Raw genomic sequence first — 44,387 nt, 5'->3', positions numbered from 1 at the left:
GAACATCATCGTAAATCGAGTAATGATAATGATAATTTTATCCTTGAGTAAGCACGTTTGTTTTCGTACACCTGACTTTAGTCAGATTTAAAAACCTATGGACTTTAGTCCATAGTGGTTTAGTTTTCTAAAGCATGAATTCTAACCCCTTCTGAATGACTACTAAATTCTGGTGCATACATACTTTGTATAGTAGTAATTCCGTTGCTGAAATTACCAGCATTGTTAACTCTTACATCATATTCAAAAACATAAATTCCTTTTGGTAAACGATCAAAAAAGAAGTTTGTTGCGGCATCTTTTGTACTTTCATAATAACCTAAATTGTCTTGCCATTTGTATTTAGAAATTACATTAATTGGTTCTACTCCAGATGCTCTCATATCTTTCATGTGAATAAATTCCATATCTCTATCAGAACGTAATTCAATTTTTACCGTAATTAAATCTCCAACTTTTAATTGTGTTTTAACAGTAATTTCTTGTAATTCTTTTCCTGTATCAGAATTTACTTTTAAAAATAATTTCTTATTCAATTTAAGTGGAGTTTCTGCAGAAGTAATTTTGTCTAAATCTTCAAAATATTGCCAATACAATCCGCCCCAAGCAATACCGTTTCCTTTTTTAGTAATGATAACATTTGCCATATCTTTTTTGATTTCATCACCATTCCAAGAAGTTTTAAAATAACCTGTTCCTGCTTCAATTTTTACGTCTTCTATATTATTAGGATTAACGTTTTTATCACCAACTTTAATAGCAACCATTTCTGTTATAGAAACCCAATCACTTCCATTTAATAATAACGCATAAACAGCTTCTGTGGTTGCTTTTGTAGTTTTCCAACTATTAGTTTGCTTATTTTTTAGCAACCAAATTTTAAGATTATCTATTGTTTTAGTTTCATTTTCAATTTCTGAAAAAGTTTCAATTAGTAATGCTTGTGTTTCTACTGGAGCTTCATAATTATAATAGCCAGCAGTGTTGCTTTTCCAATACATCCCTAATTCATCTGAAGTAATTGAATTTTCTTTTAAAGAATTTAGAATCTTGTTTGCTGTAGTTTTTTTATCACTTCTAAATAATGATAAAGCTATTTGACCTTTTGCATACAAGTTATAATCATTCCAATAAATTTCAGTTTGATTTTGATAATAACTAACAGCACTTTTTAAATCGTTATCCATCAAAATATCAATATAAAAACTACGCATGTATAAATACTGAATTGTAGTATAGTTCAAGTTATTTTTTGATAAATATTCAACGTAAGCTTCTTCTCCTTTCTTTTTAGTTTTTGATTGCTGTTTGATTTTTTCTGCTCTTTTTAATAGTTTATTGTATTGATCTAACAACTCACTATCTAAATATTTTACAGCTTTCTCAATCACTTTTGAAGTTGATGTATCAAAATCGGTAGCCCCTAATTTTTGAAGATGACCAAAACCAGTTGCAATATGTTGGGTAATAAAATTACTTTCATATCGTCCACCTTTAAACCAAGGAAAACCACCAGAATTCATTTGAATATCCTTTAATTTATTGATGGCTTTTTCTTGCTCATTCTTCATTTTATTTAAATCGAATAACAAAGCAATTTTTTTCTTTTGCTCGGTTTCAGACTGTGCATCTCTCAACCATGGAGTTTCCTGAATAATCAACGATTTTAATTCTTGATTTTTTTCTAAATTAGACAACAAAGCATCAGAAGATTTCCAAGCATTAAATACTTCTTGAATCTTTGGGTTTGAATTCGCTACAAAACTAGCCAAGGTATTTGCATAATATCTAGAGAATGTTTGTTCTGCACATTCATAAGGATATTCCATTAAATAAGGCAAACTTTGAATTGCATACCAAACAGGATTCGACGTCATTTCTAAAGTTAACTTATGGTTTTTTAAAGTTGAAGAAGTATTCTTTTTCAATTTATTTAACGTAAAAGTTTTGGTTTGATTAGAACGAACCCACATTGGTAACGTTTCTGTAACCAACATTCTATTAGATAAAACAGGTAAAACATTTTGTTCTCCATCAGAAAAATCGCCAGCTTTTGCCACAATTTTATATTGAACAGCTTGTACCGTTTCAGGAATTGATAAACTCCAAGAAATGTTGGTATTTCCATCTTTATCAACTGTAAAGTTTTTGTTTGAATTTAGATTTTCTAAATCTGTATCAATTTCTTTTCCAGAAATGGCATCTGTTAAAATTAGTTTCGCAAAACCATTTAAAGTGTTGTTTGTTAAGTTTGTGATTTTTGCACTCAACGTAATTTCATCTCCCTCTCGTAAAAATCTTGGTGTATTTGGCACCACCATTAATTCTTTTTGAGTTACGGTTTGTAAAGTTTTTGTTGCTGCTTTTAGCTCTTTTGTATGCGCTAATAATTGCAATTTCCAACGTGTTAATGCTTCTGGCATTGTAAAAGAAAAACTTACTTGTCCGTTTTTATCAGTTCTTAATTGTGGAAAAAAGAAAGCGGTTTCTTTAAAGTTTTTACGCGCTTTTACTTTAGATAGTTCTTTGTCTATTTTTGCTTGACCAGATTTTGTTGTGATAATTATTACTCCGTTTGTAGCTCTTGCACCATATAAATCTCTTGCAGCTGCATCTTTTAAAACTTGTATTTCCGAAATTTCATTTGGATTTAAATTGAATTTATCAACAATAACTCCATCAACAACATATAAAGGTTGAGAATTTCCTTTTAAAGAACCCATTCCTCTAATTCTAATAGTTCGTCCTGACCCTGGTTGTCCATCATTAATTATTGAAACTCCAGAAACTTCTCCTTCTAAAGCATCCATCATCATTTCACTTTTAACTGAACTTACAGAACTTGTTAAATGAGATTTTTTACGTGTTCCGTATCCAGCCACTACAACTTCGTCTAGAGCATTAAAATCTTCCTCCAATAATACATTTAGTTTTGTTTGATTGTTAATTGAGACCTCTTTAGGTAAGTAGCCGAGATAACTAAAGACCAGTACATCTCCCTTTTTTATATTTATAGAGTAATTTCCATCAAAATCTGATTCAGTTCCAAAAGTTGTTCCTTTTATTAAAACTGAAACTCCAGGTATACCTCCGGATGTATCTTCTATAATACCAGTAATTGTTCCATCGAAAATGGTTCTAGTACTTTCAATTTTTCTTTTAGTATTTCTTATATATTGATTTTTTTGCCAACGATTATTGTTCAGACTAAACCCAAACCAATTATATGAATCATAAGAAATAGCTGAAAATCCATAATAATTTCTGTGATTGTTTTTAATGTTGAAATTGGTATTTCTAAAACTATAATTTGCGTTACTTAAACTGTAAGAACTGTAACTCGGTTTTGGCGCAATTGGATTAAAACTCCAGTTATGAGATTTAAATTCGTCTAAAGAAGCATCATACATAGACGCTAGAATCTCTGCAGTTACTGCATTTTTTTCATCGTTTTTAATAGTGAAACTCCAAGTTTCATCTTGTCCTGGTTGTAATTTATCTCTAAAAATATTGGTTTCAATATTAATGCTTTCTTGTTTTTCAGGAACGTTAATTATAAGATTTCCACTTTCAAAATAATTATAATTTACAAAGTGATATTTAATTGCAAAACCACCAATGTCTTCTTTTTTAACAGGGACTTTAATTGTTTTGGTTGAATTACTTAACTTAACCAAACAAGTTTCTATAATTTTATGATTCTTTTCAATTTGTATAACAACAGTCATATCTTTTGAAGCAGAACCAATATTGATTTCTACATTATCACCAACTTTATAAAAAGTTTTGTCTGTATTAATTACTAATAATTTAGCATCTGCAACTTGTTTTTCTTTGGTAGAAAACATCGTAAATCTTTGTTCGTCTTTAACTGCTTGATTGAATTTATCTTTACTTTCTAAAACAACAATGTATTTTCCAGAAATCCAATTTTTGGTATTTTTAAGCTTTAATTCTTTAGCTATTTCTGTATCAAAGTTTTCGTCTAATACTAATTCTCCATTTTTCCAATTTTTCTCATCAGATTCATCATCTGAATATGGATCATTAGGAAACAGAGTTCTGAACGTGTTTTCTGAAATGTCTTGATAATCTGGAGCATTCCAAGGTCTTTTTCTTAACGGAGTTTTTGGTGCCTTTAGTTTATATATTTTAATGCTTCCTTTTGCAGGTACAAACTCACCGTTTAAGTTTTTGGTATCAATATTAATAACGGTTTCTTTTTTATTTTTGTCAATTTTATCGTCTAAAGAAATTGTTGCTACCAAAGAGTGATATCCAACTTTTACAATAGTTGTTGCGCTTCTTGTTTCTCCATTAATATCTGTAACATCAGCTGTAATTTCATAATTAAAAACAGGTAATCCTTCTTTAGAAACACTTTCATCTGGCATTGCTTTAAAGGTAATTTTAAATTCTCCTTTTGAGTTGGTAACACTTTCTCCGTTTGTGATTTCTTGAGAATTAGAAGTTGGGTTTGGTCTATACCTATACCACCAATTTGGGTATTGCACTTTTCTATGTACTCTATAAACTACTTTTGCATCTGTAATATTTGCACCAGAAAAAGCTTTTGCAAAACCATAAATTTTTACAGAATCGTTTATTTTAAAACTTTCTGTTACTGGTTTAAATTCTGTCTCAAATTTTGGTCTTTTGTATTCTTCTACTGAAAAATTAAAATGATTATGGTCATAATTACTAATTTTTTTACTACTGTGTTTAAAATTTTTCAATTTTGAAGTTATAGAATATTGACCAGTTAATCCGTTATTAGGTAAAATAAATTCTCCTGCAACTGAACCAAAATCATTCAATTTTAATTCTAATGTTTTTATTAATTGCTTATTAGCATCATTTAATTTAATACTTACATATTCATCTTTAAAAACTTCAGATTTATCTCCTTGTTTTTGTATAACAATCGCTTTAAAATAAACAGTTTGTCCTGGTCTATATATGCTTCTATCTGTAAAAATAAATGATTTTATAATTGTGGTTTTATCATCATCCATAGAATCGTTATAATCTACGTTACTATAATCGTATAAATAATGATAGCCAAAAGTGGCAAAGTCATTTTTGGTTTTAATAGCAATATTTACACTATGGTAACGGTTTTTACTTTTAAAAGAAGCAAATCCTTTTTTATCCGTTTTTAATCTTTTGTTGATGTATGTATCTTCATCGTTACTTTTATTCTTTAAATGTATTTCTGCATTTTTAATTGGTTTTCCTGTATTTCTATCAACAACTTGATAATTGTATTTTCCTTCAAATGTATTTTCTATTAATGTTAAATTGGTTACTTGAATGGAAGCAGTTCCATAGATATTATTTTCTTTTAAATTTTGATTTTCTGATGTAATAATTAAAAACTTACCGTTATTAAATTTTGGAATTATTACTTCTGTTGAATGTTGTGAATAATCTTTTTCATTTCTTAATTTGGCGTTCCAATCCTTTACTTTCTCTAATGAATTAATAAATTTTACTTTATCATCAAATTGATAAACTTTATTAAATTGAAATAATTCTTCATCAGTTATTTTATAAGCTGTAAAAAAGAGTCTATCAATATTTTTGTAGTTGATTAAAATTCTAGAATTTGTGTTGATTGGTATGTATTCTTCTGCAGTAATAGAAAGTGATTTTTCTTTAATTTGATTCTTTAAAATAGTACAGTTTTTTGCGCCTAAACTTTTAGGAAATTTTTCTATAATTTCATTACAAATTTCTAATGCTAGTTTGTTTTCTGATTTGTTTCTATGCGTTTTAGCTATTTCAAAAGCATACAATCCACTAACTTCATTTTTTTTGAAATGTTCTTTTGAAGAATTAAAAGTTGTTAAAGCTATTTTTTCTTTTTCATTGAAAGTTGCATGCGTTTCAACAAAACTTAAACGCTGAATATCTATAGCCATTAAAGCATTTAAATTATTTTCTTTTACATGAAATTGAATTAATTTTTGATAAATTTTTAATGCATTAAATTGTAATGACAAACTATCTTTAGAAGTAAGCTTTAATTTTGAGAATTTTTTAAAATCACTCAAAAAATCAGTATTATCAAGAATAAACTTATAAGAAGGTCTTGTAATAGAAGTTTCTGAAGATTTATAAAATTCTAGCGCATTGTTTGCTAAAAAGTCATACAATGTTGGTCTGTATTTTTTTGAATCTTTTTGTATTTGTAAAATAGGTGCAAAATCATGAATATCTGCTTGTTGAAGTTCATCAGAATTTTCTAATGAAGCTTTAAAATGCGTGTGAATTTCTTCAAATAACGTATTTAAATCCCAAGTCCTAAAATCTGCAACATCTACTTTGTTTTTACTTTTAGTTCTATTGTAGAACTTGTATCTGTTTTGTGTAAAATATTGCCAATACAGGTTTGCTAATACGTTTTCTAATACATTTTTTGTTGGAAATTTACTTTTATAAATATGTTTTTTAAATTGATTAATTACTTTTAATTGCGCATTTTCTTCTAACGTTAAAGAAAATTTACTTTTATAAAAAAGAGATTTTATGATTTGTGGAGAATTGGTTTCCTTTTCTGCTTTTTCATAAACTTCCTCCACAACTTTTAATGCTGATTTGGGTAAATTATCTACTTCAAATTTCTCTACTTGTAACCAAAGGTTTTCGTAGTTTTTTTGAGCGTTTATAAGAGAGGAAAATAGAAATATCATTATTAATGTTGATGTAATTTTTTTCATAGTTATAAGATTTAATACTTTCAAAGTAAAGTTAAACCGTGTTGTAATTCAATGTAAAATTAGTAAACGAACCTTTTACAGTTGTAAAACTATCTTTTGAATTAGTTTAGTCCTAAATATAATCAATATTGTTAGAAGCTTTTGTATTTTTACTTTTTTAAATTTTGTTAAATGAAGATTCATTTTATTGCAATTGGCGGATCTGCCATGCACAACCTTGCCATTGCTTTATACCAAAAAGGATACCAAGTTTCTGGTTCTGATGATACAATTCATAATCCATCTAAATCTCGATTAGAAAAATATGGATTATTACCAAATGAATTTGGTTGGTTTCCCTCTAAAATTTCATCAGAATTAGATGTTATTATTTTAGGAATGCACGCTAAAATTGACAATCCAGAGTTGTTAAAAGCGCAAGAATTAGGGTTGAAAATATATTCATATCCAGAATTTTTATATGAGCAATCTAAAGACAAAACAAGAGTTGTAATTGGTGGCTCTCATGGAAAAACTACCATAACTTCTATGATTTTACATGTGTTAAATTATCATGAAAAAGAAGTTGACTATATGGTTGGCGCACAATTAGAAGGTTTTGAAACCATGGTACATTTAACAGAAAAAAACGATTTTATTGTTTTAGAAGGAGATGAGTATTTGAGTTCGCCAATTGATATGCGTCCTAAATTTCATTTATACAAACCAAATATTGCATTGTTAAGTGGAATTGCTTGGGATCATATTAATGTATTCCCAACTTTTGAAAACTATACAGATCAATTTAGAATTTTTACAGATTCTATGGTTAATGGAGGAAGTATGGTGTATAATGAAGAAGATGAAATTGTAAAAGATGTTGTAGAGTCTTCAGAAAATCATATTAAAAAATATCCATACAAAACTCCCGAGCATTTTATTGAAAACGGAATTACTTATTTAGATACTAAAGAAGGAAATTTACCATTAGAAATTTTTGGAAAACATAATTTACAAAACCTTGCTGGAGCAAAATGGATTTGTCAACATTTAGGAGTTGATGAAGATGATTTTTATGAAGCTATTGTCAGTTTTAAAGGAGCAAGTAAACGGTTGGAAAAAATAGCAGAAAGTAATTCTACAGTTATTTTTAAAGATTTTGCACACAGTCCTAGTAAAGTTTCAGCAACTACAAAAGCAGTTAAAGAACAATATAATAATAGAACTGTTTTAGCTTGTTTAGAGTTACATACGTATTCTAGTTTAAATGCAGAATTTTTAGCTGAATATAAAGATGCTCTAGAGTTTGCAGATAAAGCGGTTGTTTTTTATTCTCCGCATGCAGTAAAAATTAAACAATTAGAAGAAGTTACTAAAGAGCAAATTGCTAGTGCTTTTGAGAGAGATGATTTAATTATTTATACTAACCCGCAAGAATTTAAAGAATTTTTGTTCAATCAAAATTTAAAAAATACGGCACTTTTATTAATGAGTTCTGGTAATTATGGTGGTTTAGATTTTGAAGAGGTTAAGGGTTTGGTTTAGGCTTTTTTAAACCTAATCGAATTAGTTTTTCCTTTTGCCATTTTTTATCCGTAATTCTTTTTATAAGCCAATTTCTATGTTCTTTTTTGAAAATTGATTGGTAAACTATACTTAATCGTGATTTTATAAAAAGGTTTTTTTCTATTTTTTTATAATTTTTATTTGCTAATTTTTGATTGAATAAATTTTTATTAAAATATGAAATGTAATTTTCAGTTTCTTTATTTTTAGTGTATTCTAGAGAATTTATTTCCCCAAAAACTAAAAAACAAGTAGCAAGAAATGAATTTAAAGGGCCAAACAATTTTGGGTATTTTACAAAAGAGTTTTTAGCAATTGTTTTTTTTGATAATAAAAACACATCATACGCATTTCTTAAAGCAATGTTTTTAAAATGAGAACCTTTGTCATTAATTTGTTTTGCAATTATTGATAAACACAATTGGTTATCATAACTCATTACATTAATTTTATCTATTTTTAATGTAGATATACTAACTACAGAATAATTAAATTCATCTGCATATTCTTCTAACAATAGTTCTTTGTGTATTTCTACTGCAGCTATTTTATTTTCTTTTTGAATTCTAGGATAGTGTTTAAAAGAAATAGGGTCATATGTATTTTTATGAACTTTAGAATATCCAAATTTTGTTAAAACTTTAATGGCATTAGGATAGTCATTTTTTGAAAAAATAAAATCAATATCACCAACCATTCTTTCTGCAATGTCTTCATATAAACCTTCTAGTAAATTCCCTGTTCCTTTTAAAAAAATAGGAGTAATATTATTTTCTAATAAAAGGGAATTAATTTCTCTTGCTTGCTCAATAATTTGTTGATTTCTATCACGGTTTAAATCAGTGATATGTACCATGTAATTCACCAATTCTTCTGGAAGGTAATTTAGAAAATTAGCGCGTTTTAAATTACAATACAATGCTGGAAATACATAATGAGCGGTACTGATTTTAACAATAAAATCCCAATCTATTTCTGTATTTTTAAGTTGAATTTCAACTTCATGTTTATTTTTTTCTTCCAAAGAAATAGTTAAGCATTTTCCAATAAAAAAAAGCACTTCTTTATAAATCATTATTAAAAATTTTAGAAACAGTATGTATCATTTCTTTATTTACAGAATACGTTAATTGATAACAATTTAAGCTCTTAAACCAATCTAAAAATATTTGTGCATTTTCTATTTCTGGTGAAAGCCAAGAATCTGGAACTAATTGTTGAAACGCATCAATTTTAGAAATCTTTTTACAAGTTAATTTAGCGTCTTTTTCATATTTAATAAAAACCAAATCATTACAAGGTAAATGTGCAAAGAAATTATTGTTATTTGGTTGTAAATAACGAACTACTTTATTCAATTTTTTAAAATGATATTCTGCAGAATTTTCTAATTCAGGATAGAGTGGAAGTAGAGTTTCTAAACTATTTCTTTTAATAGAAATAGATGCCGGAAAACTATAAACTTCTTTTTTTTCTTTATCAATAGGAACAAAATCATCTGCTAAACATGTAAAACCATTTGCTTGCAATAACGCTAAAGAGGTACTTTTTCCATTACCAGAATCTCCTAAAAACAATATTGATTTTTTCCCATTACTTACTGCGGAAGCGTGGAAAACACCCATCCATTCATTTTCTGCTTTTTTATGGATTTTCTGAATAAGTTGCATTGAAAACTTTCCTTGAAAATAGTGAATTTCTTTTTTATTCCATGCTCCAATAAAATCTTTGTCAACATGAAGGAAAATATAACCATTGTTGTTGAAAACAATAAATTCGTTTTGAAAACCTGTTTTTGTAGTTTCTAAATGAGCAAATTTGGGATGTACTAAAGAAAGTTCAAATTCATTAGAAAAGTTAACTCTAAAAACAACATTATTTATTTTATAATACTTTTTAAATTCAAATTCTTTAGGTATTTTTATATCTCTATAATCATTTACAATATCTGGCTTTATAGTTTTTTTAGGAACGAAAAATCTTTTTTCTAAATCTAAAATAAAGTCAACAGTTTTTTCTAAAGGGACATTTAGTTTTTTAGACAATGCTTTTGCAATTTCATTGACAGAAATATCTTTACTTAATCTTTTTAAAATATCAGCAGTTGTGTTTTCTAAAACTAAATATTCATTGCTATTTTTAAACCAAGTTATGGTTTTGTTCTCTATAACTTGGTATAAAATTGGGTTCTCGTTATTCATAAAAATAAAAGTAATCAATTTATGATTTATACAAAAAAAATGCTTCAATAATTGAAGCATTTTTTTTGTATATAAATTTTTAGGTTTAAAACCCTGTTCCAGGATCTTCTGGACTTGTAGCTTGTGCTTTTTGTGGATTTAATATCATATAGGTTCCCAATGCAGTTAATACCGAATATTTGCCGTAGTTTCCTATCTTTTTTAGAGCATCTTTACGAGAAATTTCTTGAACTTTATCTCGAGTATTTTTTACCAGTTTTTTCATGATGTTTCATTATTTAAAATTCTCGTTATTATTCTATAATGATTTTTTTGTTTAGCTTTCCTGTTTCAGTTTTTAGCTGAACAATATAAACTCCTTTTGCTAATTTTGGTAGAGAAATTTCTTTAACTCCATCAGTTGTAAAAGAGCTGTTCATAATTTGTTCTCCGAGAATATTAAATAAAGTAACCTTTGTATTACCTTGTTGTAAACCTGTTATTTTTAAAGTGGATGTATTTGTTTTATAAACACTAATATTTTCTAAACTCACATTTTCACCAATATTTAAAGCACTTTCTGTTGTGTGTAAATAGAATCTTCCAATTCCGTTTAAATTTGCAGTTAGCGTTAATTTGTAGCTACTATTTGTTTCATCTAAACTAGTAAATATGTTTGTTTCTCTGTCTTCTAAATAGACTTTCAAATTAGAAGGAAAGTTTAATGTTTTTGCAGAAATAGTAATCTCTTTATTGATAAGATTTTCATTTTCGTCTTTCTTAAGAATAACTTTTATACCAATGGGAATAACTAAATTTTCAAAATCTTTAGGTAAAGTTTGTATTGCTAAATTTTTGCCCTCATTATCAGAAACTAACTGCGTGTAAATAGCAAATGAACTACCAACACCGCTAAACATAGAACTGTCGTAACCATTATCAAAACCACTTGTTTTATTATTTACATATAAAATATTAGTCGTTTTACGACTAACATTGTCACTTAATAAAAGTTTTATTTTAGAGTTATTAGTGCTTCTACTAAAAATTCCTGTAGCTTGGTGACTTTGCATCGTTTCAGTAAAACTAAAATTTCCTCCACCAGCTTTTGCACTAACAAAGAAACCTTGTGCAGGAGAAATAAAACGAGATGTTCCACCTAAATTTATAGTCACGTAATCTCCATTACCAGAGTTTGCTTCTTTATCCCAAATCCAAACGGTATCTTCACTTAAAATATTTAAACCATTAGCTCCGTTAATTCTTAAAATATTGTTTGTTGCGTCTGCTGCATCATTTAAAGGAATGTAAGAAGAATATGGGTTTCCAATAAGATTAAAAGTATTACTAGAACCAACACTTATAGCGCTTGTGTAATTTTCTGTTGGGAAATTTCCCTGAAAACCTATATTTCCTTTTGCTGAAGGAGAAATTGTACCACCAGTTGAATTAGGAGAAATTGTATATCCTTTTCCGGTTACAAAATTACCTGCAGTACTTAATAACGTTTCACCAGCATCAACTGGGCTAGTTGATGCAGCAGTTTTATAATAATCCCAAGCTCGACCACTATTGTTATAGGGTGCAATGGCTACGTTATTGTTGTTAGTTCTTAAGCCTACGTAATTTGAAAATTTTTCAATTCCTTCACCTGTAACAGGAGAAGATATTAAAGACCAATCATCTGTATTATCCTTATTTGTTTCTGTGAAATAAAAGAACTGACCACTTGTATCTAAAGCGCTATAACCACCTTTTAAAATTAAAGTTCCAGCATTTAAAGTATTGGTGCCTGTTATGGTTGAAGTAATTACTATATCTGTTGAAGTGTTTAACAATATATTTCCTTTAATTGTAAGTTTACCACCTCCGTTAATACTTAAATTCCCATTTGTTGCAACTGTAAGATTTATAATTTCTGAAGATGCTGATAAAGTTGGTAAAGTACCTACATTAGGAATTAAAACATCATTACTACCAGAAGGTTTTACACCTCCAATCCAATTTGTATCTAAATCCCAAACGACACTACCGCTACCATTCCAAGTAATTAATGTTGTAAAAGGAGTTACACCATCTGTGTTATCTTTTCCTGGAGAGAAATTTAAACCACCTGTTAAAGTAGTATGTTTCACAAAATTACCTGTAAAATCTGGACTTCTTGCAATAGATTGATTATCATTTGCATCTCCACCATAAGTTGTTGTTGAAATTACAACAGCAGACGCATTTTTTATTGTAATAGTATCGCCACTATTATTTAAACTTAATAATCCAGTACTTGCTATTTGAGTTAAACCAGAAACCCCTCTAACTTCTCCTCCTCCAAATATTATAATTGTTTGGTTTGCAGGAATTATTGTTCCACTTGGAAATGTGTGACGAATACTAGCTCCATCTTCTATTGTGTAGCCAGATATATCTAAACTTCCACCAGAGGTATTATAAATCTCTATAAACTCATCATCAGCTCCATCTCTAACTCCATCCCCATTTGAGTCTCCTGCAGGAACACCAGCGGCAGGGTCTGAAAGTAATTCGTTTACTATTAAACTGGGTATTTCATTATCTTCATTAGTAATTGTAGTATTTTTAGTAATTCCATGGTAAGAAGCATCAGAGGTAGCGTCATTTACCGCAACAGTAATGGAAACAGCAACATCTCCATCAGATAATGCATCATCTATTCCTGTGGCAGTAATATTTTGAGGAGTATTCCAGTTTCCATTCGTAAAAGTTAAGTTAGCTGGTAAAACAGTAACTTCACCAGTATCTCCACTAGATATGTTTAGAACTACATTTGTGCTTGGTTGAACTGTAAGAACTGCGCTAAATGTAGCAGTTGTTCCCGTTTCATTTGTATTACCAGAAACGATGCCTAAAGTTATTCCTGGAGCAGCAACACTTACTGAAAAAGAAGATGTTGTATATCCTTGACTTCCGCCATTTTCTTCAAATTCAAATCCAACAACTATGGTATTAGCTCCAGATACATCTAATGCGGATATTGTGTAGTTAACATTATCTCCATTTGTTGAAGTTGTGTTAGCAGTTTCAACTCTAGAACCACCGTCAAGGATGTAAAAGTATTTAAACTTATTTTCATTTGCTCCAGAATTAAGAGTAATTGCAGAAATGTCAATTAAGTTAATTGCAGAGACATCAATGTTTTGACTTTGAAAAATCCCTTGACCTCCCCAATCATCAGAAGCCAAAGATCCGCCAGTTACTTTAAAAGAATTGGCAGAACTATCTGTGCTTGGAGTGCTTGTGTATGATAAAGACCATTGATTAGAAGCGGCTCCAAATGGACCGACTGAAGCAGGCCCTACAGAAGGAGGAGTAGCTGTAGAATGATCTGTAAAACCATCTCCATTGTTTGTGAAATCTGCATTGTAAATTTGCCCTAAAGTATTAGATGCTAAAAATAGCATAGAGAGCAACATAGTGAATTTTAAATAGTGATTTTTCATGACTTTTTTTCTTAAATGTACGAAAAAAAGAATATAATAAATTATAAAACACCCGTTTACAGTAATGTAGTTTTTTTTAGGACTTAATTCTTGCGCCAAAAAAAAGGCGTAAATAAAATAAGAACAGTAAAAAGTTCTAAACGTCCAATTAGCATTAAAAAAGAACAGAACCATTTTGCCGCGTTTGATAAATGAGCAAAATTATCAACCGGACTTACAGAACCAATTGCGGGACCAATATTTCCTAAAGAAGATGCTGCTGCACCAAGTGCAGATATAAAATCTAAACCTAAAAAAGTTAATATAACTGAGGCAATTATAAAAATAAGCATGTAAATAATAAAGAAAGAAAGAATATTAAAAACAATGGTTTGGTTTACTGTTTTACCATCATATCTTACTGGTATAATTGCATTTGGATGCAAGGCTTTTTTGAACTCTAAAAAACTGTTTTTTAGCATAACAATATGTCTTACTACTTTTATACCACCACTTGTAGAACCCGCAGAACCACCTGTAAAAAATAATGCAAAGAAAATTCCAGTAGCAAAAAAACTCCACATTGTAAAATCTGCGGTAACAAAACCTGTAGTAGTTACTACAGAGATTACCATAAATAACGAATGTCTAATAGCACTTTCTGTTTCTCCTAAAACTTTAGGATGCGCCAATGTTGTTTCTAAATTTGGGTCTTGAGAAAAAAGAATAACTAAAGCTACAATTGCCGAAATACTTAAAACACCAAAAAAGTAATACTTAAATTCTTCACTTTGAAAAACTTTTTGAACCTTTCCTTTTAAAGCAAAATAAGTAAGTACAAAGTTAGTACCTGCAATAAACATAAAAACAATAATAATATATTGTATTAATGGTTGTCCGTTATAAAAGGCAATACTATCTGCTTTTGTAGAAAAACCACCAGTACTAACGGTTGCCATAGCATGGTTTATAGCATCAAACCAAGTCATACCAGCAATTTTTAAAAGAAAAAACTGAACAAAGGTTAATACAACATATATTAGGTACAATCTTTTTGCTGTGTCAGTAATTCTTGGGTGTAACTTGTCTGCGGATGGTCCAGGAGCTTCGGCCATAAAAAGTTGCATTCCTCCAATTCCTAATAGTGGTAAAATAGCAATGGTTAGTACAATAATTCCCATTCCGCCTATCCAATGTGTAATACTTCGCCAAAAAAGAATTCCTTTTGGCATTCCTTCAATATCTGTTAAAATTGAAGAGCCTGTTGTTGAATAACCAGATAAGGTTTCAAAAAAAGCATTTGTTAAATTTGGTATAGCTCCAGATAATAGATAAGGTAACATTCCTGTAATAGAAAGTGTTAACCAACCTAAAGTTACAATTAAATAACCTTCTTTTTTTTGAATATTTGTGTTTGTAGGTTTGTTAAAAAAGTAGAGTAGTAGGCCAATAAAAACTGTAATAATACCAGCGTTTAATATTCCCCATCTAGCAACTTCGTCATGAAATAGACTCAAAGGAAAGGCTATAAACATGAACAAACCGTTTAAGATTGCAGTAATTCCTAAAAACCGAAAAATTATTTTTGTGTTTAAAAATCCCATTTTATTTAAATAGACTTTCTACAGTTTCTATGGCTTCTGGTAAACAGAAAACAATTACTTTATCACCAGTTTGAATTTGCATTGTTCCAAAAGACATTAAAGCTTTTCCATCTCTAATTATACCCCCAAAAACAGCTTCTCTTGGAAAACCTAGATTTTTAATTGGTTCTTTAGTTACTTTAGCATTTGCTTGCACTTCAAATTCAAAAACTTCAGCATCTATATTATGAAGATTTGCCAAGGCAAGAATTTCTCCTTTTCTAATATGCCTAAAAATATTACTAGCGGCAATTAGTTTTTTGTTGATAAGAGACTCAATGCCAATTGTTTGGGAAATATCGATATAGTCCATGTTTTCAACCAACGCGATGGTTTTTTTAACACCTTTAGATTTTGCTACTAAACAAGACATAATATTGGTTTCAGAATTACCTGTAACCGCAATAAAAGCATCTGTTTCTCTAATGTTTTCTTGCTCTAATAATTCTAAATTACGTCCATCACCATTAATAACTAAAGTATTACTTAACTCTTCAGCCAAAGCTTCAGCTTTTTCTCTATCTTTTTCAATCAATTTAACTTTAAAGTTATCTTGACAGAGATTTCTTGCCGTTTTTTTACCAATACTACTTCCACCTAAAATCATTACGTTTTTAATATTGAACTGCTTTTTTCCAATAATAGGATACAGGTCTTTTATGCTATAATTTGGTACAGAAAAATAAACTTGATCATTTAGTTCATATGTTGTGTCTCCACGAGGAATAATAGTTTGCGAGACGTTTTCTCTTTTTATAGCAATGGTAATAAAATCAACATTAGAGAACTTCTCTTTTGCCTCTTTAACAGTTAAGTTTATTAATGGAGATTGGTAAGTAAGTCCGGTTCCCATAATATTAAAAACACCACTTTCAAACTCTACCGTATCGTTAAAAGAAGATTGATTTAACAGCATTTTAATCTCATTTGCTGCTAATTCTTGAGGAGATATCATAAAATCTAAACCGAATTTAGTGAAATCAACTTCGCAATTTTCTAAAAATTCTGGATTGTCTATTCTAGCAATTGTCTTTTTTGCTCCTAAAGATTTACCAATAACAGAAATTGTAAAATTTGTGTTTTGACTATCTGTAACCGCAATTAATAAATCGGCAGAATCAATACCAATTTCTTTAAGTAGCTTTATAGAAGTTGCATCACCTTTTTTGGTAATAACATCTAAATGATTGTTGATATAAGTTAATTTATCACCATCGAAATCTATGATATACGTATCTTGAGATTCGTAAGAAAGTAGTTTAGCCAAGTGAAACCCAACGTCTCCAGCACCAGCTATAATAATCTTCATATTTAAAATATAGAAATAGACTACAAAGATACAAAAGTCTTCAAACTCTTTTTTTAAAATGTGATTTTCTTTTATTACACGTTCTTAATATCAATGCAAAAGCGGTAAGTTGAAAAAGTGAAGTATTAGTTAATTTACATTTTAGTACTTTTATAAAAAAAAATGCTAAATGGAAAAATTAACCATTAAATCTTGGGCTTTAGATGATAGACCTAGAGAAAAATTAATTGCTAAAGGAAAAACTGCACTTTCTGATGCAGAGTTAATTGCTATTCTTATTAGTTCAGGAAACAGACAAGAAAGTGCTGTTGCCTTGTCTAAAAGAATTTTACAATCTGTAAATGGGAATATTAATGAGTTGGCAAAGCTTTCTGTTGAAAAACTAATCACTTTTAAAGGAATTGGTGAAGCAAAAGCCATTGCAATTATTACAGCGTTAGAACTAGGAAAAAGAAGACAGTTAGAAGTTGCTTTAGAAAAGCCAAAAATTACAAGTAGCAAAGATGTTTTTAATTTAATGCAACCTATTATAGGCGATTTAGAACACGAAGAGTTTTGGGTACTTTTTTTAAATAATTCAAATAAAGTTTTGGCAAAGTCACAGATAAGTAAAGGTGGATTAACAGCAACAATTGTAGATGTTCGTCTGTTATTTAAACGAGCATTAGAGTTGACTTCTGTTGGTATTATTGTTTGTCATAATCATCCTTCTGGAAAATTAGAACCAAGTAATGCAGACAAACAATTGACTCAAAAAATTAAAGAAGCAGGAGTTACTTTAGATATTAAACTTTTGGATCATTTAATAATTACTGAAAAAGCGTATTTTAGCTTTGCAGATGAAGGGCAATTATAGTCCTAAGTCATCAGTAGACAGTTTTTATTCAATTGCTCACTGAATACTGCCTACTGCAAACTGCCAACTAAACAAAAAATGATATTAGTTTATACACATAAAATTACCCCAAGAGTTCGTTATATTTTTAAGCATATTCTTACAAGAATTTTATTGATTCCTGTAGATTTTACTTCAAAAGTAGAAGAATTTGTAGCGTATAATGGACCTAAACTTACATATACTAAAACTCCACTTGGAAACGAGTTTTTTATAAAAAGTAACGATTTGTTATTTGAACAAGGTGTAAGTGATTTAGAAATTAACATTCAAAAATGGGATACTGTTCCTTGTTTCTTTATTACGGGCCCAAAATCTGCAATTCCTTTTGATATTTTTGCAGCAAGTTTTTATCTAATTTCGCGTTATGAGGAGTACTTACCACATGTAAAAGACATTCATGGGCGATATACAGCTGAACAAAGTTTGGCTTACAAAAAACGATTTTTAGAGAAACCTGTAGTTGATATTTGGACATATAAATTATTAGCAGCATTAAAAGAAAAATTTCCAGATTATGAATATAAAAACCGTAGTTATGAATTTATTTCTACGGTTGACATAGACAATGCATTTGCGTATAAGCATAAAAGTTTGGTAAGAAGTGTTGGTGGTTTTTTTAATGACCTTTTTAAGTTTAGACTTTTAAATGTTTGGAATCGTTTTGCGGTTGTTTTTAAAATTAAAAAAGATCCATTTAATACATTTGATAAAATTTTAGATGTTAAAAAAAGATATGATATTAAAACTATTTTTTTCTTTTTAGTAGGAGATTACACAACGTTTGATACTAATGTTTCTGCATCAAAAAATAAATATAGATTACTTATTAAAGAGATGGTAGATTATGCCAGAGTTGGTTTGCATCCTTCTTATTTTACAATGCAAAACGCAACATTATTAAAGAAAGAAAAAGAGAGATTACAAGAGATTACAAACATGCCAGTAACACGTTCTAGACAACATTTTTTACGTTTTAGTTTACCTGAAACCTATCAAAATTTAATAGATTTAGAAGTAGCAGAAGATTTTTCTATGGGGTATGCAAGTAATGTTGGTTTTAGGGCAAGTACTTGTACTCCGTTTTATTTTTACGATTTAGATTTTGAAATTCAAACGCCACTTAAAGTATTTCCGTTTGCGCTAATGGATACCACTTTAAACGATTATATGAAGTTAACACCAAAACAATCTTTGGGTAGAATTAGAGATTTAAAAAACGAAGTAAAAGCAGTAAATGGTACTTTTATAACCTTGTTTCATAATGAAACTTTAAGCGATTATCTACGTTGGAAAGGTTGGAAACGATTGTATGAATCTATGATTAAAATTGCGACTTCTTAAAATGATTCAATACATAAAAAGAGAAAATATTGATGTTGCAAAATATGATGTTTGTATAGAGAATTCTATTCAATCTAGAATTTATGCATATTCTTGGTATTTAGATATTGTTGCTGATAATTGGGGTGTTTTAGTTTTGAATGATTATGAAGCTGTAATGCCTATTCCATGGCGAGTAAAATATTTTATAAAGTATGTGTCACAGCCTGATTTTTGCCAACAATTAGGAGTTTTCTCTAAAAAAGAGATTTCTGAAATACTTCAAAAAAAAATGACACAAGAAATTCCAAATAAATTTTTAAAAGTAATATTGAATTTTAATTCGGCAAATTTTTCTACACCAAAAATGAAATTAAGGAAGAACTATGTTTTAGAATTAAATACAGATTACTCTAGAATTTTAAAATCCTTTTCTAAAGGAAGGAAACATGCAGTAAAAAAAAGTGAAAAGAATCATTTATATATAAAAAACACAACAATTATAGAGTTGATCAAAATGAAAAGGGAGTTTTATAAACATGAAACTTTTTCTTCTGAAATAATTGAGAGATTATCGTATTACTTGTTATCAAATAAGAAAGGATTTATCTTGGGAGTTTATAAAGAAGAAGCCTTGTTGGGTGGCGGTTTATTTTTAAAGTCTAATAATCGAATTACATATTTATTCTCTTCTTTTAACTCTGAAGGGAGAAAATTACAAGCAGCAAGTTTTTTAATAAATAATATTATAAAAAGATATGTAAATTCTAATTTTGTATTAGATTTTGAAGGAGGTAATTTACCAAATATTGGCTCTTTTTTTAAGAGTTTTGGCTCAAAAAACGAAATGTACTATCAACTAGAAAATAATAGTTTGTTGAACTTATTAAGATTAAAAAAATAGATGAATGCTTTTTTTGAAAACTTGTTAATTAAACTAATATCCAAATCAAATCAACGGATATTGCTACCTTTTTACCATAAAATTACAGACGAAGAAAATACATTTACCAAGCACTTATATCCACCAAGAAAAATTAATGATTTTAAAGCTGATTTAAGAGTTTTACAGAAATATTACAAACAAATTTCAGTACAAGAATTTTCTAGGATTTCTAAATCAAAAAAAAAAATAACAAAAAATTACTTTCATTTAAGCTTCGATGACGGTTTGTCTAATTTCTATAAAGTTGCTGCGCCTATTTTATTAGAAAATAATATTTCAGCAACCCTATTTGTAAATTCAGATTTTGTAGATAATAAAGCACTATTTTATAGATATAAGGCAAGTTTACTATATCAGTTTTATGAAGAATCTTCTAAAAAAGAGAAGAATAAGTTTTATGATTTTTTTGATAAAAAAAAGAATATCAGAGAAAGTCTGTTTTCAATTAACTTCAATAATAAAGCACTTTTAGATGATATAGCAAATGCTATCGATTATAGTTTTGAGGAATATTTAGAGAGAGAAAAACCTTACCTATCTTCACTACAAATTGAAGAATTGATAGAAATGGGTTTTACGATAGGAGCACATTCTAAAAATCATCCTCTGTATACTGATATTTCTTTTGAAGAACAAATAAACCAAACAACAGATAGTATAAATTGGTTGGTTGAAAAATTCAATATAGACTATAAATTATTTGCTTTTCCGTTTACAGATTTAGGGGTTTCTAACACCTTTTTTGAAGAGCTATCTAAAGAACAAATAATTGATGTTAGTTTTGGAACAGCAGGAATAAAAAAAGATTCTTTTGAAACAAATTTTCAACGATTAACTTTTGAAATTGGGAGCCAAAATGGAGAAAGTTATTTATTGAAAGAATATATTAAATACTTTTTAAAAAGACCTCTTAAAAAAAATACTATGCCCAGGTATTAATGATTTCGCTGCAAGATATTAAGTTTTAAGAACAAACTCATCTAAAAAAAATGTTGGTTAGGATAATGTTTCATCTAATACAAAAAAAAGCATTTCTATAGAAATATTTTATCACAAAAGAGCTAGAAAAATCATTAGAAGATAAAGAAGAATTTACAATTCAATCTGGAGATGGTGATGTTGTTTTTATCTAGTTTTTGTTAACACTTTTTCATACAAAAAGTAAAACCATACTGCAGATAATATTCCAGTAAACCACATTAAAATAGAACTTGTTATTGCAGCTCCTAGAATACCATATTTTGGGATTAAATAATAGTTAGCAATTACATTAAAAAGCAATGCTAAAGAAGCAATGTAATAATTTATATAGGCTTTACCAATTGAAGATAATAAGTTGCCAAAGATACCGCGAAGTGTAAAAATACCTGTAATACCAAACATTAAAACTAAAAAGGTGTTCGAAAATTGAACAAAGTTTTTATCTAAAGTCCACAGAATTTCTTTTGAAAAAAACCAAGATATAATTAACATAAATACACTCACTAAACTAAATAATAATAGGTAACTTTTTATGTAGTTTATAATGTATCTCTTATCATAAATTTTTTCTGTAAAAGCTACAAAATCTGTTGAAATAAATACTCTTGGTAAAAACAGTAAACTAAACGGAATTAGAGAAATATATCTATAATTAGTTACCATTTCGGTATCATTAAGTAAATAGCCAATCAATAAAATGTCAATAACAAAAAGTAGTTGCGTAACTACGTTAGATAAACTTGCAAAGAAACCATATTTCCAAAATTTTAAATTCGTTATTTTAAGTTTTTCAGTGGAAGTAAAGTCTATTTTTAGACGTTTAATAAACAGTAAAGTAGTAATTAACGGCGTTAAAAGTAAGGCAAAGGCATAACCAATTTCTTGAAAAAAGTAGCTTAAAAAAAAGACAGAAATTACCAAAATAAGACTACGAACTATTTCTGTATACGCAAAAGATTTATTGTCATGATTCAATCGAAATTGTGCATTAATAATAGAGAGTAAAAAAGAAGGTACTATGACGAAAGACAAAATAACAAGGTAAAATTGTGTGTTTTCAAATTTAAAATTAATAAAAAAACTACATAAAATTATTACAAAAATCATTAGTAATGAGGCTAATATTCCTTTTTTTAAAACATAAAGAAATAAACTGTTTTTTTCTTCTTTAGTTTTTAATAAAGCGCCATACCTTATTAAACTCTGGTGCAAACCAAAACCACTTATAGGAATTATAAAAACAACAATGTTGTAGGCAAAAAGCACAACACCTAACTCTTTGTTAGGAATTAGTTTCAGTGCAAACCAAGCCGCTAAAAAAGAAAATAATCTAGCAAAAACAGTAGCAATAAAAACATAACTACCTTTTCTGCCTAAAAAATTTGAAATGTAAGAAGTTATTAAATTCAAATTATTTTTTTAAAGATTGATAGTAAAGTAAAGAAAATTTATCTAAAACCACTTCTTTATTATATTGTTGTTTTATAAAAGTATGCATTACATCCGTATCTATATTAGCAAAAGTATTTTTTGAATTTAAGATTTCATTAAACAATAATTCTTCATTTTTTATTGGAATTACTTTACAAAAATCAAGTTCCTTAAAATCAATTGCAATACCAGTATTTGTTGCAATAACAGGAGTTCCACATGCAATTGCTTCAGTAATTACAATACCAAAAGTTTCGTAATTACTAAAAGAAATACAAACTGAAGCATTTTGTAAATTAGAAACTAACTCTTTTTGTGTTTGATGTTCTATAAATGAAATCTTCCCTTTTTTAAGATCTAATGTTCTTAAATATTCTTGATAGTCATCACCGTTATTTCCAATAAAATTCCATTCAAAATAATCTAGTTTGTCTTCTAACAGTTTTGCAACACGTAACATTCCAGAAATGTTTTTGTGGTTATCTTTTAAGCTAGAAACATGTACTAATTTCAAAGTTTTATGCTCTTTTTTCTTCGGAAGAAATAAGTCTGTATCTACAACGTTTGGTACGGTTACGAAATTCCCTTTAAAACCTAAATTCTGCATGTTTTTAGTAAGATAATTACTAACTGTAGCAATTGCATATGCTTTTTTTACAATGCGTTTAGAAATCAATTTTTCAAAAAATGAAATCTTTAACTTAGAGGCTTCTAAATAACCTGTAAAATGTTCAGTAATTATAAAAGGTTTTTTATAAAACCATTTTAAATGTAATGCAAATAAACCAAAAGGAAATATTTCATTTAGATGAACAACGTCAAATTGATTTATTTTTTTTAATAAAACTAAATAAGATTTCCAAAACCATATTAATTTTAAAATAGGATTTTTTGTTTGCTTAACATAAGCAATGTGAGTTTTAACATCATTAATTTCAATAAATGTAGTTTCAATATTTTTCTTACAATTTTTATCAGAAACAATATGTATCACAGAAATATCGTGTTTTGTAGAAACTGCTTCTGCGTGTCGTTGTATAAAATCGCCATTAGTAGGAAATACCTTAGAAGGATACCAGCCACATAAAAAAAGAATATTAAGTTTTTTAGTCAAAAGAATTAAGTGATAAAATATTTCAACAAATATAACGCGTAAAAGAGTTTTTTATTTAATAATTTCTATTTTTAGCAAATGAATATTAAACATGTTTTTTTTGACCTTGATCATACTCTTTGGGATTTTGAAAAAAATTCTGAATTAACTTTTGAAAAAATTCTTTCAGAAAACAATATTAAGATTAAAATAGAAGTTTTTTTGAAAGTTTATATTCCTTTAAATTTTAAATATTGGAAACTATACAGAGAAGAAAAAGTGTCTAAAGAAGAGTTAAGATATGGTAGACTTAAAAAAACGTTTGATGCAATTAATTATGAAGTTTCAGATGAAATAATAAATAAATTGGCTGATGAATATATTGAAAACCTTGCTAATTTTAATCACCTTTTCGCTGGTACATTTGAAATTTTAGACTATTTAAAAGATAAGTATCAACTGCATATTATTACAAATGGTTTTGAAGAAGTACAAAGCAAAAAAATGATTAATTCTAAAATTCATCATTATTTCGATAAAATTATTACATCAGAATCTGTAGGTGTAAAAAAACCAAACCCAAAAGTATTTAATTATGCATTAACAATTACAGCTGCAAAAAAAGAACAATCTATTATGATAGGTGATAATTTAGAAGCAGACATTCAAGGTGCTTTAGATGTTGGTATAGATGCTATACATTGTAATTTCGATAACTCTAAAATTGAAACAAATAAAATTAAAACTGTTTTTACATTATTAGAATTAAAACAATATCTTTAACCACATAAACGTTTAAAAATAAAATCAATATTAAATGAGTACCCTAACAAAAATACCCTTACTATTTTTCTTATTAGCATTTATTTCATGCGCAGACAATTTAGATTTTAATCAAATTGATGATTATAATGCTACGCCAGCAATTACATCTTCATTAATTTATTTCACTGTTTTACCTATTCAGTTTTTTGATGCAACAGGAACTGCTCTAGTATTTGAAGTTATTGACGAATCAGAAATTAGAGTTTTTGATAATGATTTTGTTAGAGACAAGTTCGTAAAAGTTGATTTTAATATAGAAATTAAAAACGAATTCGATAGAGATTTTGCGATACAAATAGATTTATTAAATGGTAATAACACAATTACACATCGTTTTGATGAATTAGAAATTCTGGCAAATAACTTAACGTTTACAAACAAACAAACCGTAGAGGTAAGTGCTAACTTAAATATAAAAAACTCAACAAGAATAAGAGTAACTATTAAAATTGAAAACACAACAACTCCTTTAGATAAAGAGAATACAGATAAGTTTGAGTTTAAATCTTCAGCAACAATTTATTTTAATACAGATGCTTAATATAAAAAAAATTAGTATTCTCTTATTTGTCTTTATCGGAATAAAAAACTATTCACAAAATAAACAAGTTTTGTATGGTTTTGCAGAGTTACCACAAACCTTAATGCTAAATCCAGGTGCAGAAACTAATTATAAATTTCATGCTGGCATTCCTTTATTATCTGGGTTTTCTGGTGAGTTTGGTTCTACTGGTTTTGTTATAAGAGATGTTTTTGATGCAGATAATAGACCAATTAATGATAAGATATCAGAAGTTTTAAATAAATTAGATATTAGAGATCATCTAGAAATTAATTCTCAAATAGAAGTTTTAAGTGGTGGTTATAGATATGATGATAATACCTATTTTAGTTTTGGTTTTTATGAAGAAATAGATGGAATCGCTTATTTTCCTAAAGATCCTTTAACTTTAATTACTGAAGGAAATGCTGCGTATTTAAATAAGAGTTTCGATTTATCGCAAATTTTATACAAGTTAGATGCTTTTGGAGTTTTACATTTTGGAGCCACAAGAAAGGTAAATGAAAACTTAACGATAGGAGGTAGGTTTAAAATTTATTCATCAGCTTTTAATATGCAATCATCTAATAACTCTGGTACTTTTAGAACAGAAGAAGGTTCAGATAATATTTACCGACATTATTTAGATAATATAGATGTAAATTTAAAAACTTCGGGTTTAGTCGCAGATAATGAACTTGTAAAAGATCCTGGAACATATTTAGGAAATACCTTTTTTGGATCTAATTTAGGTTTGGGTTTAGACTTTGGAGTTACTTACCATTTTTCACCTCAACTAGAGTTTACAGGAAGTATTATAGATTTAGGTTTTATTCATCATAAAAAAAACATTAAAAATTCTACTGCAAAAGGAAGTTTTGTTTTTGAAGGTTTAGAGTTTGAATATAACTCTGCAGACCCAACAAATTATTGGGCAGAATTAGACAAAGATTTTAAAGAAAAACTGCCATCTGGATCAAATGAAGATTCTTATATTTCTTGGCGACCTACAAAAATAAATGCAGCTTTAAAATATAGTTTTGGAGAACGAAGAAGTAAAATTTGTTATGACAATACTTATAAAGATTTTTATAAAAATGCAATAGGTGTTCAGTTATATTCTATTTTTAGACCATTAAGCCCACAATTAGCATTAACTGGGTTTTACGAAAAAAGTTTTTCAAATAAATTACATGCTAAAATTACATATACTATAGACGATTACTCTTATTATAATATAGGTGCAGGTTTATCTGCTCAAATAGGAAAAATTAATTTTTATGGAATGGTAGATAATATTGCTGAATTTAGCGATATTGCATCAGCAAATAATATTTCTTTACAATTAGGAATGAATTTAATATTTTAATAAAATGATAAAAAAAATAGTAACAGTTTTTATTTTTTTAATAACGATATCTTTATACAGCCAACAAAAAAATATTAATAATTACAAGTATGTAATTGTATCTAATCAGTTTGAATTTTTAAAACAATCTGACCAGTACCAAACTAGTTCCTTGACTAAATTCTTGTTGAAGAAAAAAGGCTTTACCGTTTTTTTAAGTAATGAAAATTTCCCCAATGAACTTGTACAAAACAGATGTTTGGCTTTAACTGCAGATGTAGTCGATGAATCTAGTTTGTTTAAAGTAAAAAGTAAAATTCAATTAAAAGATTGTTTTGGTGTTGTTATTTATACTTCACAAGAAGGAAGAAGTAAAGAAAAAGATTATAAAAAATCATATCATGAAGCAATTAGAAAAGCATATGCTTCCTTAGAAGCATTAGATTATTCTTATGAACCTTTAGAAGTTAAATCCATAAAAAAGGAAACAGTAACAGAAAAAGGAGTAGAAGAGAATATTAACGCTCCTATAAGAGAAGTAATTTCGGGAAAAACAAAAGTTCCTGTAAAAATAGTAAGTGACGTTAATGTTGTTATACCAGTAAGGGAAGTTAAAACTAAAATTATAAGTACAGAATTACTAGTTACTAAAAATGTTTTATATGCACAAGCTATTGAAAATGGTTTTCAATTAGTAAACACAAAACCATCGTTAGTTTTCCAATTATTAAAAACTAAAGTTAAAGACGTTTTTATTATCAAAAATAAAAACGGAATCTTATATAAAAGTGGTAATACTTGGGTTGCTGAATATTATAATAAAACTTCTTTAGTTGTTGAGAGATATCAGATTAAATTTTAATAATCATATCTGTTTTTCCATCTATTTTTTAAAATTTCTCTAAACTGATTTTCTCTTGAGTTTTGTCCAGGTTCATACAATTTTGTGCCAGAAATTTCACTGGGTAAAAATTCTTGTTCTGCAAAGTTATTAGGGTAGTTGTGCGAATATTGGTAGTTTTTACCATAATCTAAATCTTTCATTAATTTAGATGGAGCATTCCTTAAATGTAACGGTACGGATAAATCACCCGTTTTTTGCACTAAATTTTGAGCTTCACCAATTGCTAAATAAGAAGCGTTACTTTTTGCTGAATTTGCTAAATAAACTGCACATTGACTTAAAATTATTCTTGATTCTGGGTTGCCAATAATTGAAACAGCCTGAAAAGTATTATTTGCCAATATTAAAGCAGTTGGGTTTGCATTACCTACATCTTCAGAAGCCAAAATTAACATCCTTCTTGCTATAAACTTTACATCTTCACCACCTTCAATCATTCTTGCCAACCAATAAACTGCAGCGTTTGGGTCGCTTCCACGAATCGATTTTATAAATGCTGAAATAATGTCATAATGTTGTTCGCCAGTTTTATCATATCTAACTGTGTTCTTCTGTATTTTTTCTAAAACAAGTTTATTCGTTATTTCAATTTCATCATCGGTAGAAACCAATAATTCAAAAATATTTAATAGCTTTCTTGCATCTCCACCAGAAACTTGAATCAATGCATCTGTTTCTTTTAATGTTATTTTTTTGGTTGATAAAAATTCATCTTTTTCCATTGCCCTATGCAACAGTGCAATTAAATCATTTTTATCAAAAGAATTTAAAATATAAACTTGACTTCTAGAAAGTAGGGCAGGAATAACCTCAAAACTTGGGTTTTCTGTAGTTGCGCCAATTAAAGTAACCCAACCTTTTTCTACAGCACCTAATAAAGAATCTTGTTGAGATTTACTAAATCTATGAATTTCATCAATAAATAAAATAGGATTTTTTGCTGTAAATAAACCACCACTTTTTTTAGCTTTTTCTATAATTTCTCTTACATCTTTAACCCCAGAGCTTATTGCGCTTAATGTGTAAAAAGGCCTATTAGATTCCGTAGCAATAATATTTGCTAATGTGGTTTTACCAATTCCCGGAGGTCCCCATAAAATTAAAGACGGTATAATCCCTTTCTTTATTAAATTAGTTAAAACACCATTTTTGCCAACTAAATGTTGCTGACTGATATAATCTTCTAATTTTCTAGGTCTAATTCTTTCTGCCAAAGGTTCATTCATTCAGTAAAAATAACAAAGATTTCTGACAGAAATTGTAAAAATAGTGTTTGGTTCTATTTTTGCTATTTTTATGATGATGAATGATGATGATCAATTAAAAATATCGAAGTTAATTTTTATAATTCCTATTGTATATGTAATTAGTATTTGGTTCATTTATTGGGTTGAAATAACTTTTAGTTTCAATTTTAATAAGTTTGGTGTTTTTCCAAGAACTCTATTTGGGTTTAGAGGTGTTTTTTTAATGCATTTTATACATAGTGATACGGGTCATCTTTTTAACAATTCTATTCCTTTATTTGTACTTTTAAGTAGTCTTTTTTATTTTTATAAAGATGTTGCTTATAAAGTTTTACTGTTTGGCGGCTTTTTTACAGGGCTTTTAACTTGGGTAATTGCAAGGGAATCTTACCATATTGGGGCAAGTGGAATTGTGTATCTACTCTTTAGCTTTGTTTTCTTTAGTGGAATCATCAAAAAGCACTTCCGTTTGGTAGCGCTTTCATTAATAATTATTTTTCTCTATGGAAGTATGATTTGGTATGTTTTACCAATTAAAGAAGGTATGTCTTGGGAAGGTCATTTATCTGGTTTCTTAACAGGTTTTATTTTTGCTATAATATATAGAAATAAAGGGATTATTAAAAAAGAACACCATTTTTCAAATACAGACTTTGATTTATTATTTGATGATCATGGAAATTTCTCTCCCCCAAAAATAACCGAGGAAATAAATGAGAAAATAGATAATAAAGAAAGTGAATAATTAACAGCTAACTACTTATTCTCTGTCTAACAGTTTCGTATAAGAAAGCTCCACAAGCAACCGAAACATTTAAAGACGCTATTCCACCTAGTAAAGGTAATTTCGCCTTATAATCGACCATTTTAAGTATTGAAGGGTTTACACCTTTATGTTCAGAACCCATAATGATTGCTATTGGTTGATTTAAGTTAATATCGTAAATAGAATCTTCTGTTTTTTCTGTAGCAGCTACTGTTTTTATATCTTCTGCTTGTAATAGAAACAAAGCATCTTTAATGTGGTCTACTTTACAAATAGGAATTTTAAATGCAGCACCGGCAGAAGTTTTTATTGTTTCAGCGTTAACAGGTGCGCTTCCATTTTTTTGAATGATAATTCCATTAACACCAGTACATTCTGCTGTTCTAATTATAGCACCAAAATTACGTACATCAGACAATTGATCTAAAAGAAGAAATAAAGGAGTTTTCCCGCCTTCTAATGTTTCCTCAATTAACTTCTCTAAATCATAAAAGTCAATAGGAGAAATTTGTGCTACCGCACCTTGATGGTTGCTGTTTTTAGATAATCTATCTAATTTTTCAACAGGAACAATACTAGTAGCAATACTTTTTTCTTTAATCAATTTATTTAATTCATAGTATAAATCTCCTCTTAAAGCTTTTTGTAAATAAACTTTACTAATTGTAGAACCACTTTCTATAGCTTCAATAATTGCTCTAATACCAAAAATATTTGTAATTTCTTCTGTCATGCTGCAAATGTATGCTAAATAATGAGCAAAAAAAAACCACCTCGTAAAGAGGTGGTTAAATATTTAAAAAATTATTTTATTAGTAACCTATTGTACCGTTAAAATTCCTTTTTGTTATTTTTTTAGTAGCTTTAGATAATTTAATTGCATCATCCATAGACATAGATTTAGCATCTCTACTTCTAGCATATGTACCTATTCTTGTATAAATATAATCAATATCATCAATAGCAGTTCCACTAGTGTCACCAACTAAAGATAGATAATGTGTAATATTACCAGTACCAAAGTTATAAAAACCAGGATTTGGTCCAAAAAACCCTTCATAATGACTCCAAGATGTAGGTTGTCCTGCAGTAATAACTGAAGAAACAGGGCTTGGGTATTCGCCTAATGCGCCATCTGTTGCAGGATCAATATAAATTGGTAAAGTTTGTGGTTCTGGTAAACCAAATCCACCTAAAAATCCACTAAATAAATTAATACCGCTTAATGTATGACCTGTAGCATCTGAAGCATCTGCTGTAATTTCATAAGTACCAGTATCTGGTAAAAAGACACCTGGGTTACCTGTAAAAAGACCAGAATAAAAACCACTTAAACCACCATACCATACTGTAGAATAATCATATTGACCTGGCATTAATTTTGCTTGTTCAGCAATAGTAAATGCTCTAGTCCAGAAATAGTAACCAAAACCTGTTAAAGGAGCTACATCTTTTCCTGATTTATCTTTAAAAGTTCCAGGACCCCAAGTAACAAGTATAGCGTCATCAGGAGCAAAAGTACCATGATCATTTATAACTATTGAAGTACCACTAGTAACAAAGTTTACAGCACCATTTACATTAATTATTCTACCACCAAAGAAACCTTCAAAAGTAACGTCTCCTCCTTGGTAAAATACAGGCTCACTAAAAACTAAATTAAGAGCTCTAAATGGGCTATTTGCACCTGGTTGCACATTATGTGCAGGAGCAGTAGCTGCATCATCTCTTAAAAATACTGGGTCAGCTGTATCTGGTGTAGTAACAGTTAATTTTGTTACTGTTTCAGAAATAAAGTTATCAGCACTTTTATGAATTGCATATACATCATAAGTATAAGCACCATAAATTTTATTGTCTACTGTTATTGCTACAGGTGTAGAACCATCTACACTAAAATTACCAGCTTGTTGAAAACCATTTCCTGTATGAACTGCAGTAGAAGATGGTGCAGCTGTACCTGAAGGCACAACAGCATAATAACCTTCCCCTTTTGAAGAAGGACTATAAGTTACAACAAAACTGTTATCTGCGCTAGCAGTTGCATCTTCTGTTATTGTAAATGTAGTCGGAGATTCATATACTGCTGGGATGTACCCAGATTCATTGGTAGTATCACAAGCATAAAGCAATGTTGCTAAAGCTAATAGACCAAAGAATTTTTTAATATTTAATTTCATATTATTTTTTATTTTTTAGTTATTGTTTCTGTATAAACTCTTCTAACAGCACCACCTTGGTATAAAGTATAGTTTAATACCATTGTTTCTGAACAAGAAGTATAAATACCTGTAGCTTCAATTTCATAAAGAGGTTGAACTGCACCATTCCATGTAGTAGTACAAGATGGTTGTAAAGGAATATTTACTGCCCCAGTAACTAAATCTACAGTTACTTTTACTTTATGGCTAACTGTTACAACTTCATCCCAATACCCAGTATCAGTAATCCAAGCATAACTTAAACCTTCCATTAATAAGTCTGTACCATCAAAAGAAGTTTCAACCATAGTGTCATTAGGTCCAGCTTCACCTGCAGGAACATTATCCATTCCACCCCAAGCAGCAGCACCTAAGCCAGCTAAACTAAAAGCACAATCATCATCTTGTAAAGTTAACGTCATTACTTTACCGTTACCATCAGGTCCAGGGAATCCTAAACCTACTGGTGCACTGCTTAAAGTAATTGTTATTACTTTATCTCCATCTTCTAATGAATTATCAATAGGAATAATTTGAAGAGCATCCTGAAAAACACCAGGAGCTAACTCGAAACTAGATTTTCCATTAACTAATGTATAATGTACACCTTCAACAGCATTATCTGAAGCAATTGTAAAACCTACTGAAGTTGCTGTAGTTGCTGCTTCTGCAGATGTCGATAAATTTAAAACTACATCTATAGCTCCAGGATTAGATTCTAATACTGAAACAGATGATGAAGCTAATGATACAAATGCATCAGAAGGGAAAGATAGAGAGTCTACCGTTTCCTTACTTTCATCACAAGATACAAATAACGCAATGGCAGTAATTAGTGTGAATATTTTTTTCATTTTTTTATAATTTAAAATTATTATTAATTATATCCTGGTGATTGTACCATGTTTGGATTGCTGTTTAATTCTCTAATATCAATAGGGAAGTTAAATCTATGGTCTCCAGCAGGTAGTGTCATAACATCTGCAGGTACACCTGTTCCGTCAGCTAAATGACCCGAAGTTGATCTTGTAATAGTCATTCCAAATCTTTTAAGATCTGTAAATCTAGCACCTTCAAAAGCTAATTCTAACCTTCTTTCTAATTGAATAGCATCTTTTAATGCTTGTCCTGTTTCCCCACCTGATGCAAAACCAGAATATCTTTGAGATCTAACTGCATCTAAAGCTGTTAAAGCTGGTCCATCTTGATTTTGTGCAGCTAAAGCTTCTGCTTTTATTAACATAACTTCAGAAGCTCTTAATATTTTAGCATCTACGTTACCTAAAGCTGTAGTAGAAACACTATTATACCATTTTATAACATGGTTATAGTTAGCACCTCCAAATATACTAGTTTCCATATATGCTGTCGTTCTAATGTCATTAGATTGAAATAAAGAATAGAAAGCGAAATCTGGAACATATTCAGATTTAATACCATTTGCAGTTTGGTTGTATGGTACACCCAAAGTTCTGTTAGTAAGATCATCATTTCTAATTGCAAAAATAACTCCAGATCTATCAGAATCATCCCAAACTCCAGTAAAGTTTGCTCTAGGAGCCACTGAAGCAGAAACTTTGTTAGCTGCTGTTACTGCACCAGGCATATTACCCATATGAAGATAAACATTAGCTAAAACACCATTTACAGCATCTTTACCCATTCTGAAAGTACCGTTTGAAGTGTTAATTAAACTAGCAGCCATCTTTAAATCGTCAACTATTTTTTGATAAAATTCACCAACTGTTAAATCTCTAGCAGGAAAATCATTAATATCTGCAATAGTAATATAAGGCATACCTAATGTAGCATTAGAACCTCCACTTTGAGTAGGGATTTCTCCGTAATACTTAATTACATCAAAGTGAGCTAGTGCTCTAATAGCCATTGCTTCACCCATAATGTTGTTCTTGAAAGAACCTGCATCTAATTTGTCAGTATTTGCAAGAACAGTATTTACATTTCTTATTGCTCCATAAGCATCAAGCATATGAAAAGAACCTGAATTCTGATCATAATTCCAATCATGTCTTGCCTGTTGGCTTAACCTTCCTTCTCTACTGATAAGTAAATTATCTGACATTACATCACGAGATTGCATTGCACCTCCGTAATATGCACCACCTAACATTTCTACATAAGCACCATTAAGTGCGTTTGTAAATCCACCATTTGTAGCAAATGCTTCTTCAGCTGCTACTGTTGAAGTAGGAAAAGTATCAAGTCTATTATCACAAGAAGTTATTGCGACAACTAAAACTAATATTGTTAAAATATATTTTTTCATCTTTTATTGTTTTTTTAAAATTTAAGATCTATACCAAAAGAAATAGTTGTTAAAGTAGGGTAACTATTTAAACTATATTCACCAGGTATTTGGTCTCTTGTTGTACTACCTGGATTAGATTCAGCAGAACCAATACCAACTTCAGGATCTCCTTTGTAATATGGTACGTATGTCCATAAATTTGTTCCAGAGAAATACATTCTTATTTGAGTAAAAGGAACTTGCTCTAAAAAATCTGAAGGTAAAGTATACCCTAATTGTAAGTTTCTTAATCTAATATAATCTCCTCTTTGTAAATATCTTGTACTAAAACTACTTGAAGTTGTTCTATTATTTGCATTTACAGCACCATTATAACCATTTGTTACAGGGTTTGGTAATACGTTAGTATCTCCTGGGTTTTTCCAATAGTTAAAAGCATCAACTCTTTGGTTACTATTTGCTCCAGTACCATCAGTTAAATGTTGAGATTCAACTTCATTCATAATATAATTACCACCTTTAAAGTAGAAATCTGCTGTAAGATCTAATCCTTTATAAGTAACGCTTGTATTAAAACCACCGTCAAATTGAGCAAATGGAGTCTTACCACTTAATATTTTATTATCAGTATTACTAGTAGTTACATTGTCATTAGCATCTAAAAATAAAGCTTGACCGTTTGCAGGATTTACACCAACATATCTTGGTAAGAAAAAAGTATGAACCTCTTCACCAACACTTAATATAGAGTGCCTTGCGTAGTTTAATTGTAAATCATCATCACTAGCTAGTTTTAAAACTTCACTATCATATGTACTAAAAGTTACACCTGCAGTCCATCTTAAGTTTTCAGTTCTAAGTATATCACCTCTTAATTCAAATTCCCAACCAGAGTTTTCAACTTCTCCAATGTTTTTAAAAATTGATCCACCACCTTGAATTCTACTAATTGGCACACTTAATAGTAAATCAGTAGTATTTTTCTTATAGTAATCTACAACACCAGTAATTCTACTGTTAAATAAACCAAATTCTATACCTGCACCATATGTAAAACTTTGTTCCCAACCTAAATTAGGATCTCCGAATACTGAAGGAGCAGCAGAAGTATTACCATTGTATGAGTTAAAACCATAAGTTGTTATTGCTGGGTTGTTACCAATCTGGTCATTACCAGAAGTACCTGCATTAACTCTTAATTTAAGGTTATCAACTGTATCAGTTAATCCACTAAAGAAATCTTCTTTGTGAATATTCCAAGCTACAGAAGCACCCCAGAAAGTACCATATTTTGTGTTTTCACCAAAACGAGAAGAACCATCACGTCTTACAGTACCATTTAAAATATATTTTTCATCTAAAATATAATCAGCACTAGCTGCTACAGAAAATAAAGTTCTTCTTGCATTACTACCGTTTATTCTACTTGCTCTTGGTGTTGATCCAGCGTTTACAGTAGTAGGTCCGTTTATAACATAACCTTGTGCACCTGTTCTTGCATATTCTTGATACCAATCTTGGTATTCAACAAAAACTGTAGCATTTACCGCGTGTCTTTCGTTAAACGTTTTGTTAAAATTTAACTTGTTTAATAAAGAATATTGAAAAGTATTTGTTTTAGAATAAGTTGATGTACCTGTAGGAGTTCCATAAAAGATACCATCTAAAGCTGAACCTGCATGAAGGATACTTCTTGAAGTTCTATCGAAATAACTTACGTTAGTACCAAACTGGTAGCTAAATGCATCAGAAAATTTAATGTTAGCATTAAAAGTTCCGAAGAATCTATTATCAGTATCATTATCTTCATTAGCTCTTACTTGTGCTAAAGAATTTAAACCTTGATGTGTAGGGTTATATGTATCTAAACCTCTTAAGTTTGGAATACGGTCTCCATTAGCATCTGTTAAATAAACAGGCTCATAAGGATTAAAAGTAAAACGACCGTTTACTGGGTTTTGAATATTATTTCTATCTCTAGGATCTTGATCATTAGCAGTAGAAAAAGCTAAATTTGTACTTAAATCTAACCAGCTATTTGCATCATAACCAACGTTTAACCTTGTTGATGTTCTTTTAAACGCACTTTCTACTAATTCTATAATACCTGAATTAGAATCATTAGAGATTGACATAAAGTATGTTAACTTCTCATCTCCACCTGTTACAGATAAGTTTACAGAAGTAATTTCTGCATCTTTTAATAAAGCATCATTCCAATCATGATTTTGAGAAATTAAACGATCCCATTCACTTTGTAATAATACTGTAGAACCAGTACCAACTCCAATAGCTCTTTCATATTCAAGTTTTTCTGTTGCGTTCATCATTCTAAAATTCCTTTTAGCTTCTGATGCCAAACCTAACCTTGATTGAAATCTAATTTGAGCCTTTTTACCTTTTTTACCTTTTTTTGTTGTAATTACTACAACTCCATTAGCACCTCTTGCTCCATAGATTGCAGTACTTGCCGCATCCTTAAGAACATCCATTCTTTCAATATCTGAAGGATTAATACCAATGATTTGATCTTCATCTACCTGAATACCGTCTAAAAGGTATAAAGGTTCACTACCTGCATTAATAGAACCGATACCTCTAATTCTTACGAAAGCAGCATTACCTGGTTTTCCGTTTTGAGCGGTTACTTGTACACCTGTTGCAACTCCTTGTAAAGCATTATCAATACTAACTGAATTTGATTGCTTTTCTAATTGAGCGGATGTAACTGAAGATATTGCAGAAGATAAATCTCCTCTTTTTTTAGTAGTATATCCAATAACAATTACTTCTTCAAGTTGTTCTCCACCTTCAACCATCGTTACGTTGATAGTATTAGATCCACCAACAGTTTTCTCCGCAGATTTATATCCAAGGTATCTAAACACTAACACATCACCAGATTTAGCTTTGATAGAGTATTTACCATCAAAATCTGTTTCTGTACCTGCTGTTGTACCTTTAATTACTACACTTACTCCAGGTAAACCTCCTGATTCATCAGAAACAGTACCGGAAACAGTCTTCGTTTGTGCAAATGATATTTGCACGACCAACGCTAGTAATAGCGTTAAAATTCCATTAAACTTTGTCTTCATTTGTATAATTATTTGAATTAATTAACCCCAAAAGTCTTAAATTAATCTTAAATAAACAATTTTTTAACATAAAAAGAGCCGTAAAATATTTTACGGCTCTTTTAAATGTGTTAATTGTTACCTATTAATCACCTATTAATTAGGTGTTTATGGATTAATTTTTGTCCCACCATAATTTTGTATGAAGATCATCTGCTCCTTGAGATGCAACAACAGCTGCATAGTTTGTTGCATTATTATCTTCAACTGATGAATCATAAGCATCACGTACTGGAATTCTTGGGTCTACTGCATTCCCAGAAGGTGTAAGTACTGGCATATCTAATCTTCTCCATTCAGCCCAAGCTTCTGGTCCGTTTAAATATAAAGCAACCCACTTCTCATAAGCTATATTAGCTAAAGTTGAAGATGTATGAGCTGCAGTATACGCATCGATATCTGCTTGATCTACACCCCAAAAACTCATAGAGTCTTCAATTCCTTCTTTAAAGAAACTAGCTGTAGTTCCACTACCAACATTCCATCCTTTTAACTTAGCTTCAGCTAAAGAAAGATTAACATGTGCAGCAGTGTAAATAGGTGATTTATACGCTTGGTTACCAGTAACAGTAGTTGTAGGTAAAGAATAATCTTGTACGTTTCCGTTAACATAACCATTTGGTGCTCCAACAAATTTAGCATCTATACCACCTGGGAAATTTGTACTTGTTGTTGAGCCATCTCTAGATGGTTCAACAAATTTAAATAACCTAGGATCTAAATTAGATCTTAATTCACTAGCCATTGTTTCAGAAAGTAAGTAATCTACTCTAGATTCAAATCTATCTTCCCAAGGATTATCACTGTTATCGTCTGTACCAAAATTAAACAAAATATTGTCAGAATTACTTCTAACAACACCTGCAGCTACAGCTTCTTCAAATTTTGATTTTGCTAAAGAGGCATTAGCATCAGAAATTCTTAATGCCATTGTCATTTTTAAAGTATTTGCAAACATTCTCCATCTAGTCATGTCTCCACTAAAAATGATGTCTCCTTGAGGACCTGCATTAAGGTTTATTAACGTTAAAGCTTCTTCTATTTCTGCAAACATTAAAGTGTATAGTTCTTCTTGACTATCAAACTTTGGTTGTGGAAATGAAATTCCTTGAAATGCTTCTGACCAAGGTAAAGCTCCCCAACGATCTGTTATATACTGAAGATAATATGCTCTCATTATCTTTGCAACTGCCATTTGGTTATTGTTGTCACCAAAAGCTGCTGCTCCTCCCATTAATTCAGTATCTGAATTAATTTTAATAATCTCATTTAAATTCTGAATAGGACCTGTATACCAACCATTATAACTACTTGTTAAAGTTGCATATCTAGAAAAACCTGGATATTGACCTTCAGTAAGTTGTTGTGTATATAAAATCCCTTGCATACTTGTTACAACAGAGTTTCCAATAGACGTTTGTGCACTTGTTAATAACTGTGAAGTTACCGCAGATGTAGGTCCATTTGGGTTATCGTTTATATCTCCAAAATCTATAGAGTCACATGAACTATAGAATATAGAAACACATATTAATAATGCTATGTTTTTTATTGTTTTTTTCATTTTATTCTATTTTAAAATCTTAAATTTAAGTTTAAACCAATGGTTCTAGTATTTGGTAATTGACCAGCTTCTGCCCAGTTGTAACCACTTCTTTTTTCAATTTCAGAAGGATCAATCCAAGGTAAATCTGAATAAATTAACCATACATTATTAGCATATAAACCAAGCGTAGCGCTTTTTATTTTTAATTTATCAGTAACTACTTTATCAAAAGTATAGTTTAATCTAACAGTTCTTAACTTAACATAAGTAGCATCATGTACATTGTTTTCATAGATGTTACCTAAATTACCTAAACTATAATGCCCTGAAGCTTCTACATATTTATCTACAACAGTACCATCAGAAATTGGTGTTCCGTTTGCATCTGTACCTGTTTGTAATACACCTACTATATGAACTCCACCACCACTAGCAATAGGATCTCTTTTTGGATTTCCTTTGTCGTTTAGACCTGCTGTTACAGATGCTAAACCAGAATGGTTAAAGTATCTTTCTGTTCTTGAATAGTATTTACCACCACTTTGAAAATCAAAGCCTAAATTTAAACCAAAGTTTTTATAAGTCATTGTAGATGTAAAACCACCTGTAAAATCTGGTAATAAACTACCTAATAACTTATTAGTTTCTCTTGCATAAGAATCACCAGCAGTAAAGATTTTAGAACCATCTGTATGAGTTGCAAATCCTCTTCCGTAGAATAATCCCCATTCTTGACCAACTCTTTCTTGTAACTTCATGTTTGAAGTATAAGTACTTAAGTTTCTAGATTCAATTCCAGGATATAATTCATTAACGAATCTTGATAAAGTTGCAAAGTTAACACCAACATTCCAGTTAAAGTTTTCTGATTTAACTACATCTCCAAAAAAACCTAATTCTATACCTTTAGAAGTTTGTTTTCCTGAATTTAATACAATAGAAGAATAACCTGTAGATCCATCTAAAGGAACTGTTACCGGTATATCACTATCAACTCTATTAAAGTATGTAAAATCTAAAGAGAATCTATTATTAAAAAATTGTAATTCTGTACCAATTTCAGTCTCTGTTCTTAATCCACCAACTAAATCTGGGTTCTCTTGTCTTCCTGGAACAGATAAAGTTCCGTTTCCGTTATATAAATCACCTACATTATATGTGCTACCTACATTGTAAGGATTAGGGAAATAAGGGGCTTGTGCATAACCAAGTCTTATTTTAGAAAATGTTAAAACATCATTTTTAGGAATTACTTTATTAGCTAAAAAACTTAATGAAGTACCAAATGTTTCAACTCTATTGTCATCAGCTTTTGCAGTAGAAGACCAGTCGAATCTATATGACCCATCTAAATATAATGTGCTTTTGTATCCTAAAGATCCTTTAACAAATAAACCTCTTCTTTCATCTTTTCTAGTGAAGTTAGAAGAACTTACGGCATCTTTTGAACCCGCTAAGTTATAAAAACCAGGTATTGTTAATCCACCAACAGTATTAGAACGAAGCGCATTATATTCTGTTTGAATTTTTTCAGCACCAAGACTTGCATTGAAATCTAAATCTCCATCTAAATATTTATCAGCATAATTTACCATACCGAAATATTCAATTCTTTCATTTCTTAAAGCAAATTCAGCATAAAAAGAAGTATCTAATAAACTTTTAGTTGTTCCTCTATCATTTTGAGTGTATGAGTGAAATGTTCTTCTAACTTCTCCAGTAACATTAAACTTGTCATTAATTGTGTAAGTACCGCCAATTTTACCAAATGTAGAATTTTTGTATTGATTTTTAAAGTTCTCGTAAGAATGTAAAAAAGGAGAATCCCAATATAAAGGTTTAGGATTTCTTGGTCCATTAATATTCCAAGAAGTTAAAGCACCGTTACGTTCGTAATTTCTTAAACGAGACATATCTAATTGACGTTGCCACCATTGGTTCATGTTTGAAGCTAAATTTCCATAACCCTGATCAGGATCATTTAATGTATGTCTGTCTTCGTAATTGATGTTTGTAAATAATTTAAATTTTTCAGACATGTCGTATGAAAGATTTATAGAAAATTTAGAAGAACTTCTATTAGAATTAGGTATAATTCCGTTTGCTCTTAAATCTGAAATTGTTGTTCTAACATTATAATCTTCACCACCTTTAGAAAAAGCTAATGTTACAAATTGAGTAATAGCTGCATCAAAAAAGTTTTTTACGTTATCTTCATTTGCAACCCAAGGTCTTAATTCACCAAATTCTGGTGTATTAGGAACCCAACTATCCCAATGACGAACTAAAGTACCATCTAATTTTGGTCCCCAGCTTTCATCTGCTTGATATAATGGCATTTTATGGCCATCAAAACTTGCCCAACTAGCAGGGTCTGTAGCTGCATTGTATGAGAAAGTATCCCAAGTTTGGCTATAACCACCACCATATTCGTTTTGGTAATCTGGTAATGTAGCAACAGTATTTACAGATGTATTAAAATCTAATTCAAATGTAGTTTCTCCTTTAGTAGCAACTTTAGAAGTAATTACAATTACACCATTTCTTCCATCAGGACCATAAACTGCAGTTGCAGCAGCTCCTTTAAGAACAGACATACTAGCAATGTTTTCAGTATTAATATCACTTGTAGAGTATACTCTAATACCATCTACAACGTATAATACATTGTCACTACCTCTTAATCTAATTGTAGAGTTACCAAAGGTAGAACTTGAGTTACCAATAATTTGCACACCAGATACTTTACCTGCTAATGCATTAGATAAATCTGTTTCTTTTGCCTGAGTTAATGCTGGTCCTGCTACAGTTTGTTGAGAGAAACCAATAGATTTTTTTTCTCTTTTAATACCATAGGCAGTAATAACAATTTCCTCTAAAGTACTTGCATCTTCAACCATTGCTATATCTATGGTGTTAGAAGTACCTACTGTTTTGTCAATAGTTTTATATCCTACATAACTAAAGCTTAAAACGTCTCCTTGTTTTGCTTTAATAGAATATTTACCATTAAAATCTGTTTGAGTTCCCTTACTTGTACCTTTTATTGAAACACTTACACCTGGTAGTGAGCCAGAAGTGTCTGATACTGTTCCGGAAACTGTTTTTTCCTGTGCAAAGGATACTTGCACCAAGAACGCTAGTAATAGCGTTAAAATTCCTTTAAACCTTGTTTTCATTATTAAATAAATTTGAATTAATTGCGCCAAATATCTTAATAAAATGTTAAAGAAACAATCTTTTTGATAAAAAATGTAAGTTTACTATATCGATTTCGAACTTAACCTATGGTTTAAAGATTAATAGTCCAGTTGATTATTAGTTTAACCTTCTCATAATTAAACTTTTGAATTGAATTTTTTCCTAAAATAGTGGAAATATTTACTTGCGAATTTTTGGTTGTAAACAGGTACCCTAGACCAATTCCAAGAAAATTATCTTTATTAAGAGATGTTTTAATTTTACCGAAGTCAGTAATTGAGTATAAATAAGAGTTTTGAGAAGTTAAATAGCGGTATTCAACATTAAAAAAAGTATAGTTATTAGTAAAAATGCTTTGTTCGTTGAAACCTCTTATTGTGTTTGCACCACCAATCCTATATAGTTCATTGTCTATTATGCCATCTGAATTTAAATAACCTATTTTATTTCTTATGTAAATACTGTTTCTAATGTTTATATCCCAAATATATGATATTGATGTTTCTATTTTAAATTGAGTTGAAGTTTTGTCTTCTGTTTTTCTCTTACCAAAACTAGGATTCACTTCAAGACTGAACTTGTCATTGAAAAAGAAATCATTTTTAGGTGTTTTATATTCAAATCGAAACCCAAAAAAGGAATTACTATAAGTTTTAATATTGTTATTAATACTTTTATCAAGGTTTTCAGAGTTTTCTGAATTATAGGTAAAAGCAATTTTGGCTCTTGAATTTAAATTGTAGAATAGTTTAGAGTTGAAATTAGTGTTTAAAAACGTAGAATCTTGTTTATAAATAGAAAATGAAATTTCAGGCGTTATTATTGAGTTAAATATATACGGTATTTCCGTTGAAATTTTAAATTCCTGTCGTTCATCACCAATACTATTCCAAAATAATTCAAATTTTTCTCCTTTATTTAATATATTATTTAATTTTAAATCCAAGTTTCCGTTAAATACAATATCACCATTTTCTTTCGAAGTGAAGTTTATTAAACCATCAAAACTATTATTTTTATATTTTTTTAAATACATATATAATAAGGTAGAATCTTTGGTGAACAAAACTTCTGCGGGTTTTATTTCTTTTATAAATCGAAGACTTTTAGATGCGTTGGTTATTTTGCTAATTTTCTCTTTACTAAAAATAGTTTTATTATTTATATTGTAGAAATTTTTAATGTAAGACTTTGGGAAGTCATCATAACCTTTCACTATAACTCTATTTATAGTTCTTTTTTTTGACTGAAGTATTTTAAGATCAGCAAAAAGTATGTTGTTTTTAAGTTTTATGTTTTTTAAGAATACTTTAGAAAATGTCTTTCCTTTATTATCTAGTTCAATAGATATTTGTAATAAGGTAGATTGTAATCTTTCTATAGGAATAGAAAAAGAATTGTTTTTTATTTTTAAATTTTTAAATTCAATTTCAGTAGTAAAAATATTGATAATCGCTTTTTCAATTTTTTCATTTAATGAAAAATAGATTGTATAGTTTTTGTCACTCTTTATAATACTATCTATAGAATTTGCAAAATAGCCAACCTTCTTAAGGTAGTCAGAAATTTTATAAGCTTCATTTTTTATTGAAAGTGAATCTTTATGTTTTTTTATATAATCTATTTTTTGTAGAAAGACTTTGTCTAGTTTATTCTTTGATGTTAACTCTAGCGTTAAATCTTGAGCAAGATAGTTTTTAGAAAAAAGAAATAATAGAAGTGTAATTATATATAGGTATGTTTTTTTCTTCAATTTTGATATATTAATATTTTCAAATGTAAATGAATTTCAAGGATTTTAATTGTATTTTTTTAAAACTAGAGAATGAGTTTATAGTAGGTAAATTGTTTCAAAAAGGTGTTTTTTAAAAAATAACTATCTGATATTTGTATAATTATAAATTAGTTGTACATTTGCAAACCTTTTTAAAAGGGTAAAATTATAATTATAAACGTAAAACAGTAATTATTTAGTATGCCAACTATTCAACAATTAGTTCGTAAAGGAAGAACCAAAATAACTAAGAAGAGTAAATCGGCTGCATTGTCGTCTTGTCCTCAAAGACGTGGAGTATGTACTCGTGTTTATACCACAACACCAAAAAAACCTAATTCAGCAATGCGTAAAGTTGCCAGAGTTAGATTAACTAATGGTAATGAGATAAACGCGTACATCCCAGGTGAAGGACATAACTTACAAGAGCACTCGATAGTATTAGTTAGAGGTGGAAGGGTAAAAGATTTGCCAGGAGTAAAGTATCACGTAGTACGTGGGGCTTTAGATACAGCGGGAGTTGAGGGAAGAACTCAACGTAGATCAAAGTATGGTGCAAAACGCCCAAAGAAGTAGAGGTTAGAAGTTAAAAGTTAAAGATTAAAGATTGAAAATTAAGAAGACGTTATTGTCTGATTTGTTTTTAGTTAATAATTGATAATTAATGACCAATAACTAATTTAATTAACTTTTTTAATGTAAAGACATGAGAAAAAGAGCAGCAAAAAAAAGAGTCTTATTACCAGATCCAAAGTTTAACGATCAGTTAGTAACACGTTTCGTTAACAACTTAATGTGGAGTGGTAAGAAGTCTGTAGCGTTTAAAGTGTTTTATGACGCTTTAGAGCTAGTAGAAGAAAGAAAAGGTGAAGACGAAGAAAAATCGGCTTTAGAAATTTGGAAAGAAGGTTTGTCTAATGTAATGCCTCACGTAGAAGTAAGATCTCGTCGTGTTGGTGGAGCAACATTCCAAATTCCAATGCAGATTAGACCAGACCGTAAAGTGTCAATGGCTATCAAATGGATGATTTTGTATACTCGTAAGAGAAACGAAAAAACTATGGCACAGCGTTTAGCTGCTGAAATTTTAGCTGCGGCTAAGGAAGAA

The 44,387-nt window shown here is 29.4% G+C and carries 30 protein-coding genes (1 of these 30 running past the window's edge); 12 read left to right on the top strand and 18 right to left on the bottom strand.

What is annotated here, in order from left to right; translation table 11 throughout:
* Positions 1-119: 119 nt before the first annotated feature.
* Positions 120-6,722 carry an MG2 domain-containing protein gene (locus V3V28_RS11945; RefSeq protein WP_331365241.1) on the bottom strand — a complete coding sequence of 2,201 codons (6,603 nt, stop codon included), beginning with the start codon at positions 6,720-6,722 and terminating at the stop codon, positions 120-122.
* Between the two features lie 171 nt (positions 6,723-6,893).
* Here V3V28_RS11945 and V3V28_RS11940 point away from each other — a divergent pair, with 171 nt between their 5' ends.
* Positions 6,894-8,246, top strand: coding sequence for a UDP-N-acetylmuramate--L-alanine ligase (locus V3V28_RS11940; RefSeq protein ID WP_331365240.1), 1,353 nt, complete (start codon positions 6,894-6,896; stop codon positions 8,244-8,246).
* On the opposite strand, the gene V3V28_RS11935 is transcribed toward V3V28_RS11940, so the two are convergent.
* The 6 genes from V3V28_RS11935 to trkA form a co-directional block, all read right to left on the bottom strand.
* A complete protein-coding gene (locus V3V28_RS11935) occupies positions 8,230-9,342 on the bottom strand; it encodes a nucleotidyltransferase domain-containing protein (RefSeq protein ID WP_331365239.1) in 1,113 nt (370 codons plus the stop codon). The genes V3V28_RS11940 and V3V28_RS11935 overlap by 17 nt on opposite strands.
* On the bottom strand, positions 9,332-10,468 hold the full coding sequence (locus V3V28_RS11930) for a hypothetical protein (protein ID WP_331365238.1): 1,137 nt from the start codon (positions 10,466-10,468) through the stop codon (positions 9,332-9,334). Before V3V28_RS11930 ends, V3V28_RS11935 begins: the two co-directional genes overlap by 11 nt.
* An 85-nt stretch (positions 10,469-10,553) precedes the next feature.
* Complete coding sequence (locus tag V3V28_RS11925) at positions 10,554-10,733, bottom strand: hypothetical protein (protein ID WP_331365237.1); 180 nt, start codon at positions 10,731-10,733, stop codon at positions 10,554-10,556.
* 28 nt (positions 10,734-10,761) lie between these two features.
* On the bottom strand, positions 10,762-13,920 hold the full coding sequence (locus tag V3V28_RS11920) for a lamin tail domain-containing protein (protein ID WP_331365236.1): 3,159 nt from the start codon (positions 13,918-13,920) through the stop codon (positions 10,762-10,764).
* Positions 13,921-14,003: 83 nt separating this feature from the next.
* Positions 14,004-15,503: a TrkH family potassium uptake protein gene (locus V3V28_RS11915; RefSeq protein ID WP_331365235.1), complete on the bottom strand. Its 1,500-nt coding sequence runs from the start codon at positions 15,501-15,503 to the stop codon at positions 14,004-14,006.
* Position 15,504: 1 nt separating this feature from the next.
* A complete protein-coding gene (trkA, locus tag V3V28_RS11910) occupies positions 15,505-16,851 on the bottom strand; it encodes a Trk system potassium transporter TrkA (protein ID WP_331365234.1) in 1,347 nt (448 codons plus the stop codon).
* 169 nt (positions 16,852-17,020) lie between these two features.
* On the opposite strand from trkA, the gene radC reads away from it, so the two are divergent.
* The 4 genes from radC to V3V28_RS11890 all read left to right on the top strand — a co-directional run bounded on the left by radC (position 17,021) and on the right by V3V28_RS11890 (position 20,954).
* Complete coding sequence (radC, locus tag V3V28_RS11905) at positions 17,021-17,707, top strand: RadC family protein (protein WP_331365233.1); 687 nt, start codon at positions 17,021-17,023, stop codon at positions 17,705-17,707.
* A 78-nt stretch (positions 17,708-17,785) separates the two neighbouring features.
* A complete protein-coding gene (locus tag V3V28_RS11900) occupies positions 17,786-19,090 on the top strand; it encodes a polysaccharide deacetylase family protein (protein WP_331365232.1) in 1,305 nt (434 codons plus the stop codon).
* Position 19,091: 1 nt separating this feature from the next.
* Positions 19,092-19,973 carry a hypothetical protein gene (locus V3V28_RS11895; RefSeq protein ID WP_331365231.1) on the top strand — a complete coding sequence of 294 codons (882 nt, stop codon included), beginning with the start codon at positions 19,092-19,094 and terminating at the stop codon, positions 19,971-19,973.
* The gene (locus V3V28_RS11890) at positions 19,974-20,954 is read left to right on the top strand and encodes a polysaccharide deacetylase family protein (RefSeq protein ID WP_331365230.1); all 981 of its coding nucleotides are present in this window, start codon (positions 19,974-19,976) and stop codon (positions 20,952-20,954) included.
* Between the two features lie 186 nt (positions 20,955-21,140).
* Here V3V28_RS11890 and V3V28_RS11885 read toward each other — a convergent pair whose 3' ends face one another.
* Together V3V28_RS11885 and V3V28_RS11880 are read right to left on the bottom strand one after the other, a co-directional pair.
* Positions 21,141-22,406, bottom strand: coding sequence for an oligosaccharide flippase family protein (locus V3V28_RS11885; protein WP_331365229.1), 1,266 nt, complete (start codon positions 22,404-22,406; stop codon positions 21,141-21,143).
* Position 22,407: 1 nt separating this feature from the next.
* Positions 22,408-23,541: a glycosyltransferase family 4 protein gene (locus V3V28_RS11880; RefSeq protein ID WP_331365228.1), complete on the bottom strand. Its 1,134-nt coding sequence runs from the start codon at positions 23,539-23,541 to the stop codon at positions 22,408-22,410.
* Between the two features lie 78 nt (positions 23,542-23,619).
* On the opposite strand from V3V28_RS11880, the gene V3V28_RS11875 reads away from it, so the two are divergent.
* The 4 genes from V3V28_RS11875 to V3V28_RS11860 all read left to right on the top strand — a co-directional run bounded on the left by V3V28_RS11875 (position 23,620) and on the right by V3V28_RS11860 (position 27,096).
* Positions 23,620-24,303, top strand: a complete 684-nt coding sequence (locus V3V28_RS11875) for a YjjG family noncanonical pyrimidine nucleotidase (RefSeq protein ID WP_331365227.1) — start codon at positions 23,620-23,622, stop codon at positions 24,301-24,303.
* Positions 24,304-24,337: 34 nt separating this feature from the next.
* On the top strand, positions 24,338-24,886 hold the full coding sequence (locus V3V28_RS11870) for a hypothetical protein (RefSeq protein WP_331365226.1): 549 nt from the start codon (positions 24,338-24,340) through the stop codon (positions 24,884-24,886).
* Positions 24,879-26,255, top strand: a complete 1,377-nt coding sequence (locus tag V3V28_RS11865) for a DUF5723 family protein (RefSeq protein ID WP_331365225.1) — start codon at positions 24,879-24,881, stop codon at positions 26,253-26,255. Before V3V28_RS11870 ends, V3V28_RS11865 begins: the two co-directional genes overlap by 8 nt.
* Positions 26,256-26,421: 166 nt before the next feature.
* Positions 26,422-27,096 carry a hypothetical protein gene (locus V3V28_RS11860; protein WP_331365224.1) on the top strand — a complete coding sequence of 225 codons (675 nt, stop codon included), beginning with the start codon at positions 26,422-26,424 and terminating at the stop codon, positions 27,094-27,096.
* On the opposite strand, the gene V3V28_RS11855 is transcribed toward V3V28_RS11860, so the two are convergent.
* Positions 27,093-28,364 carry a replication-associated recombination protein A gene (locus V3V28_RS11855; protein ID WP_331365223.1) on the bottom strand — a complete coding sequence of 424 codons (1,272 nt, stop codon included), beginning with the start codon at positions 28,362-28,364 and terminating at the stop codon, positions 27,093-27,095. The genes V3V28_RS11860 and V3V28_RS11855 overlap by 4 nt on opposite strands.
* Before the next feature lie 43 nt (positions 28,365-28,407).
* Between V3V28_RS11855 and V3V28_RS11850 the strand changes: the two genes are divergently transcribed.
* Positions 28,408-29,130: a rhomboid family intramembrane serine protease gene (locus tag V3V28_RS11850; protein ID WP_331365222.1), complete on the top strand. Its 723-nt coding sequence runs from the start codon at positions 28,408-28,410 to the stop codon at positions 29,128-29,130.
* Positions 29,131-29,137: 7 nt separating this feature from the next.
* On the opposite strand, the gene rlmB is transcribed toward V3V28_RS11850, so the two are convergent.
* From rlmB to V3V28_RS11810, 8 genes are all read right to left on the bottom strand, one after another.
* On the bottom strand, positions 29,138-29,884 hold the full coding sequence (rlmB, locus tag V3V28_RS11845) for a 23S rRNA (guanosine(2251)-2'-O)-methyltransferase RlmB (protein ID WP_331365221.1): 747 nt from the start codon (positions 29,882-29,884) through the stop codon (positions 29,138-29,140).
* Positions 29,885-29,963: 79 nt separating this feature from the next.
* Positions 29,964-31,331, bottom strand: a complete 1,368-nt coding sequence (locus tag V3V28_RS11840) for a hypothetical protein (RefSeq protein WP_331365220.1) — start codon at positions 31,329-31,331, stop codon at positions 29,964-29,966.
* 8 nt (positions 31,332-31,339) lie between these two features.
* Positions 31,340-32,206, bottom strand: coding sequence for a hypothetical protein (locus tag V3V28_RS11835; RefSeq protein ID WP_331365219.1), 867 nt, complete (start codon positions 32,204-32,206; stop codon positions 31,340-31,342).
* A 23-nt stretch (positions 32,207-32,229) separates the two neighbouring features.
* Positions 32,230-33,639, bottom strand: coding sequence for a RagB/SusD family nutrient uptake outer membrane protein (locus V3V28_RS11830; RefSeq protein ID WP_331365218.1), 1,410 nt, complete (start codon positions 33,637-33,639; stop codon positions 32,230-32,232).
* Between the two features lie 14 nt (positions 33,640-33,653).
* Positions 33,654-36,719, bottom strand: coding sequence for a SusC/RagA family TonB-linked outer membrane protein (locus V3V28_RS11825; RefSeq protein WP_331365217.1), 3,066 nt, complete (start codon positions 36,717-36,719; stop codon positions 33,654-33,656).
* Positions 36,720-36,873: 154 nt separating this feature from the next.
* On the bottom strand, positions 36,874-38,322 hold the full coding sequence (locus V3V28_RS11820; protein ID WP_331365216.1) for a SusD/RagB family nutrient-binding outer membrane lipoprotein: 1,449 nt from the start codon (positions 38,320-38,322) through the stop codon (positions 36,874-36,876).
* Between the two features lie 11 nt (positions 38,323-38,333).
* Complete coding sequence (locus V3V28_RS11815; protein WP_331365215.1) at positions 38,334-41,483, bottom strand: SusC/RagA family TonB-linked outer membrane protein; 3,150 nt, start codon at positions 41,481-41,483, stop codon at positions 38,334-38,336.
* Positions 41,484-41,596: 113 nt separating this feature from the next.
* The gene (locus V3V28_RS11810) at positions 41,597-43,258 is read right to left on the bottom strand and encodes a ShlB/FhaC/HecB family hemolysin secretion/activation protein (RefSeq protein WP_331365214.1); all 1,662 of its coding nucleotides are present in this window, start codon (positions 43,256-43,258) and stop codon (positions 41,597-41,599) included.
* A gap of 222 nt (positions 43,259-43,480) precedes the next feature.
* On the opposite strand from V3V28_RS11810, the gene rpsL reads away from it, so the two are divergent.
* Positions 43,481-43,855 (top strand): 30S ribosomal protein S12, encoded by a 375-nt coding sequence (gene rpsL, locus V3V28_RS11805; RefSeq protein WP_018943587.1) that lies wholly within the window; start codon positions 43,481-43,483, stop codon positions 43,853-43,855.
* A gap of 130 nt (positions 43,856-43,985) precedes the next feature.
* Positions 43,986-44,387 carry the 5' portion of a 30S ribosomal protein S7 gene (rpsG, locus tag V3V28_RS11800; RefSeq protein WP_331365213.1) on the top strand. Its footprint extends 78 nt past the window's final position, so the window shows 402 of its 480 coding nt (coding positions 1-402); it begins with the start codon at positions 43,986-43,988; its stop codon lies beyond the right edge, outside the window.

The sequence above is a fragment of the Polaribacter sp. genome (genome assembly GCF_036480315.1).
Classification (GTDB): Bacteria; Bacteroidota; Bacteroidia; order Flavobacteriales; family Flavobacteriaceae; genus Polaribacter.
This window is presented reverse-complemented; position numbering and strand designations above follow the sequence as displayed.

Coding starts and splice junctions, on each gene's coding strand:
- V3V28_RS11900 (WP_331365232.1), top strand. CDS start 17,786: ATGATATTAGTTTATACACATAAAATTACCCCAAGAGTTCGTTATATT.
- radC (WP_331365233.1), top strand. CDS start 17,021: ATGGAAAAATTAACCATTAAATCTTGGGCTTTAGATGATAGACCTAGA.
- V3V28_RS11830 (WP_331365218.1), bottom strand. CDS start 33,639: ATGAAAAAATATATTTTAACAATATTAGTTTTAGTTGTCGCAATAACT.
- V3V28_RS11840 (WP_331365220.1), bottom strand. CDS start 31,331: ATGAAATTAAATATTAAAAAATTCTTTGGTCTATTAGCTTTAGCAACA.
- V3V28_RS11870 (WP_331365226.1), top strand. CDS start 24,338: ATGAGTACCCTAACAAAAATACCCTTACTATTTTTCTTATTAGCATTT.
- V3V28_RS11895 (WP_331365231.1), top strand. CDS start 19,092: ATGATTCAATACATAAAAAGAGAAAATATTGATGTTGCAAAATATGAT.
- V3V28_RS11820 (WP_331365216.1), bottom strand. CDS start 38,322: ATGAAAAAAACAATAAAAAACATAGCATTATTAATATGTGTTTCTATA.
- V3V28_RS11915 (WP_331365235.1), bottom strand. CDS start 15,503: ATGGGATTTTTAAACACAAAAATAATTTTTCGGTTTTTAGGAATTACT.
- rlmB (WP_331365221.1), bottom strand. CDS start 29,884: ATGACAGAAGAAATTACAAATATTTTTGGTATTAGAGCAATTATTGAA.
- V3V28_RS11890 (WP_331365230.1), top strand. CDS start 19,974: ATGAATGCTTTTTTTGAAAACTTGTTAATTAAACTAATATCCAAATCA.
- V3V28_RS11855 (WP_331365223.1), bottom strand. CDS start 28,364: ATGAATGAACCTTTGGCAGAAAGAATTAGACCTAGAAAATTAGAAGAT.
- V3V28_RS11865 (WP_331365225.1), top strand. CDS start 24,879: ATGCTTAATATAAAAAAAATTAGTATTCTCTTATTTGTCTTTATCGGA.
- V3V28_RS11925 (WP_331365237.1), bottom strand. CDS start 10,733: ATGAAAAAACTGGTAAAAAATACTCGAGATAAAGTTCAAGAAATTTCT.
- V3V28_RS11920 (WP_331365236.1), bottom strand. CDS start 13,920: ATGAAAAATCACTATTTAAAATTCACTATGTTGCTCTCTATGCTATTT.
- V3V28_RS11875 (WP_331365227.1), top strand. CDS start 23,620: ATGAATATTAAACATGTTTTTTTTGACCTTGATCATACTCTTTGGGAT.
- V3V28_RS11930 (WP_331365238.1), bottom strand. CDS start 10,468: ATGAATAACGAGAACCCAATTTTATACCAAGTTATAGAGAACAAAACC.
- V3V28_RS11825 (WP_331365217.1), bottom strand. CDS start 36,719: ATGAAGACAAAGTTTAATGGAATTTTAACGCTATTACTAGCGTTGGTC.
- V3V28_RS11935 (WP_331365239.1), bottom strand. CDS start 9,342: ATGATTTATAAAGAAGTGCTTTTTTTTATTGGAAAATGCTTAACTATT.
- rpsL (WP_018943587.1), top strand. CDS start 43,481: ATGCCAACTATTCAACAATTAGTTCGTAAAGGAAGAACCAAAATAACT.
- trkA (WP_331365234.1), bottom strand. CDS start 16,851: ATGAAGATTATTATAGCTGGTGCTGGAGACGTTGGGTTTCACTTGGCT.
- V3V28_RS11945 (WP_331365241.1), bottom strand. CDS start 6,722: ATGAAAAAAATTACATCAACATTAATAATGATATTTCTATTTTCCTCT.
- V3V28_RS11815 (WP_331365215.1), bottom strand. CDS start 41,483: ATGAAAACAAGGTTTAAAGGAATTTTAACGCTATTACTAGCGTTCTTG.
- V3V28_RS11940 (WP_331365240.1), top strand. CDS start 6,894: ATGAAGATTCATTTTATTGCAATTGGCGGATCTGCCATGCACAACCTT.
- V3V28_RS11835 (WP_331365219.1), bottom strand. CDS start 32,206: ATGAAAAAAATATTCACACTAATTACTGCCATTGCGTTATTTGTATCT.